54 protein-coding genes, 10 pseudogenes and 1 CRISPR repeat array (1 of these 65 cut by a window edge) are annotated in these 57,671 nt (G+C 50.9%); of the genes and pseudogenes, 35 read left to right on the forward strand and 29 right to left on the reverse strand.

Annotated features, from left to right (window positions below):
• Positions 1-135: 135 nt before the first annotated feature.
• Complete coding sequence (locus JVX88_RS29020; protein WP_225931210.1) at positions 136-720, forward strand: CPBP family intramembrane glutamic endopeptidase; 585 nt, start codon at positions 136-138, stop codon at positions 718-720.
• On the opposite strand, the gene JVX88_RS29025 is transcribed toward JVX88_RS29020, so the two are convergent.
• Positions 671-1,276, reverse strand: coding sequence for a polysaccharide deacetylase family protein (locus tag JVX88_RS29025; RefSeq protein WP_211621981.1), 606 nt, complete (start codon positions 1,274-1,276; stop codon positions 671-673). The genes JVX88_RS29020 and JVX88_RS29025 overlap by 50 nt on opposite strands.
• Between JVX88_RS29025 and JVX88_RS29030 the strand changes: the two genes are divergently transcribed.
• On the forward strand, positions 1,237-2,274 hold the full coding sequence (locus JVX88_RS29030) for a PAS domain-containing protein (protein WP_211621982.1): 1,038 nt from the start codon (positions 1,237-1,239) through the stop codon (positions 2,272-2,274). The genes JVX88_RS29025 and JVX88_RS29030 overlap by 40 nt on opposite strands.
• Before the next feature lie 200 nt (positions 2,275-2,474).
• Here JVX88_RS29030 and JVX88_RS29035 read toward each other — a convergent pair whose 3' ends face one another.
• Positions 2,475-2,759: a hypothetical protein gene (locus JVX88_RS29035; protein ID WP_211621983.1), complete on the reverse strand. Its 285-nt coding sequence runs from the start codon at positions 2,757-2,759 to the stop codon at positions 2,475-2,477.
• Between JVX88_RS29035 and JVX88_RS29040 the strand changes: the two genes are divergently transcribed.
• Positions 2,728-3,978, forward strand: a complete 1,251-nt coding sequence (locus tag JVX88_RS29040; RefSeq protein ID WP_211621984.1) for a S9 family peptidase — start codon at positions 2,728-2,730, stop codon at positions 3,976-3,978. The two genes, JVX88_RS29035 and JVX88_RS29040, sit on opposite strands and share 32 nt — an antisense overlap.
• Before the next feature lies 1 nt (position 3,979).
• On the opposite strand, the gene JVX88_RS41225 is transcribed toward JVX88_RS29040, so the two are convergent.
• Positions 3,980-4,513, reverse strand: a complete 534-nt coding sequence (locus JVX88_RS41225; RefSeq protein ID WP_211621985.1) for a pyrroline-5-carboxylate reductase family protein — start codon at positions 4,511-4,513, stop codon at positions 3,980-3,982.
• Between JVX88_RS41225 and JVX88_RS29050 the strand changes: the two genes are divergently transcribed.
• The gene (locus JVX88_RS29050; RefSeq protein WP_211621986.1) at positions 4,503-5,591 is read left to right on the forward strand and encodes an amidohydrolase family protein; all 1,089 of its coding nucleotides are present in this window, start codon (positions 4,503-4,505) and stop codon (positions 5,589-5,591) included. The genes JVX88_RS41225 and JVX88_RS29050 overlap by 11 nt on opposite strands.
• A 37-nt stretch (positions 5,592-5,628) precedes the next feature.
• Here the strand turns inward: JVX88_RS29050 and JVX88_RS29055 are convergent, their stop codons facing one another.
• The 5 genes and pseudogenes from JVX88_RS29055 to JVX88_RS29075 form a co-directional block, all read right to left on the reverse strand.
• The gene (locus JVX88_RS29055) at positions 5,629-6,846 is read right to left on the reverse strand and encodes a GAF domain-containing sensor histidine kinase (protein WP_211621987.1); all 1,218 of its coding nucleotides are present in this window, start codon (positions 6,844-6,846) and stop codon (positions 5,629-5,631) included.
• Between the two features lie 56 nt (positions 6,847-6,902).
• Complete coding sequence (locus JVX88_RS29060) at positions 6,903-8,312, reverse strand: acetolactate synthase large subunit (protein WP_225931211.1); 1,410 nt, start codon at positions 8,310-8,312, stop codon at positions 6,903-6,905.
• 191 nt (positions 8,313-8,503) lie between these two features.
• Positions 8,504-8,779 carry an aldehyde dehydrogenase family protein gene (locus JVX88_RS29065; RefSeq protein ID WP_317134479.1) on the reverse strand — a complete coding sequence of 92 codons (276 nt, stop codon included), beginning with the start codon at positions 8,777-8,779 and terminating at the stop codon, positions 8,504-8,506.
• A 38-nt stretch (positions 8,780-8,817) separates the two neighbouring features.
• A pseudogene (locus JVX88_RS29070) lies at positions 8,818-9,828 on the reverse strand (DNA-directed RNA polymerase subunit beta'); the annotation flags it as partial.
• A gap of 148 nt (positions 9,829-9,976) precedes the next feature.
• Positions 9,977-10,336, reverse strand: a pseudogene (locus JVX88_RS29075) (hypothetical protein); the annotation flags it as partial.
• Between the two features lie 47 nt (positions 10,337-10,383).
• Between JVX88_RS29075 and JVX88_RS29080 the strand changes: the two are divergent.
• The 5 genes from JVX88_RS29080 to JVX88_RS29100 all read left to right on the forward strand — a co-directional run bounded on the left by JVX88_RS29080 (position 10,384) and on the right by JVX88_RS29100 (position 14,770).
• The gene (locus JVX88_RS29080; protein WP_410503806.1) at positions 10,384-10,728 is read left to right on the forward strand and encodes a VOC family protein; all 345 of its coding nucleotides are present in this window, start codon (positions 10,384-10,386) and stop codon (positions 10,726-10,728) included.
• Between the two features lie 89 nt (positions 10,729-10,817).
• On the forward strand, positions 10,818-11,846 hold the full coding sequence (locus JVX88_RS29085) for a homogentisate 1,2-dioxygenase (protein ID WP_211621988.1): 1,029 nt from the start codon (positions 10,818-10,820) through the stop codon (positions 11,844-11,846).
• Positions 11,749-12,855 carry a hypothetical protein gene (locus JVX88_RS29090; RefSeq protein WP_211621989.1) on the forward strand — a complete coding sequence of 369 codons (1,107 nt, stop codon included), beginning with the start codon at positions 11,749-11,751 and terminating at the stop codon, positions 12,853-12,855. The genes JVX88_RS29085 and JVX88_RS29090 overlap by 98 nt, the downstream gene beginning before the upstream one ends.
• Positions 12,856-12,904: 49 nt before the next feature.
• Entirely contained in the window at positions 12,905-13,774 is an 870-nt protein-coding gene (locus tag JVX88_RS29095; protein ID WP_211621990.1) for a phycobilisome rod-core linker polypeptide, read from the forward strand.
• A 21-nt stretch (positions 13,775-13,795) separates the two neighbouring features.
• Positions 13,796-14,770, forward strand: a complete 975-nt coding sequence (locus JVX88_RS29100; RefSeq protein WP_211621991.1) for a chlorophyll a/b binding light-harvesting protein — start codon at positions 13,796-13,798, stop codon at positions 14,768-14,770.
• Between the two features lie 85 nt (positions 14,771-14,855).
• Here the strand turns inward: JVX88_RS29100 and JVX88_RS29105 are convergent, their stop codons facing one another.
• Positions 14,856-15,716, reverse strand: coding sequence for a PPC domain-containing protein (locus JVX88_RS29105; RefSeq protein WP_211621992.1), 861 nt, complete (start codon positions 15,714-15,716; stop codon positions 14,856-14,858).
• A gap of 769 nt (positions 15,717-16,485) precedes the next feature.
• Positions 16,486-17,843: direct repeats of the CRISPR family, unit length 37 nt; unit sequence GTTTCCGTCCCCTTTCGGGGAAGTAAGAGACTGCAAG.
• 611 nt (positions 17,844-18,454) lie between these two features.
• On the opposite strand from JVX88_RS29105, the gene JVX88_RS29110 reads away from it, so the two are divergent.
• Positions 18,455-19,306, forward strand: coding sequence for an antibiotic biosynthesis monooxygenase (locus JVX88_RS29110; RefSeq protein WP_211621993.1), 852 nt, complete (start codon positions 18,455-18,457; stop codon positions 19,304-19,306).
• Here JVX88_RS29110 and JVX88_RS29115 read toward each other — a convergent pair.
• From JVX88_RS29115 to JVX88_RS29135, 5 genes are all read right to left on the reverse strand, one after another.
• On the reverse strand, positions 19,303-19,758 hold the full coding sequence (locus JVX88_RS29115; protein ID WP_211621994.1) for a PDGLE domain-containing protein: 456 nt from the start codon (positions 19,756-19,758) through the stop codon (positions 19,303-19,305). The two genes, JVX88_RS29110 and JVX88_RS29115, sit on opposite strands and share 4 nt — an antisense overlap.
• A 56-nt stretch (positions 19,759-19,814) precedes the next feature.
• The gene (locus tag JVX88_RS29120) at positions 19,815-20,573 is read right to left on the reverse strand and encodes an energy-coupling factor ABC transporter permease (RefSeq protein WP_211621995.1); all 759 of its coding nucleotides are present in this window, start codon (positions 20,571-20,573) and stop codon (positions 19,815-19,817) included.
• Positions 20,574-20,797: 224 nt separating this feature from the next.
• Positions 20,798-21,574, reverse strand: a complete 777-nt coding sequence (locus JVX88_RS29125) for a PepSY-associated TM helix domain-containing protein (protein ID WP_211621996.1) — start codon at positions 21,572-21,574, stop codon at positions 20,798-20,800.
• Between the two features lie 18 nt (positions 21,575-21,592).
• Positions 21,593-21,874, reverse strand: coding sequence for a hypothetical protein (locus tag JVX88_RS29130; RefSeq protein WP_211621997.1), 282 nt, complete (start codon positions 21,872-21,874; stop codon positions 21,593-21,595).
• Position 21,875: 1 nt separating this feature from the next.
• Positions 21,876-22,421 (reverse strand): TonB-dependent receptor domain-containing protein, encoded by a 546-nt coding sequence (locus tag JVX88_RS29135; protein ID WP_211628925.1) that lies wholly within the window; start codon positions 22,419-22,421, stop codon positions 21,876-21,878.
• Positions 22,422-22,670: 249 nt separating this feature from the next.
• Here JVX88_RS29135 and JVX88_RS29140 point away from each other — a divergent pair.
• Positions 22,671-23,636, forward strand: a pseudogene (locus JVX88_RS29140) (response regulator); the annotation flags it as partial.
• 290 nt (positions 23,637-23,926) lie between these two features.
• On the opposite strand, the pseudogene JVX88_RS39335 reads toward JVX88_RS29140, so the two are convergent.
• A pseudogene (locus JVX88_RS39335) lies at positions 23,927-24,082 on the reverse strand (IS701 family transposase); the annotation flags it as partial.
• 6 nt (positions 24,083-24,088) lie between these two features.
• Here JVX88_RS39335 and JVX88_RS29145 point away from each other — a divergent pair.
• Positions 24,089-24,403 (forward strand): annotated as a pseudogene (locus JVX88_RS29145) (transposase); the annotation flags it as partial.
• A gap of 16 nt (positions 24,404-24,419) precedes the next feature.
• Here the strand turns inward: JVX88_RS29145 and JVX88_RS42440 are convergent.
• Positions 24,420-24,668: a hypothetical protein gene (locus tag JVX88_RS42440; protein WP_315875307.1), complete on the reverse strand. Its 249-nt coding sequence runs from the start codon at positions 24,666-24,668 to the stop codon at positions 24,420-24,422.
• Positions 24,646-24,936, reverse strand: a pseudogene (locus JVX88_RS39345) (DUF4347 domain-containing protein). Before JVX88_RS39345 ends, JVX88_RS42440 begins: the two are co-directional and overlap by 23 nt.
• Before the next feature lie 808 nt (positions 24,937-25,744).
• Here JVX88_RS39345 and JVX88_RS29165 point away from each other — a divergent pair.
• The 4 genes and pseudogenes from JVX88_RS29165 to JVX88_RS29180 form a co-directional block, all read left to right on the forward strand.
• Positions 25,745-26,041 carry a BrnT family toxin gene (locus tag JVX88_RS29165; RefSeq protein ID WP_211622002.1) on the forward strand — a complete coding sequence of 99 codons (297 nt, stop codon included), beginning with the start codon at positions 25,745-25,747 and terminating at the stop codon, positions 26,039-26,041.
• A 34-nt stretch (positions 26,042-26,075) separates the two neighbouring features.
• The gene (locus JVX88_RS29170; protein ID WP_263975295.1) at positions 26,076-26,315 is read left to right on the forward strand and encodes a hypothetical protein; all 240 of its coding nucleotides are present in this window, start codon (positions 26,076-26,078) and stop codon (positions 26,313-26,315) included.
• A 112-nt stretch (positions 26,316-26,427) separates the two neighbouring features.
• Positions 26,428-27,528 (forward strand): CTP synthase, encoded by a 1,101-nt coding sequence (locus tag JVX88_RS29175; protein WP_211622004.1) that lies wholly within the window; start codon positions 26,428-26,430, stop codon positions 27,526-27,528.
• Positions 27,529-27,846: 318 nt separating this feature from the next.
• Positions 27,847-28,449, forward strand: a pseudogene (locus JVX88_RS29180) (photosystem II q(b) protein); the annotation flags it as partial.
• On the opposite strand, the gene JVX88_RS29185 reads toward JVX88_RS29180, so the two are convergent.
• Positions 28,424-29,974, reverse strand: a complete 1,551-nt coding sequence (locus JVX88_RS29185) for a class I tRNA ligase family protein (protein ID WP_315875308.1) — start codon at positions 29,972-29,974, stop codon at positions 28,424-28,426. The pseudogene JVX88_RS29180 and the gene JVX88_RS29185 overlap by 26 nt on opposite strands.
• A gap of 214 nt (positions 29,975-30,188) precedes the next feature.
• On the opposite strand from JVX88_RS29185, the gene JVX88_RS29190 reads away from it, so the two are divergent.
• Positions 30,189-31,094: a sulfotransferase family protein gene (locus JVX88_RS29190; RefSeq protein ID WP_211622006.1), complete on the forward strand. Its 906-nt coding sequence runs from the start codon at positions 30,189-30,191 to the stop codon at positions 31,092-31,094.
• On the opposite strand, the gene JVX88_RS29195 is transcribed toward JVX88_RS29190, so the two are convergent.
• Positions 31,089-31,448 (reverse strand): SLC13 family permease, encoded by a 360-nt coding sequence (locus JVX88_RS29195; RefSeq protein WP_211622007.1) that lies wholly within the window; start codon positions 31,446-31,448, stop codon positions 31,089-31,091. The genes JVX88_RS29190 and JVX88_RS29195 overlap by 6 nt on opposite strands.
• Positions 31,449-31,597: 149 nt before the next feature.
• Between JVX88_RS29195 and JVX88_RS29200 the strand changes: the two genes are divergently transcribed.
• The 4 genes from JVX88_RS29200 to JVX88_RS29220 all read left to right on the forward strand — a co-directional run bounded on the left by JVX88_RS29200 (position 31,598) and on the right by JVX88_RS29220 (position 35,990).
• Positions 31,598-32,488, forward strand: a complete 891-nt coding sequence (locus JVX88_RS29200; RefSeq protein WP_211622008.1) for a glycosyltransferase — start codon at positions 31,598-31,600, stop codon at positions 32,486-32,488.
• Between the two features lie 20 nt (positions 32,489-32,508).
• On the forward strand, positions 32,509-34,023 hold the full coding sequence (gene chlG / locus JVX88_RS29210; protein WP_317134481.1) for a chlorophyll synthase ChlG: 1,515 nt from the start codon (positions 32,509-32,511) through the stop codon (positions 34,021-34,023).
• Positions 34,024-34,449: 426 nt separating this feature from the next.
• The gene (gene hydA / locus JVX88_RS29215; RefSeq protein WP_211622009.1) at positions 34,450-35,844 is read left to right on the forward strand and encodes a dihydropyrimidinase; all 1,395 of its coding nucleotides are present in this window, start codon (positions 34,450-34,452) and stop codon (positions 35,842-35,844) included.
• On the forward strand, positions 35,841-35,990 hold the full coding sequence (locus JVX88_RS29220) for a hypothetical protein (protein WP_211622010.1): 150 nt from the start codon (positions 35,841-35,843) through the stop codon (positions 35,988-35,990). Before hydA ends, JVX88_RS29220 begins: the two co-directional genes overlap by 4 nt.
• Here JVX88_RS29220 and JVX88_RS29225 read toward each other — a convergent pair.
• Positions 35,987-36,787, reverse strand: a complete 801-nt coding sequence (locus JVX88_RS29225; RefSeq protein WP_211622011.1) for a DUF1269 domain-containing protein — start codon at positions 36,785-36,787, stop codon at positions 35,987-35,989. The genes JVX88_RS29220 and JVX88_RS29225 overlap by 4 nt on opposite strands.
• A 60-nt stretch (positions 36,788-36,847) precedes the next feature.
• Entirely contained in the window at positions 36,848-37,435 is a 588-nt protein-coding gene (locus tag JVX88_RS29230; protein WP_211622012.1) for a DUF1269 domain-containing protein, read from the reverse strand.
• A 22-nt stretch (positions 37,436-37,457) separates the two neighbouring features.
• Here JVX88_RS29230 and JVX88_RS29235 point away from each other — a divergent pair, with 22 nt between their 5' ends.
• The 4 genes from JVX88_RS29235 (at position 37,458) to JVX88_RS29250 (ending at position 40,262) form a co-directional block, all read left to right on the forward strand.
• Complete coding sequence (locus JVX88_RS29235) at positions 37,458-39,068, forward strand: GNAT family N-acetyltransferase (RefSeq protein WP_211622013.1); 1,611 nt, start codon at positions 37,458-37,460, stop codon at positions 39,066-39,068.
• Positions 38,999-39,361, forward strand: a complete 363-nt coding sequence (locus tag JVX88_RS29240) for an iron uptake porin (protein ID WP_211622014.1) — start codon at positions 38,999-39,001, stop codon at positions 39,359-39,361. The genes JVX88_RS29235 and JVX88_RS29240 overlap by 70 nt, the downstream gene beginning before the upstream one ends.
• 138 nt (positions 39,362-39,499) lie before the next feature.
• Entirely contained in the window at positions 39,500-39,724 is a 225-nt protein-coding gene (locus JVX88_RS29245; protein WP_211622015.1) for a hypothetical protein, read from the forward strand.
• 253 nt (positions 39,725-39,977) lie between these two features.
• Complete coding sequence (locus JVX88_RS29250) at positions 39,978-40,262, forward strand: hypothetical protein (RefSeq protein WP_211622016.1); 285 nt, start codon at positions 39,978-39,980, stop codon at positions 40,260-40,262.
• Positions 40,263-40,480: 218 nt separating this feature from the next.
• On the opposite strand, the pseudogene ychF reads toward JVX88_RS29250, so the two are convergent.
• Positions 40,481-41,020 (reverse strand): annotated as a pseudogene (gene ychF / locus JVX88_RS29255) (redox-regulated ATPase YchF); the annotation flags it as partial.
• A gap of 87 nt (positions 41,021-41,107) precedes the next feature.
• On the reverse strand, positions 41,108-41,734 hold the full coding sequence (locus JVX88_RS29260; RefSeq protein WP_035998256.1) for a MarC family protein: 627 nt from the start codon (positions 41,732-41,734) through the stop codon (positions 41,108-41,110).
• An 87-nt stretch (positions 41,735-41,821) separates the two neighbouring features.
• Here JVX88_RS29260 and JVX88_RS29265 point away from each other — a divergent pair, with 87 nt between their 5' ends.
• The 9 genes and pseudogenes from JVX88_RS29265 (at position 41,822) to JVX88_RS39350 (ending at position 50,889) form a co-directional block, all read left to right on the forward strand.
• Entirely contained in the window at positions 41,822-43,480 is a 1,659-nt protein-coding gene (locus tag JVX88_RS29265) for a WD40 repeat domain-containing protein (protein ID WP_410503738.1), read from the forward strand.
• Entirely contained in the window at positions 43,416-44,945 is a 1,530-nt protein-coding gene (locus JVX88_RS29270) for a TldD/PmbA family protein (protein ID WP_211622018.1), read from the forward strand. The genes JVX88_RS29265 and JVX88_RS29270 overlap by 65 nt, the downstream gene beginning before the upstream one ends.
• 18 nt (positions 44,946-44,963) lie before the next feature.
• Entirely contained in the window at positions 44,964-45,674 is a 711-nt protein-coding gene (gene rpe, locus JVX88_RS29275; RefSeq protein WP_211622019.1) for a ribulose-phosphate 3-epimerase, read from the forward strand.
• 115 nt (positions 45,675-45,789) lie between these two features.
• Positions 45,790-46,065: a hypothetical protein gene (locus JVX88_RS29280; RefSeq protein ID WP_211622020.1), complete on the forward strand. Its 276-nt coding sequence runs from the start codon at positions 45,790-45,792 to the stop codon at positions 46,063-46,065.
• A gap of 164 nt (positions 46,066-46,229) precedes the next feature.
• Positions 46,230-46,502, forward strand: coding sequence for a CNNM domain-containing protein (locus JVX88_RS29285; protein WP_225931213.1), 273 nt, complete (start codon positions 46,230-46,232; stop codon positions 46,500-46,502).
• Positions 46,503-46,512: 10 nt separating this feature from the next.
• A complete protein-coding gene (locus JVX88_RS29290; protein WP_211622021.1) occupies positions 46,513-47,847 on the forward strand; it encodes a carotenoid oxygenase family protein in 1,335 nt (444 codons plus the stop codon).
• A gap of 63 nt (positions 47,848-47,910) precedes the next feature.
• Complete coding sequence (locus tag JVX88_RS29295) at positions 47,911-48,468, forward strand: hypothetical protein (RefSeq protein ID WP_317134483.1); 558 nt, start codon at positions 47,911-47,913, stop codon at positions 48,466-48,468.
• Positions 48,469-48,536: 68 nt separating this feature from the next.
• Entirely contained in the window at positions 48,537-49,631 is a 1,095-nt protein-coding gene (locus JVX88_RS29300) for a GNAT family N-acetyltransferase (RefSeq protein WP_211622022.1), read from the forward strand.
• A 161-nt stretch (positions 49,632-49,792) separates the two neighbouring features.
• Positions 49,793-50,889: pseudogene (locus JVX88_RS39350) on the forward strand (ISAs1 family transposase).
• 12 nt (positions 50,890-50,901) lie between these two features.
• Here the strand turns inward: JVX88_RS39350 and JVX88_RS29315 are convergent.
• The 3 genes and pseudogenes from JVX88_RS29315 to JVX88_RS29325 form a co-directional block, all read right to left on the reverse strand.
• On the reverse strand, positions 50,902-51,945 hold the full coding sequence (locus JVX88_RS29315; protein ID WP_211622025.1) for a DUF1385 domain-containing protein: 1,044 nt from the start codon (positions 51,943-51,945) through the stop codon (positions 50,902-50,904).
• 163 nt (positions 51,946-52,108) lie between these two features.
• Positions 52,109-52,327: a 50S ribosomal protein L31 gene (gene rpmE / locus JVX88_RS29320; RefSeq protein WP_211622026.1), complete on the reverse strand. Its 219-nt coding sequence runs from the start codon at positions 52,325-52,327 to the stop codon at positions 52,109-52,111.
• Between the two features lie 306 nt (positions 52,328-52,633).
• Positions 52,634-54,343 (reverse strand): annotated as a pseudogene (locus tag JVX88_RS29325) (ATP-dependent metallopeptidase FtsH/Yme1/Tma family protein); the annotation flags it as partial.
• Between the two features lie 450 nt (positions 54,344-54,793).
• On the opposite strand from JVX88_RS29325, the gene JVX88_RS29330 reads away from it, so the two are divergent.
• Positions 54,794-55,339 (forward strand): NADPH-dependent FMN reductase, encoded by a 546-nt coding sequence (locus JVX88_RS29330; RefSeq protein WP_211622027.1) that lies wholly within the window; start codon positions 54,794-54,796, stop codon positions 55,337-55,339.
• A 495-nt stretch (positions 55,340-55,834) separates the two neighbouring features.
• Here the strand turns inward: JVX88_RS29330 and JVX88_RS29335 are convergent, their stop codons facing one another.
• The 3 genes from JVX88_RS29335 to JVX88_RS29345 all read right to left on the reverse strand — a co-directional run.
• On the reverse strand, positions 55,835-56,218 hold the full coding sequence (locus JVX88_RS29335) for a hypothetical protein (RefSeq protein ID WP_211622028.1): 384 nt from the start codon (positions 56,216-56,218) through the stop codon (positions 55,835-55,837).
• Positions 56,219-56,466: 248 nt separating this feature from the next.
• Positions 56,467-56,919, reverse strand: coding sequence for an EVE domain-containing protein (locus tag JVX88_RS29340; protein WP_263975296.1), 453 nt, complete (start codon positions 56,917-56,919; stop codon positions 56,467-56,469).
• 156 nt (positions 56,920-57,075) lie between these two features.
• Positions 57,076-57,671 carry the 3' portion of a GNAT family N-acetyltransferase gene (locus tag JVX88_RS29345; RefSeq protein ID WP_211622030.1) on the reverse strand. 37 nt of this gene lie beyond the right edge of the window, so 596 of the gene's 633 nt are visible here — the last part of the coding sequence; its start codon lies off the right edge, out of view; the stop codon is at positions 57,076-57,078.

Genomic DNA, 57,671 nt, shown 5'->3' on the forward strand with positions numbered 1-57,671 from the left:
TGGGCAGGGTTGGATTGGTTTGATTCAGATCTCGGCAAATGCTAGCCTTAAACCAATCCAGCTTGACACGAAATTGCCTGGAATTTAGGCGAATTCGATTGCCTGTTCAAGCGTCTTAACTTTACTTCCTGCGCTGTGTCTGACCCCAGTTCTCCGAAACCGAATGTAGAACCCCTGAGCCGCGTTCAAGTCTTGATTGCAATGGGGGTGACAGCAGTGGTGCTGCTGCTGTTTGCGCGTCTGTGGCTATTTTTTGATACGTCTGCGGTGCTATTGCCCGTCCAATGGTCTGGCTTAGCTTTGCTGGTGGGCATTGGTACCGGACTGGGAATCACGGCAGCTAGCGCCTTGATGTATCGGATTTGGGAGGCTTACCGCAAAAGCGCCGACTATTATCTGGAGCTGGTCATTCGACCTTTAGCATTGCCGGATTTGATTTGGCTGGGGTTGCTGCCTGGTATGAGCGAAGAGCTGCTGTTTCGCGGTGTGATGCTGCCAGCTCTGGGCTTGACCTGGTTTGGGTTAATTCTCTCCAGCCTGTGTTTTGGCATTCTTCATTTTAGCGGCAGCCAACAGTGGCCCTATGTGGTGTGGGCAACGGTGATTGGAGTTGTGCTGGGGTTGAGTGCCCTGCTGTCGGGCAATTTGTTCGTGCCAATTGTGGCCCACATTACGACCAATCTGATTTCGAGCTGTGTGTGGAAGCTGCGGAATGAGTAGTTGAATGAGTAGTTGTCTCAGTGGGCGCAGCAGTAGGTCCAACAGTAGGTCCAACAGTAGGTGCAGTACAGTGACCTTGCCAAAGCTCATCGACCGTGACAAACTGATAGCCCTCGTCTAAAAGGCGCGGAATGATTTCAGCTGCAATCTGAGCTACATCTTCACCGCCGCAGTAGCCATCATGCAGGACGATAATCGAGCCAGCTTGAGTTTGGTGCAAAACCCGCTCCGTTGCCACGGCTACTCCTGGCCTGACCCAATCTTCCGGTACCACGCTCCACATGACTGGGCGGTATTGCCACTGCTCTAACCAATGCAGGATTTGCGGTGTAAAAAAGCCGTTGGGCGGACGGACATCGCGAATTCGCTGCTGCACTTCGGTCAGGTCGAGCTGGCAAGCATTGGCAATGGCGGTTTGGGTCTGGAGTAAACTTTGCTGAAGTTCTTGAGGCGATAGCAGCGTAAACGAACGATGGTGATAGCCATGTAGCCCAATCCAGTGACCGCGCTGCCAAATTGCTTCAAATTGCCGAGACCCTAGAAGAAGCGACGGCAAAACACTATTACTACCGCGATCTGCTGGACCACATCCCGGAAGCGTATCTGGTCACGACAACCGAAGGAAAAATTTTGGAAGCGAACCTGATGGCGACACGGCTGCTGCGGGTTCCCCAATCGCATTTAGTTGGCAAACTGCTGGTTAATTTTGTACCGGCCACCTACCGCTCCTCATTTCGAACGGCCCTGTCCCATTTATCAAAGGGTAAGCAGCCCCATGCTTGGTCGATTTGGCTGCAACCCCGAGATAGTGCGCCAGCCCATTTTGCGATTACCACGTCGGCTCGCTACAGTTCAGGCGGTGAGGAAATTTACTTGAACTGGATTTTGCGGGAAATGACTGAAACTTGGACCGCGATTACGCCTAATCCTCAAGAGATCCTGTCGTTTGATCCTACGGCTGTAGAGCCTGTAAATACAAACTTAGAGAAACTGTTACACCAGCGCCCTCAGCAGACCTACGTCCGAGGCGATTCGATCCCGCTCCATCCTCAGGTGCTTTGGCAAGTTGAGCGAGGTTTGGTCAAATTACATACCTTTACTGAAGAAGGAGAGGAAGTGCTGTTGGGTCTGCTAGGAGCATCGATGGTGTTCGGGTCTGGCTCAGTTTTCCTGCCCGCCTATCAGGCGACTGCCCTGACCGATGTGCAGTTAACCCAGTTTTCCCTGGCTGAAGTCAAAGCGTTTCCCGACTTGGCACAGCAACTCCTGCCTCAACTGAACTGTCGGATTCAGCAAATGGAAGCCCTACTAGCGGTAGCTGGACAACGCCGAGTCAAACATCGGCTCTATCTGCTGCTGCGTTTCTTGCGACAAGAAATTGGCGAGCCTGTACCGGGCGGCATGCGGCTGAACTTACGCTTGACCCACGGCGATCTCGCAAGTGCCTGCTGCACCACCCGTGTGACCATTACTCGCTTGATTGGTGAACTGCAACGACGGGGCAAAATCAAAATTGATTCCAAGTCCTACATTATTCTGGATGAAAATTTTTAAGAGAATTTCTAGAGCGTTCAAGTTATGACTTCGGCGAGGTTAGAGATGCAGGAAGGAGCACGGCAGGGATGTTCAAGCCTTTGCTGCCCTCAAACCCCTAATACTGGCGGCTTAGAAGAGTTACAAGCGGTCCCGCCAAAATTGTCCCGCCAAAATTGGGGGTAGGGGCATGCTTTTACATTGCCGCAGTAATAAAGGGTTCAGGGCTGGTCATTGTAGGAATCCTGGTTCTTGAACGTTTTTCTGAATAACCACTGCATCAGACCCGGTAGCAAATTGTTGAGCGCAACCGACAAATTGGCTGTCCCTACAATCACTTCAGCTCGTTGCTGGGCGACTGCTTGCCAAATCGCCTGGGCCACATCCTCTGGTTTTTCGACTCCAGGAACCTGGAGAATCTGCTCAACCTGTTGCCGGCGCTGCTGTTGATCGTCTGCATCCTGTCCTACGAAAATGGCTCGTTCCAGGAATTCGCTTTTAATCACGGCTGAAGAAACTCCCCTATTCTCACCCGACGGCCGTTGGATCGCCGCCCGTGTCAGCGAGCTGCCGATACGCTGGGCACGTAGCGACAGAATACATATCTATCCCGCAAGCGGCGGCCAGCCACGGTTGATGCCGCGTTCGCACGATGCGCAGCCGGTGTTTGTTGCGTGGAACCCTGACAGCCGCGGCATTCTTTTCAGTGAAGCACGGGGCACAGGAACCGCCCTGTACCGTGCTAACATCGAAGCGGCAACGATAGAGATGATGGACCATCAGGATGCAGTCATCTCCTCCCCGTTTGCGAGCAATGACGGCTGGTATGCCTTCGTCAAACAAACATCGGACTCGCCCCCCGAAGTTTTTGTTCGCCGTCAGGGTTTGATGGAATCTCGTCAAGTCTCGAACGCCAACGCCGAATACGCAAAGATTCCGACCGGACGCACTGAGGTCATCAAATGGAAAAGCAAGGACGGAAAGGAGATAGAAGGGCTGCTCCATTATCCGAATGACTACAAAGCAGGCACAAAAGTGCCGCTGATCCTGAATATCCACGGCGGCCCCGCCGGAGTTTTTCAACACTCGTATGTTGGCGGCCGCGGCTCATATCCGCTGGCGACATTTATGGCCAAGGGCTATGCGATACTGCGTCCTAATCCGCGGGGTTCGAGCGGTTACGGAACAGAATTTCGGCGGGCAAACATCCGAGACTGGGCAGGCGGAGATTACGAAGACCTGATGACCGGTGTCGATCACGTGATAGCGATGGGCGTGGCCGATCCCGACAGGCTGGGCGTAATGGGCTGGAGCTACGGCGGTTATATGACGTCGATGATCATAACAAAAACGAACCGTTTTAAGGCAGCGTCGGCTGGTGCTCCCGTTACGAACATGATGAGTTTTAACGGCACCGCCGACATCCCCTCGTTCCTGCCTGACTATTTCGAGGCCGAATTCTGGGACGATCCGGCCATCTATTCGAAACACTCGGCCATGTTCAATATAAAGAACGCCAGGACACCTACGCTGATACAGCACGGCGAGAACGACCTGCGTGTGCCAATCGCCCAAGGCTATGAGCTCTACAATGCATTGAAACGTCAGAATGTCCCGGTCAGGATGATCGTCCTGCCACGTCAGCCGCACGGTATCCAGGAACCGCAACTACAGATCGCCACAATGCAGAGCAATTTGGATTGGTTTGATAAGTATCTGAAATAAGTTAGTTCTTTTTTCCGAGTTCAACGGCACGCTTGTACGCAGAGTAAACCGCCTTAGACAACACTGTACGGAGCGTGCCCTTTTCCATCTGATAGATGGCCTCGGCCGAGGTGCCGCCGGGCGACGTGACCATGTTTCGCAGTTCGGCCGGATGTTTATGCGATTCCATCGCAAACTTCACCGAACCGAGGATCGTTTCCTGCACCAGTTCTTTCGCCACATCGCGTGAGAAACCGAGATGTACGCCTGCATCGGTGAGCGCTTCCATCACCATAAAGATGTAGGTTGGCCCCGTAGTAGTTATCAAGAATGCAACGATACTGACCGCAGCGCGCGGAACGCTTGAAGCAACAGATATAAGTATTCGCGACGGAAAGATCGTCCGAATTGGCAAGAATCTTCCCGTGAGTGCAGGAGCGAAGGTGATCGATGCGACGGGTAAATTCGTAACGCCTGGCATCATCGACGCACACTCGCACTCGATGCTGAGCGCGATAAATGAAGGAACGCTTGCCGTTACATCAATGACAAGCATCCGAGATATGCTTAACCCTAGCGATATTGCTATCGCACGTGCATTGGCCGGTGGCGTGACTTCAGCTCTTTTGCTTCATGGTTCGGCAAATCCTATCGGCGGTAAAAGTGCGACCGTAAAATTCAAATACGGCCGGCCGGTCGAGGATTTTCTTATCCCTGACGCCCCGCCAGGTATAAAGCTCGCCTTAGGTGAGAACGTGAAGCGATCGAGCCAGGTACAACCGCCGCAAGGCGGGACATTCCGATATCCGCGAACCCGAATGGGAACAATGGAGGTCATTCGGGATGCGTTTCGGCGAGCGCTTGACTACAAGAAGTCCTGGGATGATTATCGCGCGAAGAAAACGACCGTTCCACCGCGTATCGATGAAGAACTGCAGCCGCTGGTCGAGATATTAGAAGGAAAGCGGATCGTGCATTGCCACGGATATAGGTCAGATGAACACCTTAACATAATGCTTCTTGCCGAAGAGTTCGGATTTCGGATCGGGACTCTCCAACACGGTCTTGAAGCTTTCAAGATCGCACCCGAGGTAGCCAAACATGGGGCCGGCGTTTCGATATTTGTTGATAGCTGGAGTTACAAGCTCGAAGCCTACGACAACACGCCATACAATGCCTATATTTTATGGAAGAACGGTGTGAATGTTTCGATCAATTCCGATTCAAATGAGCGCATGCGTCGGCTGAATCTGGATGCTGCGAAGACGATGAAATACGGCGGTGTGCCGGAAGAGGAAGCTCTGAAGATGATCACGCTCAATCCGGCGAAACAGCTTGGCATTGATAAGCGCACCGGCTCCATCGAGCAAGGCAAAGATGCCGATATAGTTATATGGAACTTTCATCCCTTCAGCCCATATTCACGGGTAGAACTCACAATGATCGAAGGTGAAGTATTTTTTGACAGAGAGCAGGAGGGACCAAATCGCGAACGTCTCGCAAAGGAACGTGAAGAGCTCGAAAAGCTCGACGTTAACCGGCCTCCGGGTAGCGGCGGCACGCCGCCCGCACGTCCGTCGGAACGCCGTGAGGGCCATCTCGATAATCACGACCATGACGGAGACAATAAATGAGAGGCAGGGTTTGGTTTGATATGAAAAATAGGAATACTCATTTCGGAAAATTTATCAATTGCTGCTTGGTCTCCGTGTTTTTGTTTCTCGGTGGTCTCATCGTTGCCGTAAATGCGCAGAGCGATGCATCGCAGCAGAACAAGACTGGGCGTACTGGTACGTTCGCTATCGTTGGAGCCCGAGTTGTTACTGTTACCCCAATCCCGTTATCCGTCACCCGCACCCAGGCTTCACGCGGCTTGACCTCGATATCGATGGTGATCCGCCCCTTGTCCGGAGTGAAGCGCACGGCATTGATCAGCACGTTGACCAGCGCCATTCCCATTCGGCTGGTATCGATCCTGACCCGCGTCCCCAGCGCCGCCGGATTGTAGGTGATGGTATGGCTCTTCGCCTCGGCAAGTTCCCGGACCTCACGCAGCGCCTGCTGGATGAAATCATGCAGATCCACATCTTCCAGCACCAGCTCGGCGGTTTTCTGTTCGAGGTAGCGCAGATTGGTCAGATCTTCGATGATGCGCCGGAGCTGAAGCGCGCTGTTGACAACTTTCTGCGCCAGCCCGCGCACTTCTTCATCCTGCGCTTCCTGGAGGAAGGTCGCATAGCCGAGGATGACCCCCAGCGGCGTGCGCAGTTCATGGCTGGTGATGGCGATGAAGTCGCTCTTCATCTTATCAAGATGGCTCAGCTCGTCATTGGCTTTCTGAAGCGCAGCGACCAACTGTGCCCCCTCGATCGCCACCGCCGCCTGTGAAGCCAGCGTCGAGAGATAGGCTTTGTCCTCCTCTGTCCAGGGAAGCTGCCGTTTGTTGATCGCCTCCAGCACACCGATCACGCGGTTCTTGGAGCGCATCGGAATCGCCAGGATCGATCGCGTGACGAACTGCGTGGCTTTGTCGATCTTGCTGTAATGGCGCGGATCCTGCTCAACGTTCGAGACCTCGATGATGCGGTTCTCGCGCATGACCGTGCCGGCAATACTGCCTTCCAGTGGAACGAGTTTGCCGATCAGGCTCGTGCCCTCGCCGGTCGTCGTGGCGGCAAAGCGCAGTTCCTGCTGCTTGGCATCCCACAGCAGCACTGATGCGCCTTCCGCATCGACGATATCGGCAGCCGTATCCATGATCGTGCTGAGCAGTGGTTTGAGCTTGAGCGTCGAATTGAGTACAGCGCTGGTTTCGGAAAGCCGCGTCAGGATCTTAACGCGGCGTTCAAGCTGTTCGATCTGCTCTACAGCAGTATTCTGGGGCGGCATTCAGGCAGAAGTCCCGTCACAAATATCCCACGTTAATCTCAGTTACAGTGTAGCACTCACCCGGTGATTCTGCACACGGGCTTGAATGAAGAAGTCTGAAAAGGGTATGAACGTTTTTCTGATGATCTTTTTAGTCGTTGTAACCGTAGGCGCTGTCGATAGTGTCGAAAAGATTTGGGTAACGGCGTTTTTCGCAGATTTAACCCTGCCAAATCCCTTTTTCCACAAATGTATACCAAGAGTCTGTGATATATAGAACAGAAGTCCGAAAATCTGTCAACAGCAGGCTGTTCAAACTGCTCGACATTTTGGGATATACGATGTTCAAGGACGTGAACAGATCGCCATGTTCGAAGTTTTCGACAGGGTTGTGAACAGGCTTTTGAACAGCTTTTTCCCCGTTTTCTACAGCTTTTGAACAGGGTTATGAACAGCTTTTGAACATTGAAATAAAGATGGTGAATTGCATAGGGATCGGATTTGCCAGTCCGGTCGGCTCGTTTGAGGATTTCCTCTAGCGAATCAGCAATATCGCCTACTACTTCGGCTAGCGGAATATAGCTGCTGTCTACTTCGGCAGGAGTTTGATCGATATGGATAATTGGCGTTGTCCCATCCGGGTTCCAGCGCTTGGGCGAATACTCGATCAGGTCGTAACCAACGGCAATCACCAGATCGGTATGGTCAAAGCCACAGCTAATGTGATCCCGCTGTTGCAGTCCCACCGACCACAGCGCTAATCGATCGGTGTAGGGAATCACGCCCTTGCCCATGAAGGTATTTGCCACCGGAATATCCAAAGTGCGAGCAAATTTTGTTAATGCGTCACTCGCCTGGGCGCGAATGGCGCCATTGCCCACCAAAATGATCGGATTGGCCGCTTGAGAAATCGCCTCAGCCGCCCGACTAATGCTTTGAAACGAAGCGTAGACCTTTTCGCGTTGATCAATCCGCAGTGGGTTGCCCACCACCGACATCGCGGCGATGTTTTCTGGCAAATCAATATGCACGGCTCCCGGCTTTTCAATCTGGGCCAGCTTAAACGCTCGGCGCACAATTTCTGGCGTGTTGCTCGGCCGCACAATTTGAGTACTCCATTTGGTGACTGGCGCAAACATTGCGACCAGATCCAGGTATTGGTGCGATTCGATATGCATCCGGTCGGTCCCCACTTGTCCGGTAATTGCCACCAAGGGTGCCCGGTCGAGGTTAGCATCGGCTACGCCAGTCATCAAGTTTGTAGCGCCCGGTCCCAGGGTCGATAAGCAAACACCTGCCTTTCCGGTGAGCCGTCCATACACATCGGCCATAAAAGCAGCGCCCTGCTCGTGGCGAGTCGTAATGAACTTGATTGACGAGTGTTTTAAGGCTTGCAGCACATGCAAATTTTCCTCTCCAGGCAAGCCAAAGACATACTCGACGCCTTCGTTTTCCAAACAGCGCACAAGTAGTTCGGCTGTATTCATTTCAGTCATGTAACGCTCCTATCCAGACTTTGTTAAGTGTTCAGTTTTGAGGGTTGGTAGCGTGGCGCACAGCACGTAGTTTTAAGTTAGGGAAGCAAAGAGGGAAGTTTTGAATGATCGAGACAGAGGTTTGGTTGATGAAGGATTCAAAGCCAGATCACTCAAAACTCAGAGCTTAAAACTCAAAACTTTTATTTAATCCACACGGTTTTGATGTTGACGAATTCGCGAATTCCTTCGACTCCCAATTCGCGCCCATAGCCCGACCGTTTAATGCCGCCAAAGGGAAGCCGTGGATCGGATTTGACCATGCCGTTGATGAACACGGAGCCTGCTTCGATCTCGTTGATCAGGCGCTCGCGCTCAGTTTCAATTTGCGTCCAGGCGCTGGCACCGAGACCAAAGGGAGTGCTGTTGGCTAGCTGAATCGCGCTGTCTAGGTCGGGAACACGGAATAACAACGCCACCGGACCAAAGAATTCTTCTTGGCGAGCCGGACTATCGACAGGTTCTCGCGGAACCGACCCTGCTTGCCCTTGATCATGTCCGTCAGGCTCTTGAGCGGCCGGTTGCTCGACCCGAGCACCGGACGCCGGCAGCGGTTGTTGTCGAACAGCGCGTCCACCGCCTGCTGCAGCATCCGCTTCTCGTTGCGGATGATCACCTCCGGCGCGTTGAGGTCCATCAGCTTCTTGAGACGGTTGTTCCGGTTGATGATCCGCCGGTACAGGTCGTTGAGGTCGCTGGTCGCGAAGTTCCCGCTCTCCAGCAGCACCAGCGGCCGAAGATCCGGCGGGATCACCGGGATCACGTCCATCACCAGCCACGCCGGCTTGTTCTCGCTCTTGCGCACCTGCTCGATCAGCTTCAGACGCTTGGCCAGATCCTTGATCTTCTGCTTGCTCCGCGTCTCACGCAGCTCGTTCTTGAGCTGCTTGGACTCCTCGTTGAGGTCCAGCTTCTCGATCAGCTCCCGCACCGCGTCGGCGCCCATCGACGCCCGGAACGCGTTGCCGAACTTCTCCTGCGCCTCGCGGTGCTCGTCCTCCGTCAGCACCTGCTTAAACTTCAGCTCCGTGTCCCCCGGATCCGTCACCACGTAGTCCTGGTAGTAGATGATCTTCTCGAGATCCGACGTCTTCATCGCCAGCAGCGTGCCCAGCCGGCTGGGCATGCTCTTGAAGAACCAGATGTGCACGATCGGGCACGCCAGGTTGATGTGACCCATCCGCTTGCGACGCACCCGGGAGTGCGTCACCTTCACCCCGCAGCGGTCGCAGATGATCCCCTTGTACTTCGTCCCGCGGTACTTTCCGCACGCGCACTCGTAGTCCCGCTCGGGCCCGAAGATCCGCTCGCAGAACAGACCGTCCTTCTCGGGGCGGTACGTCCGGTAGTTGATCGTCTCGGGCTTCTTCACCTCGCCGTAGGACCACGCCCGGATGTCGTTGGGCGACGCCAGCGTCACCTTCACAGCCGTGAAATCGTTCACCCGGTCGTACACGGTCTCAGCCATGGACGCAACTCCTGTTGCGGTTCGAAACACCAAGTTCACAGGCCATCGACACTCGAGATCCGTCGCTCGTCGCGGGCATCAACGCCCGATGCTCCGGGCCCGCCACTCGCGTCTGCCGCCAATGGCCGATGCCCAGTCCCGACTGCCGCTACAAGAGACTCCCGCCCTCCAGCTTCTTCTTCTCCAGCGTCACGTTCATCCCCAGACCCTTCAGCTCGTTGCACAGCACGTCGAACGCCACGGGCATCCCGGCCTCGAGCTTGTTCTGGCCCTTGACCATGCTCTCGTAGATCTTCGTCCGCCCCTCGACGTCGTCGGACTTCACCGTCAGCAGCTCCTGCAGGATGTACGCCGCCCCGTACGCCTCCAGCGCCCACACCTCCATCTCGCCGAAGCGCTGGCCGCCGAACTGCGCCTTGCCGCCCAGCGGCTGCTGGGTGATCATCGAGTACGGGCCGGTGGACCGGGCGTGGATCTTGTCGTCGACGAGGTGGGCGAGCTTGCAAAGGGAAATCCCAAATTCAAGAATATCTGGAATACCATCAGGGGCCGGGAATTCAACATATCGCTTGCTCTACCGCTAATATCATCGCAACCGTCACCCATCTGCGGCAAGCCGGAGTCGAATTTTTGCATGTACCGTCTACCTACTATCAAGATCTGGCGGCGCGAGTCGGCCAGATTGACGAATCGATTGAACGGCTAGCAGACCTGGGAATTTTAGTTGATCGCGATCAGGAGGGGTATTTGCTGCAAATCTTTACGCAGCCGTTGGAAGATCGTCCGACCCTATTCTTTGAAATCATTCAACGCCACGGAGCTGAAAGCTTTGGTGAAGGCAATTTCAAATCATTGTTTGAGGCGATTGAACGGGAACAAGCGCTAAGAGGCAATCTTTGATTGAGTTTTGTAGCTTGCTTCTGCGCATCAGTGTTTTGAGTTTTGAGTTAGGGAGTAATTAGTTGAGTTTTAAGTTTTGAGTTGAGGCGATGACGTACTACTACCATCTGGGCACGGTCCCCCCTAAACGACATACCCAATTTCGTCAGCCGGATGGTTCGCTGTACCATGAAGAGCTGATGGGGTTACGTGGGTTTACGGGCATTCAGTCGCTGCTCTATCATCTGCATCCGCCCACTCAGGTTGAGAAAATTCGGCTAGAGCAGACGGTGATGCTAGAGTTTGAGGAGATGGGACCGTTACGGCATTGGCATCTGCGCACGGGTAAAGCCTTGAGTCAGGGAGATGCGATTGGCGCTCGGATTCCGTTAATGGCGAATGCGGATGTCTGCATTTCGGTGGCCCATCCGACGGAGCCGATGTCCTATTGGTATCGGTTTGCCCACGGGGATGAGGTGATATTTGTTCATCAGGGCAGCGGCTTTTTAGAGACTCAGTATGGCATCTTGCCCTATCGAGCCGGAGACTATCTGGTGATACCGACGGGAGTGATGTGGCGTATGGTGCCGGATATGAATGTAGCTCAGCGTTTGCTAATTATTGAAGCTCAAGGCCATGTCGAACCACCTGCCCGCTATCTTAACCGTTACGGGCAATTGCTGGAACATGCACCCTACAGCGAACGCGACCTGCGCCCGCCCGAACATCTCCTAACCCACGATGAATCCGGCGAGTTTGAGGTGCGGGTCAAAGCTCGCAACCGAATCACCACCTATATTTATCTGCACCATCCCTTAGATGTGGTTGGTTGGGATGGCTATCTGTATCCCTATGCCTTTAACATTGCTGACTTTGAACCAATCACCGGACGGATTCACCAACCGCCGCCAGTACATCAGACCTTTGAAGCACCTGGATTCGTGATTTGTTCGTTTGTGCCTCGTCTATTTGACTATCACCCCTTAGCGATTCCGGCTCCCTACAATCACTCCAACGTCGATTCCGATGAGGTGCTCTACTATGTCGAGGGAAATTTTATGTCGCGCAAAGGCATTGAGCCAGCGTCGATTACGGTTCACCCCAACGGCATTCCTCACGGTCCCCATCCGGGCATGTAACCCCGATGCTACTAGCATTTACCCACCTGTTGCCCAACTCGGTTTCTGGATGCTGGTCGCAATTGCTCCTAGCGTTCTGCTCTTCAAGCTGGCGTTTGTTGGTGCGGATCTGCTGATTTGCTGGCTGCTCAGTCGTCGTTTTGGCTATGCCGCTACACTGCTCTATGCCTGGAACCCCCTGGTGATCTACTCCTTTGCCGGAGCGGCCCATTACGATAGCTGGTTTCTGCTGCCCATCGTGGTGGCTTGGCTTATGTTCGACTCTGCCATACAGCCGCGAATTAGTCGGCCCAACTGGAGCATGGCTCCGCTGGTCAGCAAACTCACGAGCGCTGGCTGGATTGGCCTCAGCATTGCGATTAAATGGATGTCGCTACCGCTTTTGGGCTTTGTGATCTGGCAAATCCTGCGGCAACCTATGCTGAAATATCCACGCTTCGGATATGCACAGCTAAAATCAGTTGGATTGGTGCTGCTCTGCGGCAGTTTGCCCCTACTGCTGGCAGCTGTTCCATTCTGTCAGGGTGGAGCTTGTACGCTGGTGCCAACGGGTTCTGTGTTTGTGTCGCATGGGCGCAGTGCTGAGCTAATTCCCTACTGGGTTAGTCTAATTTGGCAACCGGCTCGCTGGGAAAATTGGCTTTATGCGATTCCCCTTGGTTTGGTGATTGGCTGGCTGCTGCTGCGGGCCAAGTATTTTTTGGTATTTGCAGAATGGTATTTCTTTTCGTTGTTAATTCTATCTCCAATTGTTCATGTCTGGTATTTCACTTGGCTAATACCGTTTGGGGTTGCTAGCCGTAACTGGGGTACTCGTTTAGTCAGCCTATCTGCATTTATTTACTTTGTCTTGCCGCATCGACAGGGATTGGGAAATCGGGATTGGCTATTGCTGCCGCTAGAACGCGGCATACTTTGGGCACCGTTGCTTCTAGGTTGGCTGTGGATGGTAATTCAGCCAATGCTCAGGTCAAGCTCAGGCACAATTCAGGAAGTTGAACCTCAATAGAGATATGCAGAGATACGCAGAATTCACCCTATCCAACAAACTACTAGCCATGACTTCAGCCAAAGCCCTGCTGATTTTTCTGCCCATCATTACTGCTCTGGTTGGGTGTTCTGCCAATTTACCGTCCTTGTTGCCTGCATCCCAACCGCAGTCCGCGCCAGCTAATCGGCAAACGAGTCGTTCTGTCACCGCTATACCCTTAAATTACGACGCCTATGACGCCATTCTGCAACGCTATGTGAATGAACAGGGATTTGTGGATTATCGTGGCCTCCAGGTTAATCCTGAACCACTGAAAGCCTTTAATCGCTCTCTTGGTGAAGTCGATCCAGATACTTTTGCTGCCTGGGGCGAGGCCGACCAGATTGCGTTCCTGATCAATGCCTACAATGCCTTTACGCTGGAATCGATTATTGACCAGCGGCCACTCAAAGCCAGTATTCGTGATATTCCAGGTGTCTGGCGGATTCGCAAGTTTCAAGTGGCAGGCCAATCTAAAACCAATAACAACTACCGATTTGTTGAAATGTGTGTGCAGCGGCTGCTAGGGCGACAGGTTTACAACAATCGGGAAACCTTGAGCTGGTCGATTGTGCTGGCTACGCAAGGGCTACGAGGATTTATTGATGCCTTACTCAACAGCGAAGAGTATCTGACTCAGTTTGGCGATGCGACCGTGCCCTATCAGCGGCGGCGGATTTTACCCAGCCAAACCCAGGGCGAACTGCCCTTTGCTCGCATGGCCCGCTACGACCGTTATCATCTCAATCAGATCCAGCAACTAACGCGCTGGCGACAGCCTGCCTATGGCATGCGGGACCGGAGTGCCCCTGTTTATCGCCGCGTTCTGGTCGCTGTTCCGACAATGGCCGTGGCGCTACTCGTGATCACGTTGGTATCTACAATTGCTCCTCAATAATTTAATCTACTCTGTTTCACTATGACGGTTTCTACAGATTCATCCCTGCGTTTAGATAAATCCTTTGCAGCCAATACAAATGCGACTTGGCTGGTTGGCAATGCTCGCCTCACCTATTTATCCGGGCAGCTTTTGGGTGCTCATGTAGCCCATGCTGGCTTGATCATGTTCTGGGCTGGGATTACGGCTGTCTCTGAGGTCCTGCGGTTTGATCCGTCTCTGTCAATGGGCGAACAAAATTTTATCGTTCTGCCCCATTTGGCAACTCTAGGCTGGGGAGTTGGTGCAGGAGGAACCATTGTCGATGTCTATCCCTACTTTGCGATTGGGATGCTGCATCTAGTCGCCTCGGCAGTGCTGGGTGCAGGCGGACTGTTTCATGTATTCAAGGGACCTGCCGTTTTGAAGGATGGCCCGCAACAAGCTGCCAAATTTCATTACGACTGGAATGACGCCAAGAAACTGGGGTTTATTCTGGGCAGCCATCTGGTCGTGCTGGGGCTGGGCGCATTTCTGCTTGTGCTGAAGGCAATGCGGTTTGGTGGTATTTATGATGCTGCAATCCAACAAGTCCGCCTCGTGACGGCACCGACTCTTGATCCAGCTACAATCTGGGGTTATCTAGTCGGCTATGCGAACGGAAGCTGGACGCCTTGGGGAATGGCCGCCGTGAATAATCTAGAAGATGTGATTGGAGGCCATCTTTGGATTGGCACCGTGCTGATTTTGGGCGGATTGTGGCATATGACAGTAGCTCCCTTTCCTTGGGCAAAGCGGTTGCTAAGAATCAATGCTGATGCGCTATTGTCTTACAGCTTGGGCGGTTTAGCATTCATGGCATTTGTCTCGGTTCCATTCATCGTTCATAATACACTCGTATTTCCCGTTGAGTTCTATGGCAGCGATCGGCTAGTAGCTGCTAATGTTCAGATCTTGCTGGGAATTCTGGCCTTGGGCGGTCATCTTTGGCATGCCTATCGAGCGAGGCTGAATTAAAGATTTGCCATTTGCGCTTTCCCCATTTGGCTGCTCTGCTGTAAAAAGTTGGGCAGCTTTTTTGTTAGCACAAGCAACACCCTACTCAGCGCTGGGCTGCTGATACAGTCAATCGATAAGGCGTTTCGCACTTTTGCCCAAACACCTTGACATAATAGGTGCCCGCTTCCAGGGCATGGTTGATTGCTTCGCTTTTTCTTCCCAATTGCCGCGAGGTTTGAAGCGTTTTGCCTGATTGATCCAGCAGCGCCAGATTGGCGTTATCCTTCAAGCCTTGCAGTCGCAGATCAACTTTGTCGTTAGCTGTCAGATCAAAGCGATACCAATCTGCTCGATCTGTAGCACTCAAATCGTTTTTAATGGTTTGAGGATTAGCAGCTAAACCAATCGGTTGAGCTGTTCTAGGATGACTACCCGGATCTTTAGACAGGCTGAGTTGATAGCTAGCATCCATGCGCTGACCTGTTACCTGCACGTAGTAAGTGCCTGCATCCAGGATAGTCTTGATCACTTTCGGTTTGCCCCGACAGTCGCAAGAGGATTCATCAGCAACCTGACCAGAGCTGTCGAGCAAAACTACATCTGTATTGTTTTTGAAGCTTTTTAGCTTTAGGTTGAAACTGCGACCCGCAGTCAAATCAAACCGATACAGATCAGCCGCATTGCCTTCGCCGACTGCTCCCTGCCACACTTTGGCATGGTTCGTCAACTGAATCCGCTTCGCTTTACTTCGTTGCTGCTTGAAGGGCAGCGTCTGTGTGCGAGATTGGTCATGGTCATGGTTAATCAGGTGGTCTGCATCTGTCTCAGCATCGGGGGCTAAAACGCCAGAACCAGATGTGAAGTCCGTTGATTGAACAACTGACTGATTGAGATTCAAAGGTGCAGATACTAATTCAGCACCTGAAAGACGATTGTGGGAATCGTCTAAATCTCTATTCAGCAATGAGATTTCAGTTGAAGAGAGACCTGCACTCTGATTTTTAGTCTGCACAGCATCAGTAGACGAACTCAAACCTGACAGATTACTACTGACAGAATTGAAACTGTTTTCGTCAAAGCTTGCTAGTGGTAGGGCGTAGCTTGACATAACATCTCCTGAATTTTAATCCTGTAATGTGTATGTATAGATTCAAGTAAAATTAGAGTAGAACGAGTTTTCTGATATCACACAAATTATTGGTGGATAAATCCTTAAAGGCAAGTTGCAGATGCTATTTAGAGAATCTATCTGATGTTGTTTGATGATTCAGCTTTTTACCTCGTCTTTCTCTGGTTGGCAGAGCAATCATAGGTCAGCGAAAAGTCTGCCAAACCAGACTAGACAATCGCTTCAATGTGCTTTAGTCTACTCGATTCACTAGCCCATCGTTCACGCGCAGGCGGGTTCAGTAGCAACATGACAATAGCAATTTACAAACCCTATTTGATCGCACCAGTCCTGTCGCAGCATTGCCCATAATTTTGCATCTTCAAGGACTCCCCATTTTCGAACTCGTTGGCGCAGTAACCCTTCCTGGATAAACCCATTTTTCTGTAATACCCTACCCGAAGCGGGATTCCTGACCATATGATAAGCGTAGAGCCGATTCAAATTTAACGCTGTGAATCGAGCGTGAATTCATCGTTCTCAGCCGCTTTCCAGCTTCTTAGTTTTGTCAGTCAAGCAGGACTGCAAGCATGAACGGATATGAAATGCGCCCGGCAGAGAAATTGTTTCCGTCCCCTTTCGGGGAAGTAAGAGACTGCAAGACCTTGAAAAAGCATAATTACGAATTGGATCGCAACCGTTTCCGTCCCCTTTCGGGGAAGTAAGAGACTGCAAGTTCGAAGATTAGCAACTAGGCGGGAAGCCCGCACTCGTTTCCGTCCCCTTTCGGGGAAGTAAGAGACTGCAAGTGCCCATGCAATCTCGAATTCGACTGCTGGGCGCAACGTTTCCGTCCCCTTTCGGGGAAGTAAGAGACTGCAAGGCCAGCAGGCGCATCTGGTGAAACGCGATTTGACAAGGTTTCCGTCCCCTTTCGGGGAAGTAAGAGACTGCAAGGGTGAGTGATGTGAACTGGAAACGAATTGCACAGTTGTTTCCGTCCCCTTTCGGGGAAGTAAGAGACTGCAAGATTCCGGCGGACGTGTCAGAAGTCGATCTATCAATTTGTTTCCGTCCCCTTTCGGGGAAGTAAGAGACTGCAAGGGAGTCGGCAACGTGGTACCAATATTGGTCCCTGCAAGTTTCCGTCCCCTTTCGGGGAAGTAAGAGACTGCAAGCTCTCAAATCATAGGGTCCTTTGTGGGGAGCGGTAGGTTTCCGTCCCCTTTCGGGGAAGTAAGAGACTGCAAGTAAGATCCACCATCAGCAAATGCATTAATGTAGAAATGTTTCCGTCCCCTTTCGGGGAAGTAAGAGACTGCAAGCACGAACGCGCCGCAACCGGGCAGACAACGCATCAAAAGTTTCCGTCCCCTTTCGGGGAAGTAAGAGACTGCAAGTTCTGAATCTCTTGCGAAGCACTGGCAGGCTTCGGTGTTTCCGTCCCCTTTCGGGGAAGTAAGAGACTGCAAGAATCATGCCCATTATTAAAGATTTTCTAGGGACATGTTTCCGTCCCCTTTCGGGGAAGTAAGAGACTGCAAGAACCAAGAGAATCAAAACCAAAATTGACTATCGATCGTTTCCGTCCCCTTTCGGGGAAGTAAGAGACTGCAAGAATCAAAGTAAGCAATGCTTGAATCTGCTGATCTAGTTTCCGTCCCCTTTCGGGGAAGTAAGAGACTGCAAGTCCTCTGCTGCGTCCCAATCGCCCAGCGCAATGCAGTTTCCGTCCCCTTTCGGGGAAGTAAGAGACTGCAAGGCGGGAATGCCCGAAACTCCAGTCAGCAGCTAGAAATGTTTCCGTCCCCTTTCGGGGAAGTAAGAGACTGCAAGATCAACCTGCCAACCAAGCCAATCTCAATGCTAGATGTTTCCGTCCCCTTTCGGGGAAGTAAGAGACTGCAAGATTAATTAAATAAGGAGGACTCTGATGGGGAAAAATTGTTTCCGTCCCCTTTCGGGGAAGTAAGAGACTGCAAGGGTGAGCCAAATCGTTCTAAAAGCGGTGTAGGTGTGTTTCCGTCCCAGTTTGAACGGGGTGCAGGGGTGGAACCCCTGCGTGGGGGCTTCGCCCCCACACCCCCTTGTTCACAACCTATTTATGAACGCTGTATCTAATCGAAAGTAAGTTCTGAGTGGTATGGGAAGTTTTATTGCTAGCCTCTAAACGCTCGAAGGAATTTGCTTAGTGATACGGTAGAAGCTTGAGTTAATTTGTATTCAGTTTTACCTTTTGTTTCCCCTTGATTTAGATAACAAGAGCTGACCATACGGTTAAAGATTGTAAACAGAAATGCCAGACTGGAACCGCAGGCAATTCTTAAACTGAGCTATAAAATAGCTAAAAAGTAACAAAAATCACAATATTGTCAAACTCATTGCAGTTAGGATGTTGAGCCGGAGTGATCTATCAGCCCTACACCATACTTGTGATAACGGTTTATCCCCAAGTGCTGGCTTGAGTCTGAATCATTTTTTTCCTTAGTTTTTCCCCTTAATTGTTGATAGTCATTGTTGATGGATTGAGTAGTTATTTTTCAACTAGGTTTTTAACTAGGCAAGCTATTCCAGATCGTGGAGATCGGCCCTCTATGCCCAGGTATTTCGTTGAAAAGCTGCACGCATTTTTGTTCGCTGTTCTTGTCTTTTTAGGTGTAATGTTTGGCTCTGCTGATGCAGTACAGGCTGGCAAAGCCGTGAAGTCCATCGTATTCGATCCGGCAAGTCCAGCAGTGAATGTGGCTGCAATTTATGAAACAACACCCGAAACACAAAAGGATGTTGTCTCTAGTATTATGCAATCCAATAAGTTCTTTAAAGATACACCTGGCTTTGAAAGCTTTTCTGTACTTCAGAGTGAGGATGGAGCGCGGGTCATTACCCTGACCCAGTGGAAAGATGCAGACAGCTACGAAGCCTACGCAGCTCAGCCGCTAGAACTATGTCCCAGTCCTCCTAGTGCGATAGTGGGTCCTCCCTCTTCCAAATCAGCCGTCAGAACATCAACTAAATCTAGTACCAAAAAAACAGTAGCCACGCCAGCCCGTACCGTAGTATTCGAAGTTGACAAAACGCAGACGCCTGAGGGAATGTTGCCTGCACTTCGAGGTAAATATGCTTTGGTACAATTCGATGAAATTACAGCCAAAAGTGCTGATGACGTCACAGAGCTTTTAGCGGCGGCTGAAGACTCTTTGGCTGATGTGACTAAGCTCTATCCTTCACCCCGCACAGCAGTTCTGTTTAAAGGTGTAGATAATGCCGATGTTGCAGTACTGACCAACTGGGGCTACGCCGAAGAGTTTACCGACGTAACTAAGCTACCCGCTCTTGAAGTCTTGCCAGAAGACGTTGATGCCTTAGCTAGTCACGACGATCACTTTTACGAAGTGGTGAAAATTATTTCGGCTAAACCGGACAGCAAAGCCAAGGAGAAGACTTAATGTGAAGACTTAATGTAGAGACAAAATTTGACGAGAATGAACAACAGCCACCCAATCAGCTGAACTAGTGCAAACAACGGGAATGCATATGAATGGTCTGGATAATCGCGATCAGACAGGGTCGTATCCGAACTCCTGCCTTTGACGAAAAGTTTGCCTGCTCCCCACGCCAATCCAAAGGTCACCAGCGTACCGATCAAGCCAGCGATAGGAGTGGCAATGCCTTCGGGTGCGCCCCGCAAAGCGTACTCCTCAAAAATGTTGTAAAAAGGTAGTCTTTGGGCTGGTGCATCTTCTACTGCTTTGGTGTCGAATCCGTGATCCTGAGCCACCCGATCGAGGCCATCGGGATCCGAACTGGCAAAAGGAGAAAGTAAGACAGCAACCAAAAGCGCGATTCCTAATCCAGTGATCACAAAGGCGCGGTTTCGAGTCTGGGCAGATCTATTCATAACGGTAATTCCTTTGATTCCTTTCGATGCTTGCTTATAGTCCAGGTTGAGTGATTTCAGCGCGGCATCAGGGGGCGCGGCAAGGCCGTGCGAGTTTGCGGCGGGTCGAACAGCAAATCGGGTCGAGTCCGCCAAATGTAGCTAACCGCGATCAGGGTGATGATGGCTTCGCCAATCGCGATCAGCACATGCCACCCCAACATTGCAGACAGAGCAACGCCCATCGGTACGGTTCCAGAGAGACCAAGCTGAATCGCACAGGCCAAGGCTGCCACTACTACACTGGTCCAAGCCGCGACCACAGTTCCAATTGCCATACCGCGCCAGGTATTAAATCCCACAGCAGACCGAACTGCTCGGTAGAGGTAATAGCCACCAAAGGTGCCAATCAGCCCCATATTAAAAATGTTGGCTCCCAGCACCGTCAAACCACCGTCCTGGAACAGGACTGCCTGGACGATGAAAACTACCACCATCACAAGTGAACCGGCCCAGGGTCCCAGCAAGATGCCGGCTAGGGTGCCGCCCAGCAAATGTCCAGACGTGCCGCCCGGAATCGGAAAATTGATCATTTGAGCCGCAAAGATAAAGGCGGCACAGACTCCCATCAGCGGCACGGCCCGTTCCTGATAGTCTCTTTGCACCTGCTTGAGGCAGACAGCAATCAAAACAAGCGTTGCTATCCAGGTGAATAGACTAACAGGGAGATTCAGAAAACCGTCAGGGATATGTAGGGCTAGATAGGGCGGAGCTATTCTCAACCATGAGCTGGGTAGAGCAAACGTTGCAAAACCAAATGATAAAACGTCAATCATGTATCCTACGCTTAGCTGGATGAATTGAATCGGTGAATTGAATCAGCAGGGCTGTCTGTCAGTTAAGCTCTCAACCCCACTGAGAAAATTCAATCCCCTAGGAGGGTATTTGGCGTCATCTTTTAAGGAGAAATACAGAAACTCCTCGGCAGCCAGCAATTTTCAAGCGAATTTCGTCTGTGCATTTGCCCAATTTCTCTTAATTTCCTAACTAGGGAAGTAGACTATTTGCTAACTCCTACGCTATGATTAGCGATTGTGAGTTTTTGAGAAATCTGATGAACGCTCAAGAGATTATCAACTCCATTGAAGCGGAGCAGCTTAAAAAAGACCTGGGGCGCTTCAGCGGCAAGTGGCAGAAAGTAACCGAAGTTGATGATGAGCGCGGTAAGCGGGAGCAGGATGTGGAAGGGCAACGCCACCACCGAGCTCAGATTGTGGAGGTCGAGCAGCAGGCGACGACGTTTGCGTTCGGGGCGCAGCGTGAAGAAGTCGGCAATCAGCTTCTTGTGAATGACGATCCCAGTGATGATCAGCATAAGCATGCCGACGGCGGCGAGGCTGGTGATCCAGGTGCCCAGGGCAAAGGGAGCCCAGGTGATGAGCAGATTGTGGTGGAAGGTGAAGAAGAAATCGCTCGCGCCGAAGGTGTCGATCGTGGGTAAAGCCTCACCCGAAGTCGGATCGATCAGAGCAGATACGCGCTCCTCATCCGACATATAGCTCACATCAAGCGCGTGGCGGCGCGAGGTGGGCATTGTGATACTGAAACTGGTGACGCCCGTTGTGTCTTGCTCAATCTGGTCCACGATCTTGTCGAGCGATACAGCAGGGGCTGCTGCCAGCCGGAGCGAGGGCTGCATCCAACGATCGATCTCCTTGTCGAAGATGGTGAGCGTTCCGGTCCAGAACACGGCGAACAGGATGCACGCCAGCAGCACCCCGGCCCAGGTGTGGATCTGGGTCATGGATTTGTGCAGTGGTAGCTTGGTATCGAACATGGGCCGGACCGATGACTGTCAAACTGCGATGGGCGATAAATATATGGTGGTCAGGCCGATGACGCTGAACAGCGCCAGACCGCACGCCACCCGAATGAGCCGTGGCTGGACCAGCGCCCACACGAGCAGGGCGGCGAGAACAATCGATCCGAGCAGTGCCTGCGCCGCATTGGTTTCGCCGGGCGATACACCGGCGAAGTGCAGTCCAATACCGAACAGCCCGACCAGCGCCTCTGCCGCGAAATAGGCTGACAGCAGCACAGCCGATATCAACAATATGGTCCGGCCGCGCCGCGCCATGTCAGAAATCGACCGCCAACGATGCGGAGAAGGTTCGCCGGATCAGTGTCTTTACGTACGAACCGCCGTCGACCTGATAGGCGCGTTTGTTGAGCAGATTGTCGACATTGGCCTGAAGCCGAAATTCATTGTCGCCCACGCTGAACACATAACGCAATGACGCATCGACGCGCGCCCAGCCGGGCAGGCGAATTCGGTTTGCATTGTTGATCACGCTGGGTCCGACATAGAAGGCACCGAAGTTGGCGGCGAGGCCGGTGACCCCCGGGACATCGAAATCGACATTTGCCGACGCCAAAGCCTTGGCCAGTCCGACCGGTTCGGTGCCGTCCTGCAACCCGCCGGCGGTGCGCTTGAGCGTGGGGTCGAAGGTCGAGAAACTGCCGAACAGGCGCAAACCTTGAACCGGCGAACCGAATGCTGTCACTTCAATGCCACGATGCTGCTGGTGTCCATTGGCCCCGGTGATATTGGTGGCCGGATCGCGGAAGATGAAAGCGCGGTCGATGTCATAGGCAGCAAGCGTGATTATAGTTCCGCCCGGTATTAGCGTTTAGTATTGGTTTTAGTATCATCCAGATTATGTACTTGATAGTGTAAATAGCTGTGTAAGTATTTGATAGTGTAACCACTGCCTGTATAAATCACCTGTATAAATCACCTGTAGCCAGAGTTGGCTAGGGAACGAGTTCGCCGGAAATTTTAGCTTTTAGGAACTTGTTGGCGTCTGTTATGGTGTGTATGTTCTCTACCAATAGCGTCACCGAGTCCTGCTGGAATAGCGTTTGATGAACCGATGGATCAAGCTCACCATCTCAGCTCAAGCCAAATCAGTTCAAAAGAGAGCATTTTAATCATTGATGATACTCCAGCCAATCTGAGACGGTTAGCAAGTTCGCTTGCAGAGATGGGGTATCACGTGCGCTTTGCGTCCAACCTGGATTTTGCGATCAAGGTGGCACAAACCGGTTGGCCTGATCTGATCTTGCTGTCGATTCAATTGGCGGAATTAGATGGCTACCATATCTGTCGCTGGTTGAAAACTGACCAGCAAACCCATAACGTACCGGTAATTTTTCTGGCTCAATCTGAGACGAGCGTTGACAAGGCCAACTTGTTTGCCAATGGTGGGGTTGACTATGTCACCTATCCATTTACTGCCGAGGAAGTTCTGCTCAAGATCGAAACCCAGCTAGTACCTCGCAGATTACAAAACCAGATTCAGACCCAAACCATTCAATTGCAGCAAGAAATCAGGCGGCGAGAGCAAGCTGAACAATCGCTAGAGCAGTACTTGCCAAAACTGCTGCTGCTACAACAAGTCACCGAAGCCATTCGCTCGCCTACAGTAGACCAGTTGATCTTCCAAACCATCGTAGAGCAGATTGGACGTGGCTTTCAGGTGAATTGCTGCTCAATTCACATCTACGTTCCGCCGCCAATCCCAGAAATTCTGCTGATTGCCGACTATAGTGAGCCGAACCAGATTACAACCGAGGCGATCGATCTGATTTTGCAGGAGCGAGAGTTTATCGCAACGGTGCTTTCCCAAGATCAAGCTGTTGTCTGCGCTGATCTAGCTAGCGATGAACGGTTCCAGACGTTCCGGCCTTCGGGCCATCTGGCCCAGATCCTGTCTCTGGTAGCCATTCGTACCTCTGCTCAAAACCAGGCTAACGGAATTTTGCTACTCCAGTGCAACCAACAGCGCGTATGGACAATCGATGAAATTCTCCTGCTAGAAACGATTGCAGCCCAGATTGGCATGGCGCTAGCCCAGGCAAAATCGGTTGAACAAGAACAGAAACAGCTGGAAGCGCTAGCCTATCAAAATTCGCTGCTGCGACAGGAAATCCGTGAACGGCGGCAGGTTGAAATGACCCTGCAAGCCTCCGAGGCAGAACTGCGTGGTTTGTTCGCTGCCATGATGGACGTGATTCTAGTTTTGGATCGCCAAGGGTGCTATCTAAAAATCGCGCCTACAAGCCAGGAAAACCTCTATAGACCAGCCAGCGCTTTACTGGGCAAAACGCTGCATCAAGTCTTTCCCACATTGAGCACTTTGAGAATGAGTTCTAATCGTCTTTGGCAAACCTGCTGGGCTTGCCAAGGAGATTTTCACAGAAAATGATGTAAGCTTTGTTGGTTATCGAGTCCAACCGCTTTCGCAATCGCAGACAATGATTTGCGTTTTATTTCGCTGATCATCAGTGGCTGCATCTCGGCATGGTTTCCGAATTGCCCCGCAAATCCTTACCTCAAATTGCGCGAGCTGTCGGACTCAAAGATGGACAAGCTCTACATCATTTTCTGCACGATGCCCCTTGGGAAGCCGCCCAACTGCGCTCAATCCGATTGTGGTTGATTAAACACCTCATTGGCAATCAACCGATTGTGTTGTGTATTGTACGCCTACGGCGGGGCAAAGCCCTAGAAACTGGAGATGCTAAAAAAGGACAAGCGACTGATTATGTTGCGAAACAATATATTGGCAACTTAGGTAAAACGGCAAACGGTATCGTTTTAGTTCTCAAGCAGTGTTTTCCTACTGCCGGAGTAACAAAAGAGGGCTAATACCAGAGCCTCCTGCCCCAGCAAAAACATCAGCAGTCAGCCCCAAGCCAAAGGCGTCTTGTCCCTGTCCGCCGAACAAGCTGTCGCTGCCATAGTCGCCCACTAAGCTATCGTTGCCTGCGCCACCGAGCAGCGTGTCGTTGCCGTTGCCGCTGTGAGGTAGTCGTTGCCGTTGCCGCCGTCTCGATGCTACCCGTCTAGTATTCCAGTATCCAATCACCGCCCATGCCCGTCAGGTCATCGGAAGCCGCGACATCTGCGTCTGTGCGGTGAGCCAGCTCATTCACGAATCCTTTTCCTAATTCGTTCTCAGCCATGTTACAGCCATAGAGCAGAATATCGGCATCAGCCGTGAGCGAGCTTGATCAGAGTTTCAACTCGGCATCGTACTCACTCAGATCACCAACAGTTGTTCCGCCCAGTTGCAACGCACCGTTACTGCCGTGCGAGACAAGATGAACGGCACTGACATCGGTACGATTGGCCAAAACTTGCGTGATTTGTTCAATCGCATCTGAAGCAGAATCACGTTCCGCTATTCAACCTATAAGGCAAGTTCACGGAACTCTCTGATTCCTTCCACTTAAATTTATACAAGCTTGACAGAACAATTACGGAAGTTAACAAACCGGCTATCACCAACCGCTCACGCTCCAGCGCAGTGCTAAAGCACAACCGCAAGTCAAGCCAAGCCGTCACAAGCTGGATTCACAAAAAGTTACCCGTCCCCGACTTGCGTTACATTGCCTAATGCTCTATGCTTTGCCCATCTGCTGAATCGGCCTCATCCTCAAACAGGTGAATTGCGGATTCATCCCGCTTGAGATGCAACTGCTCCTCTTCAATGCGATGCATCTGCGCACTCTACGCGACAGGAAATAGAAACGATTCTTTGCTGCCACTGCTATTGTTGGCTTAGTTATCTACTAAGTACCTCGGCATAATTAAAAACCAGATTCAAAACCCTGCGCCGCCCGCGCAGCGGAGTTTTACTAAGAGTTTTACTAAACAGACGAAGTACGGCTTCCGTTACTCAACTATAGCCCCAAGTTTTGTCCTGAACCTGCTCAATTTCTAGAGCCTATTTCCTATCGGGCTGCATACTCAGTCCACCATTTCATTCCTACTACAGCAATCCTTTTTGATTTCTGAACGGGGTGCAGGGGTGAAACCCCTGCGTGGGGGCTTTGCTCCCACCCCCTTATTCACAACCTATGTGTGAACGCTGTAGTTATTAGGATTCGCTCCTCCAAGAATGTATTGACATTGTAAATACGTCTAATTACACTTCAAAGTATGGATGTGTATTTCGTGCTAAATGGAGTCACGTTTGTGTGGAATGCTGACAAAGCGCGGAGTAATCCTAGCAAGCATGATGGAATTACGTTCCCGCAAGCGGCTGAAGCATTTTTTGACCCGTTTTTGATTGTTGTGGATGCAAGCCGGAATCAGGAAGCACGAGATGCAGTAATAGGTATGGATACTCGATGGAATTTACTTTATGTGGTTCATATCGAGTGTGAAGATGACATGATTCGGATTATTTCGGCCCGGAAAGCAACTCGTCAGGAGCGAGCAGAGTATGAAAGGTGAAACACTCAAAAAGCGCTTAAATAAAAATCGTCCTATGAGTAGTGTGACAATTCGCATTCCTGAAGATGTGGTAGATGACCTGAAGCGACTAGCACCGTTGCTCGGTTTTTCTGGCTACCAACCGTTGATTCGGGCCTATATTGGTCAGGGACTGCGAGCAGATTTAGAGCGGTTTGAGAGTGAAACCGTAACGGCGTTAATTTCAAGTTTGAAGCGGCATGGTGTAAGCGATGCTGTAATTGAAGCAGCCCTAGATGAAGTGGCCCGCAATTAGTTTGAATCATCGCAAGACCTGCTTGATGGCTTGATGCTGCCGCGCCAAAACCGCCGTCCGATGCCACAATAGATGCGTTAAAATCTGGCGGTGAGCGATTGGGCAGGTGATTATGACGAAATTTGTATTCGTTACGGGTGGAGTCGTTTCTAGTATCGGCAAAGGCATTGTAGCAGCAAGTTTGGGTCGGCTGCTGAAGTCGCGGGACTACTCGGTTTCCATTCTCAAACTCGATCCTTACATCAATGTCGATCCAGGCACGATGAGTCCGTTTCAGCATGGGGAAGTGTTTGTGACGCGAGACGGAGCCGAAACGGATTTGGACTTGGGCCACTACGAGCGGTTTACCGATACTTCCATGTCGCGGCTCAATAGCGTCACAACCGGTTCGATCTATCAGGCCGTGCTCAATAAAGAACGGCGCGGCGACTACATGGGCGGCACGGTGCAGGTGATTCCTCACATTACGAATGAGATTAAAGAACGCATCCTGCGCGTCGCTAAGGACACTAATCCCGACGTGGTGATTACCGAAATTGGCGGTACCGTGGGTGATATCGAGTCCCTGCCGTTTCTGGAAGCAATTCGTCAGTTTCGCAAAGATGTGGGCGGACGCCGCAATGTGAGGGCTGTACTCGCGATTGTGCTGGCTATGACGATCATCGCAACCGTCGTGGCTCGCAACCGGATCAGCCGCAAACTACCTCAGCTTGTGCCAATCCTGGGCAGCTCGCTGGTCCTCAGCACAGGATTCACCCTAGCCTACGTCAACCTCTTAGTGCTGCGCCTCGAACCTTGGTATGAACCGCAGTACCTCGTGCCGCTGGCTGGGATTGTGTTAGGTAACAGTATGAACGCCGCTGCCTTGGCCGGAGAGCGATTTGTCAGCATCCTCAACAACAGCCAACTCGACATAGAAACCCATCTCAGTTTAGGAGCTACCCCCCGCCAAGCCACCCAGCTATATCGCCGTGAAGCAATCAAAGCAGGACTGATCCCGACCCTGAATTCTATGCTGGTTGTAGGCATCGTCACCCTGCCCGGAATTATCACCGGCCAAATCTTGAGTGGCGTTGACCCGCTGAATGCGTCTCTTTACCAAATGCTGATTATGTTTATGCTGGCCTTTACGACGCTGCTAACAGCAATTACCTTAGTCAACGGCATCGATCAACAATATTTCAACCAAGCTGCCCAGTTGCGACGGTTTTGAGTTGGTATGAGTGTTTCGATTTGGCTAAGGGCGGTATTTCCTATATTTTTCTACCGCTAGTGCAAGTACAGAGGTTGATGTAAACAAGAATGGACAAGTAGATCCTTAACATAAGTTTACATAGCTTGTAGATCACTTTCAGATGTTCTGATTAAGATAAGAAATAAGTAACGCTTTGTTACTGCGCTTCAATACATCCTGTAACCACATTCTGAATCGACTGAATAACCCATTAGCTAAACAGCTAAATTACAGCTAAATCAAATTGACCAAAGCTGATCATGTCCTGACTTGTCGTGATTCAAGTGAGGATTGCGTATGACTACAACCTTACAAAGACGCGCAAATTCTGACCTGTGGGGGCGCTTTTGTGATTGGGTCACCAGCACCAACAATCGTCTGTATGTGGGTTGGTTTGGTGTCCTAATGATCCCCACATTACTGACTGCAACTATTTGTTTTATCATCGCCTTTATCGCCGCTCCACCTGTTGATATGGACGGGATTCGCGAGCCAATTGCCGGTTCGCTGCTCGACGGCAACAATATTATTACAGGTGCGGTGGTCCCTACCTCCAATGCCATCGGGCTGCATTTCTATCCAATCTGGGAAGCTGCTTCGATGGATGAGTGGCTCTACAACGGCGGTCCCTACGAACTGATTGTATTTCATTTCTTAATTGGCATCTTTTGTTGGATGGGACGCCAATGGGAGTTGAGCTATCGTCTGGGTATGCGACCCTGGATCTGCGTGGCCTATAGTGCGCCAGTGGCAGCCGCAACTTCGGTTTTTCTAATTTACCCGATTGGGCAAGGTTCCTTCTCTGACGGCATGCCATTGGGCATCAGCGGCACGTTTAACTTCATGTTTGTGTTCCAGGCTGAGCACAATATTCTCATGCATCCCTTCCACATGCTAGGTGCTCGTGCCCATGGGCATCGCGCCAGAAAAACGCGGGGATCGGCAGTCCCCACGCCCGTTGCCGGCTGATGCACCAGTCGGGACGCGACTCGAGCATCCCACGCATCCGATTTCGGCCCCACTCCGGCACGAAGCGCACCGCGTCCGTCCTCGAGGCGTCGATCGCCGAGAGCGCCCCGGCGCGCAAAGTCGTCCCGTCGCGAGCCATCGGCACGTCCACGCCCACGAACCACTGCTCCGTGCAGCGGAAGATCACGGGCGTCTTGCTCCGCCAATCGTGTGGGTACGAGTGGGTGAACCGGTGCGAGTGGAACAGATGGCCGCTGGCCTCAAGGCGTGACACGATCGCCTCGTTGGCCTTCCAGATATCCATCCCGCGAAGCCACTCGGGCACCGTCCGGTCATACGTGCCGTCGGCACGCACGGGGCAATACACGGGCAGCCCCATCCGTGCGCCCGTCTGGAAGTCCTCCGTGCCATGCCCGGGCGCCGTGTGCACAAGCCCGGTGCCGTCCTCGAGGGTCACGTACTCGGCCGCCGCCACCGTGAAGACCGCGGGGCCGCCAACGCCCTCGCCTCGCCCGTGATCGACGAACGGGTGCCGATACCCGAGCCCGACCAGCCGGTCGCCTGTAGTGCTCGCCAGCACCCGAACGTGCTCGGCCTTGGCCAGCGCTGTGACCTTCTCGACCAGCGCCGCGGCCATCACCGTCACATTCCCATCCACGTACACCAGCGCGTACTCGAACCGCGCGTTGACCGCGATCGCCAGGTTCGCGGGAAGCGTCCACGGCGTCGTTGTCCAGATCATGAAGCTCGGGCGGACGTTCGGCCGAACGCCAACCCGCGGCAGGCGCACGCCCTCGCCCTCCGCCGGTTCATCCTCGTCCTCCTCCTCCGCATCGGTGTGAGGCGGCAGTCCGAACGCGTCGTACACCGCATCCGCATCAGCCGCCTCGAAGTCGACGTACACCGAGAGGTCCACCCGTTCCTCGTACTCCAGCTCCGCTTCGGCCAGCGCCGTCTCGTTGGCGATCGACCAGTGCACGGGCTTGAGCGCCCGGTACACCAGGCCCTGCTCCACCAGCGCCGCCAGCACCTCCAGCGTCGCGCCCTCGAACGAGGGTTGCATCGTCAGATACGGATGCGCATAGTCCGCCAGCGTCAAGGCCCGAGTCATCTGCTCCACGTGCAGCTTCACATACTTCTCGGCGTACGCCTGGCACTCACGGCGAACAACCATCCGGCGCTGGTCCTCGGGAAGCGCCTGCACCTTTGCGAGCTTTCCCTTCTCGAGCATCTCCTGCATGACGCGGTGCTCGATGGGCAGGCCGTGGCAGTCCCAACCCGGCACGAAGGGGCAATCCATCCCCATCATGCTCCGCGAACGAACCACGAAATCCTTCAGGCTCTTGTTCAGGAAGTGCCCAAGGTGGATCGATCCATTGGCGTAGGGCGGGCCGTCGTGGAACACGAACTTGGGTCGCCCCGCCCGGGCACGACGCACTTTGTTCGTGGAACGCACTCCGCGAGCAACGGTGAGACTTCGGCGTGATCTCAAAAGTTACAAGTTAGAGGATGTTTGAAAAGTGGCTGTTGTGACTTTAGGTATTGGTTGATTCCCCTGCCCTTCCTAAAATCTATAGGAGCAGCTTAAGCAATTAATACTGCACCAGACCGTTTACCTTACCCTCTCCCTTATTTCTAACTCCTGACTCCTACCTCCTATCTCCTAGCTTATGTCATCTGTTTTGATCATTGTTGGAATGCACCGTTCTGGCACTTCACTAACAGCATCGCTCTTACAGAGTGCGGGCGTCCATATTGGTGAGCAGTTGCTAGCTGCCAATTCTACCAATCCCAAAGGGCATTTCGAGAATGTAGACTTCTTTGAATTTCATCAAGCTGTCTTACGCTCCCAAAGCCTTTATCCAGAAGGTTGGACCCTCCAAGCCAGTATTGAAGTAGAACCATTCTACAGAGAGCAAGCACAACAGCTCGTTGAACGTAATCAGACTTGCTCGATTTGGGGTTGGAAGGATCCACGCACGACACTGTTTCTTGAGTTTTGGGCTGAACTGTTGCCCGAGGCTAATTTTGTCATGGTCTACCGCTCGCCCTGGGAAGTTGTCGATTCCCTCTACCGGCGCGGCGATCTGATTCTTCAGCAGCAGCCTAATCTAGCAATTAAGTTTTGGTTGCATTATAATCAAAAAATTCTCAGCTTTTATCAGCAAGCATCCAATCGATGTTTGCTATCCAATATTGAAACCATTACTCAAAATCAACCTGCTTGGATTGAAGCAATCAACCAAAAATTTCACATCGCGTTAACGATACCCAGTCAGCAGCAGTATGAGCCTTCTTTACTCCATGCTTGCCAGCATGAAATCCACCGTATCAATTTAATTGATCGCCATTTTCCCCAGGCAATTGAGCTGTACGAAAAACTGGGAACCATCGCATGGCGACCAGCAGATGAGAGCATCGATCGATCCTGGCAACAGCAGTTAAGCCAAACAGGTGATGCGATTTGGGCCTTTCAGGATTGGCTAGAGTTAGCAAATCTGAGGCGGCAGAATCAACTGCTAGAGACAGAATTACAGCAAGTGAAAGCTAAACTAGCTGAGGCTAATCTGCTATAGCCCATAGAGCCAGCTAATTAGCAACGGCGTCAGAATTGTCAAGAGCAGATTCAGCGGAGCGCCAATGCGAGTGAAGTCGAGGAATTTGTAGCCACCCGGACCATAGACCATCGTGTTCGTCTGGTAGCCAATTGGCGTCATGTAGCTGTTGGAGGCTGCGAACGTAACGGCAAACATAAAGGCGTAGGGATTCAAACTCAGCGACTTGGCTACCTCCACCGCAATCGGAATCATCAAGACTACCGTGGCATTATTTGACAGAATTTCCGTCAGCAGCGTGGTCGCCAAATAGAACAGAGTCAAAATCCAGAATCCAGACAAATGACCACCGGCCAATAGCAATTGATCCGCCAACCACTTGGTCGTACATTAAGCGACAGGCTTATGGATTTGTGAATTTCGACAACTTTCGTTCTCGCCTGCTCGCCTGCTTCTCCCATTAACTTTGCTTATCACCCTAAACCCAGAAGAGCCCTATTTTTTCTCAGTTCAAGTCATCAGTTATGCAAAATACGAACATGGACAATCACTTTCAACATATTCTCATTACACGATTCAATGTCAAAGCAACTAGGATCACTAAAGATAAAAATCAAAAACCTGTTTTAACAGATGACTGGATGAAAAAAAGACTAAAACTCTTTTCGAATTACTGTCTCCCATCGATAGCAAATCAAACATGCAAGAACTTCAAGTGGTTGATTTATTTTGATTCTGAGACCAAACCAGAGTATAAACAGAAACTTGCTGAATTACATCAACAATTTCCTATCTTTTATTCTAAATACGTTATAGATGCCTATCAACTTTTTGATCACTTAAAGACGGACGTTCTCTCTTTTACTGATCAAAATACTAAATTTTTAATTACGACTAGATTAGATAACGATGACGCATTGCACAAAGAAGCAATTGCTAGAATACAGAAGGAATTTAGCTCTGTGCTAAATTCAAATAATAATACTAGCTTGAGTAAATCAGCTGATTTAAACGGTAAAAAGATACTTATCAACTTAAAGAATGGATTTTGCTTGAAAATTGAGCCAAGGTATGAACTTACTCACTATAGTCATTCTTCAAATCCTTTTATTTCAATGATAGAAATACTAGAGGGCAATCAAAAAATATCTACTGTTCTAAGTGAATGGCATGACAATTTCTTAAACCAAAAGGATAAATATAAAGTTGTTCAGATCAATGATGGTCATTATTGGATGCAAATTATTCACAGCAGTAACGTCGTTAATAACGTGACAGGTTGGCCTTTCATGAGAGTTGATGTAGTTTCAGATTTCGGACTTGAACCATCCTCAATATCTTTTAATAGGACAGACTATACAGGAAGTTTTATGCGAAAACTTTGGCAGAGTTTTAGAAGAAGATTGAACTACTAGCTTTTCATCTTATATCAGCAATGAATACTGTTTCAATCATCATTCCCTGCTATAACAGTGAGGTGTTTCTTAGAGAGGCGATTGCTAGTGCTCTTAATCAAACCTATAGAGATACAGAAGTAATTGTCATTGACGACGGTTCAACCGATCACAGCCTAGAAATTATTCAATCCTTTGGCGACAAACTGCGTTGGGAAACACAATCCAATCAAGGTGCCCCAGTCGCTCGCAATCGTGGCATTGAGCTAGCCAAGGGAGAATATATCAAGTTCTTGGATGCTGATGACATACTGTTGCCAGATTGTCTAGAACGCCAAATCACTCAAACTACTCAACTCCCAACCGATCGTCAAGCCATTGTCTATGGCGATGCACTCCGAGTCGATCGCAACGGTCAACCCCTGCCCAGTTATCCTCTTCATCCTAAACAACCGAATCAAGACTCAATTGCTCACATTTTAGCTCAGTGCCCCTTGAACATTACCCTGGTGATCATGTCTGAGCCATTACTAACTCCAGAATCCAACAGTGCTTCGACCAATGCTCCAACCGTAGCGAACGGGGCACCTGATGCAACGGCGACCGATCGCAACGCGAAGGCACGCCAGCTTCTGGGCATGAAGGGAGCACAGCCCGGAGAAACCTCGATTTGGAAGATCCGCTTGCAGTTAATGAAGCCGATTACCTGGATTCCCTTGATCTGGGGTGTGGTTTGTGGCGCTGCTTCTTCTGGCCATTTCACCTGGACGATCGAGAATGTGCTGATTGCGGCGGCCTGTATGCTGCTGTCGGGGCCACTGATGACGGGTTACACCCAAACCCTAAATGACTTCTATGATCGCGAAATTGATGCAATCAACGAACCCTACCGCCCGATTCCCTCGGGGGCCATTTCGGTGCCGCAGGTGGTAGCCCAGGTTCTGATCTTACTTGGAGCAGGAATTGCCTTGGCCTATGGACTGGATGTTTGGGCCGGTCATGAGTTTCCCACTATTACCCTAATCGCAATTGGTGGTGCTTTTCTGGCCTACATCTACTCGGCTCCACCGCTAAAGCTGAAGCAAAATGGCTGGTTGGGAAACTATGCCCTGGGTGCGAGCTACATTGCGCTGCCGTGGTGGACTGGTCACGCCCTGTTTGGCGACTTGAATGGGACGATTGTGCTGCTGACCTTGTTTTATAGCTTGGCCGGATTGGGTATTGCCGTGGTTAACGATTTCAAGAGCGTCGAGGGCGATCGGCAGCTTGGCTTAAAGTCCTTACCGGTGATGTTTGGGATTACAACGGCAGCCTGGATCTGCGTTTTGATGATCGATGTGTTTCAATCGGGTATCGCTGCTTACTTAATGGGAATTGGTCAAAATCTTTACGCGGTGCTGTTGATCTTGCTGATTATTCCCCAGATTACGTTCCAGGATATGTACTTCCTGCGGGATCCGCTAAAGAACGATGTTAAATACCAGGCCAGTGCTCAGCCCTTTTTGGTCCTAGGCATGTTGGTGGCAGCGTTGGCGTTAGGACACGCAGGCGTATGATTACCCGATTTTTGCTGAAACAGCAAGGCGCTGCGGTTGCGTTTTATCTCAAAAGAGACTAACTTTGGATGAAGTTATATCAAGGTTGGTTCATTCTCCGGCTATGGTGCCCGATTTTTTGCCTTCCTAGCGGTATGGACAGGCGGTACAGACATCAGTTTTGCCCTATGCGACGTCCTAGGCAGCGAGGATTCCAGTGAGGACATCTCACGTGTAGTGGTTTGTGAGGCATTGCAGTGACAGACTTTCTAACTAAGCTGAGAGCAATCTCAAAATCCAATCGGAATTCTCCTACCCCTTCAGCGACTTCCGACTCGACCGATTCGTCTACTCAAACGAATGGGCATAAGTCTAATGGCCATAAGCCTCAAGTGCGAGAAAAGAAGCAGAGGGTGTTGTTGCCAGAGCGAGCCAGAGCCAGCCTGGATGGGATTTGGCAAACTCGCTGCGGATGTGATGCAGTGTGATGTGGGCATCAAGGCAGGTCGGATTGTAGCGTTGGCTGCCAATTTACCCCAAGCCCCACAGGAAATTGACGCAACTGATCGATTGGTGCTGCCGGGTGGAGTCGATGCCCACTGTCATATGGATCAGCCTATGTCAGATGGAGTGGTGATGGCGGATGACTTTTATACCGGCACCCGTTCCGCTGTGGCGGGAGGTACAACCACCGTAATTCCGTTTGCTTGCCAGTTCAAGGGAGACTCACTCAAGGCTGCGGTAGAAGACTATCATCAGCGAGCAACGGGCAACGCGGTAGTTGATTATGCCTTTCACCTGATTGTGGCGGATCCTACTGCTGCTGTACTGGACGAGGAACTGCCGGAGCTAATTCGCAGTGGCTACACCTCGTTCAAAGTCTACATGACCTACGACGATTTGAAACTCAGCGACCGGCAACTCCTGGATGTACTGGCAGTGGCGCGACAAGAAGGAGCCTTTGTCATGGTGCATGCCGAAAACAGCGACTGCATTGCCTGGATGGTGCAGCGCCTAGAAGCCCTTGGTAAAACCGCCCCCCGCTATCATGCCACAGCGCGACCAATGGTGGTTGAACGAGAAGCCACCCATCGAGCGATTGCGTTGGCTGAACTGGTTGATGTACCGATTCTGATTGTGCATGTGTCGGGAGCGGAAGCCGTCGAGCAGATTCAGTGGGCACAGAATCGGGGGCTACGCATTTATGCCGAAACTTGCCCTCAGTACCTGTTTCTCACCGAAGCGGATCTAAATCAGCCCAATTTTGAGGGAGCCAAGTGTATTTGCAGCCCGCCGCCTCGCGATAAAGCGAACCAGCAGGTGATTTGGGATGGATTGTGCAATGGGGTTTTCCATGTGCTCTCTTCGGATCATGCTCCATTCCGCTATGACGACCCGAAGGGTAAACAAATCTGTGGCACACACAGTTCATTTCATGCAGTTCCCAACGGTATTCCCGGAATTGAAACGCGATTGCCGCTTTTGTTTTCAGAAGGTGTAAACAAAGGCCGAATTGACTTAAACACGTTTGTATCCTTAACGTCTACTAATCCAGCCAAGCTATACGGCCTGTACCCTCGCAAGGGCACGATTGCAATCGGAGCTGATGCCGATCTGGTGATTTGGGATCCTCAGCGACAAGTGACAATTAATAATGCGATGCTGCACCACAATGTAGACTATACGCCCTACGAGGGTATGATCATCCAAGGCTATCCAGAAACTACCTTATCGCGGGGCGAAGTAGTGTACCGACAGGGAGAGGTGTTAGCGGCACGGGGTCGAGGTGAATTTCTACCCTGTGGTCTATCTAGCTTTGCGCGTCCCAAACTAATGCCATGACTCAGCTCTATCAACACTCGGCCTGTGAATTGGCCCAACAGATTCAACAGCGGCAGGTGCGGTCTATCGAAGCAGTTGCAGCTTGTTTTCAGCAAATCGAGCGCCATAATCACCAGTTAAAGGCTGGGGAAAAACAAGGGATCTAGACGGTTAGGGCTTCCCGCACGGAAGCAGCAGATTGCTTCAGCTTTTCTTGCCGTTTCGCAACATTGGCCTGAATTTCGTTGACCTGCTTCTCGATCTGGGCTTTTTGCTTGTCGCTGGCCGCTTTCGCCTGCTCCTTCAGCACCGCCACTTTGGACTCGGCCTGCTGTTCTGCATCTTTCATCCACTTGTTGGCAGCATCAATCTTGGTCTGAAGTTTGGTGCGAGTAGCATCCATCTTCGCCTGGATTTTGGCCTTTTGTTCTGCTGCGGCAGCATCATACTCTTCTTGCAATGCTTGCAGTTCCGCCTGAGTTTCGCGGATATCGCGATCGATTTGCTCATCCACAACTTCAGAACGAACTTTGCGGAATACGGTTCCACCCAGCGGCTGCATTGCCGTGTCTAGAGGCGTTGTCCAGTATTCATCCACATGGGCAACAAGGGCTGCTTTTCCAGGAGTTAGCACTCTGCTGACATCATCCAAAAATTCCAGATTAATGCCCATCCGGTCTAGATCGCCCATTGCTCCACCGACGTAGCCACCCGTCATGCCAGCCGCTACACCCGCTGGGCCACCTAGAATTCCAATCAGGCCACCCAGACACGCCCCAAACAATGTACCAATCGGACCTGGATCCGCAGATTGACGGACATTGACCGTACCATCGGCATCTTTCGCAATCACTGCGACGGCAAACAAAGCCAAATCGGCTTGCTGATGAAGCTGCTTGATTGCATTCAAACCGTTGTAAGCGTTGCTTTCACTATCGAAAACAACAACAACCATTTTTTCCATCTTGGTTTTCTCCTTCTAGTCACAAATTAGAGTGAATTCAGAGGCCACATTTGACTGACTTTAACCAGCAACGGTTTCTTCCAACGGTTCATTGGTAATCACGGCATTGTCTACAATCGCCCCATTCTCACCGATAAGCACACCGCCAACTTCAGTGTCGGCATCTGTACCCGCCATCCGAACGACTCCAGACCCTAAAGCACCACTGCCTGCGGTGTATAGCACATTACCACCTGCATTCAACTGTTCTGCAATGTCAGCCTGGATCGAATCCTGGATCAGTTGGGCACCATCAGCAACCAAGGCCATTTGCAATTGCGAGACCCAACTATGTTCGATCGTGGCGACAATCGCTGAGCTTCCTGGCGGTAGAGCCGAGCTAATGCTCTTCATTTCAGCCTTGAGTGGGACACTCCGCAACTTACCAACCAGTGCTCCAATCGCGCCACCTCCCAAAGCTGCTGCACCAACTGGTGGGGCCGCCAGCAAACCAACTAGCCCACCAATCAATCCGCCGGTAACCAAGCCCTTAGCAGTGCGTCGCTTCGAGTCAGTAATTTTGACTTTGCCATTAGCATCCTTGACCACAACGGCGGCGTCCACGATGCCAATTAATCCTTCCTTACTACCTTGCTTGAGGCTATCCATCACCTCACCAGCACCTTCAGGCGTGCTAAATGCTGAGAGTGATGCCGGAGTACCCTGGTTCGTTTTGGCAGCAAGGCCAAGTTCTGGCGAGTCGGATTATGTTGCTTTCTTACCTCTGAATGTTTGCGTTCAAAATGACGATGAGCTGGGCCTCTACAGTCAGCTAAAATTGGCCGGCATAACCGACTCCCATTCTCCAGGATTTATTTGTATACCTGAATATGAACACGATGCAACGGCAGCTTTTGTGGCCTATCTACAGCATCAGGAAACCTGGTCGGTATTTGAGTTGCAGCACATGCAAAAAGATAGTCCACGACTGCTCCACTTTTTGACTAGCTTTCCAGCAGATCAAGTCAAAATCGTTGAGATGGGCAATCGGGTCTATAAAGACGAACTGGATGCTATTGACAACAGCATTTGTCCCTACATTCCCCTGCCAACTAGCTGGGAGGAGTATCTCCAGGGTTTGGGTGCCAGTACTCGAAAAAATATACGGAAAAAGCTAAAGCGATTTTCGCAGCAGAGCGAAGGCCCTGATGGATACTATATTGCCTCTGCTAATGAAGCAAATATCGAACGCTATCTCGACATACTGCTTGGGTTCTGGCAAGCCAACTGGGAAAGCAGAAAAGGAGCAAAGCATTGCTCAATGGTAGCCGACAGCTGGCGATTCTTGCTGCGCCATTGTTTTAATCATCATTGTCTGTATCTGCCCATTCTATGGCATGGCGATCGACCGATAAGCGCGATTGCACATTTTATTGATCGTTCCCATCAGTCGCTTCTCTCGTTTGTTTCTGCTCGAGATGAAACCTTTACCGATTTATCCCCAGGGCTGATTCTCCATTCTGAAGCAATTCGTTATGCTATTCAAAATGGCTTTAGAGTCTACGACTTCCTCATGGGAAATGAAGCCTACAAGTATTCCTTTGGTGCTCAGGAACGTTATATTACAACCGTTGTCATTCATCGAAAAAATTGGATTCACCAAGATATCATCTTAAATCCAAGAAGTATTCCGGAAGCGATCACCATTGCTGAAATCTATCATCGAGAAAATCATCTCGATGAAGCTAAAAAGAGATATCAACAAATTCTGGCCTCTCAGCCAGAACAACCTGCGGTGCTTTATAGTTTGGCTGTCATTATGCAACGGGAAGGAGACTACCCAGCCGCAGAAGCTCTACTGAAACAACTGCTGGAAATTCAGCCAACTAACACAAGGGTCTGGTTTAGCTTGGGCACACTATATCAGCAGCAAGGCCAGCTCCCAGCAGCGATATCGACTTACAAACAGGCCCTTCGTACCGCACCTGAGGCCGATGTAGCAACCTTAGCGATATACCATAACCTTGGCTATGCCCTACAGCAGCAAGGAAATTGGGATGAGGCAATTGAGTACTATCAAAGCGCTAGAGAACTTGCTCCTGATTGTGCTGAGGCTGAGGCGATGTGGGCCAATGCTTTGCAGGCTCAGGGCAGGCTGTCTACAGAAGAAAAAGAACGCTATGCTGCTGTCAATTATGCTTTAGGGCTAATTCACTTGGTGCAGAAGCCTCTGTGGATATTGGTGACCATTTCACGCTGGGCGGACGAATCGGGTGGATTCAAGCTACCGCTAAAGATTTAGACGGCAATCCCCGAGCAGATATTTTCACCTGGGCCGTGCTGCTCGGTTTTCCCGATTTGGCTGGAGATGGAAATTTGTTAGGTGTAATTGCCGGTCAACCGCCACAAGTAACGCACAATCAGTATGGCGATCGAGAATCAGATGCGGCTTTACACTTAGAAGCGTTTTACCACTTGCAACTGAACGACAATATTGCCGTTACCCCTGGTGTGTTTGTGATCCTAAATCCAGAAAATGATGCCAGCAATACTCCCATCTACATTGGCACTGTTCGCACTACCTTTAGCTTCTGAATAATATGAACTTAAACCTACTCGTTAATTGATCTTAATTGATCAATCGTTCGTCGAGTATTTGTGCTACAGCCAACCTCCAGTGTGTAGATATCCTCAGGTATACCATCCGATAAAACAATCTGATGTAAATCGCGGATGATTAGTCCCGGAACCATTTGGTTTCTAGGGAGCAGTCCATTCATCAGAGGTGATGTTGATGTGATCGGGCTAGCGGGTGTATCTGGCGTCTGCAGCATTGATGACCTTAGCTTTACCCAAAGCGAAATGGGTGCTGTGATCAGTGCAATGGGGCAAGAGATAGCTACCTTGAATGGCATTAATGTGATTGATATTGGCTCGAATAGTTTCACCTTCGCGTAGTTCTGGCTCAGGTGATGTCTAATGCGTTACGAATTATCAATGCTGCTCTCACCGAACCTTCAACCGTTTCTATTTAGGTTCTTCTAATCAGGGGAAATCAATATTTAAAATTACTTCATGAAAGACAACTCATCTTTCTCTCATTGAATGTTCATGAGCAGCCTATAAACTATGTAGGTATACCAAGTGGGATACGAATGGTTGACCAATTCTGCTCAATACATTGAACTTGCACAACCGGAAGGAGGTTGTTATGAAGCTTGTACTACCAACAAAGCGTTCGATTGGCACAGCTATGATGACCGTTTTTTTACTATTAGTGCCTGCTGCACTGATTAGTTTTACAGCAATCGGTCCTGCCCTGGCCCAAGTAGATAATGGCGATGAGGACGATAACGGTGTACCGAATGGTGGAGTCGCAGCGGGTGCAGGCGGCGCTTACGAGGCTGGCCTGGGAACAACGTTGCCGATCGCCGCTACTGTAGGCGGATTAGTGCTTACTGGCGTTGGTGTTGCAGCCTATCGTTCACGTAAGTGAGTAGACTCGAAGCATGAGTAATGGTGAGCTTGACGCAACTATTACAGCATAGGTTGCAGCCTAGGCTACAGCATAAGCACCTGGTACCTGTATGGCTCTTGCTGTATTTATCGTTCCTGTCTGGAATGATGCTGGGTACCACAGTGGGAATGGTTGAGAGAATGGCCACGGGTGCAGTAAATTCTGATCGGCCCGTGGCAAATTCTGTTTGTCAAAGCTACCTGGCGGGCTTGCTTTCCTTCGTTGAGGGCAACCTGCAGCTTTTCCAAAATTACCAGTTCCACCTGTGCCTCTTTGTTCGTCTTAGCCTGCTTGCGCGTGCGTTCGATGCGGCGTTCAATCTGGCCCAAATCGGCCAGAGCCAACTCCAGATTGATCACCTCAATGTCGCGCACTGGATCGACCGACCCTGCCACATGGATAATATCGTCGTTCTCAAAGCAACGCACCACATGCACAATCGCATCGACTTCACGGATATTGGCCAGAAACTGGTTGCCCAAGCCTTCCCCCTTGCTGGCTCCCTTGACCAATCCGGCGATATCGACAAACTCAATCCGAGCCGGAACAATTTCTGCTGACTCTGAAATCTGCGCTAGCACCTGCAGCCGCTGATCCGGAACCGCCACCACCCCCACATTTGGCTCGATGGTACAAAACGGAAAATTCGCTGCCTGGGCCTTCGCGTTGGCCACAACCGCATTAAACAGCGTTGATTTTCCGACATTGGGTAGTCCAACAATTCCAGCTCTTAACATGACCGTTTGGGCTGCTCACCTTACAAAACAAAATAATCCATCCTCCAGTTTGACAGGTTTTATTGAGTTTTGTGTTGAGAAACTTCCCTAGCCCCACCCCATCGGCCCAGAGGCCAGAAATAGCTCTTTCAGTCCGCCAACGCCAATTTCAATCGCTAGGGCCGCCAAGAGAAAGCCCAGGAGTTGGGTGGCAATAATGGCTCCTTCCGCTCCGATCCAGCGGTCAATAAAAGCCGATTGCCGCATGATGAACCAGGTCACCAGCATGGCCACTACAATGCCAGCCACAACGCTGATGTAATTGGAGTAGAGGTTGCCACTGTCGTCAGATACCAGCAGCATGACTGTAGTTAGGGTGCCGGGACCCGCCAGCAGTGGCAGCGCCAGAGGTGTAATCGCCACATCTCGATTCGGCTCGGTAATCGGCTCATCTAGTTTACCTCGGAGCATATCTAGGGCAATCAGCAGCAGCAGCAAGCCCCCAGCCACTTCTAGCGACGCCATGCTGATATGCAGGTAATTGAGAATCGGCTGGCCGATCAGGGTAAAGGTGATTAAAACGGCAGTTGCCACCAGCGCAGCCCGGGTAATCACGCCATTTCGTTCCTCTGGCTCCATGCCTTTAGTAAGAACCAGAAATACAGGCGCATTGCCCAGTGCATCGGCTAAAACAAAAACGGCGATAAACGCTCTGACGAACAGAGATACATCCATTTACGTAGAGAAAGAGTCCTTGAGCTTGAGTAAGTTGAATTTGGTGATCCTGTAGGGACTACAAACGTCTCGCTGACGCCAAGATGTTTGCGTTTTGCACAGGCGACGCGAACGCACTGGCTTGATTGTTTAGTTGAATTATTTAGTATCACACTTTGTATCCAAACCGCTGCTGCCATCTCAACTTGTTCACCCCAATCTTCAATCTGGTTAAAAATCCGATCAAGCTATCAACGTCAAGCACGGATCAACAAGCTGTATGAGCAATTGAATCAGGCGGAACAAGACGCAACCCGGCAGATTTTCCTCAGGCTGGTGCAAATTGTAGACAGCGATTCTGGTTCGCGAGCAGTCAGCCGAAAAGCCTATCGCTCAGAGTTTCAAGGCGAAACGATTGAAACCACACTACAGAAATTTGTGAATGAAAATATGGTTATCAGTGGCTATGAGTATTCCAACCAAGAAAAAATTTTAGTGGGCAGTTTGTCGGATGTGAAGAAAAACGCCACGTTTGAAATTGCCCATGAAATCATTTTAAGCTCCTGGGATGAGCTGAAGAAATGGTTAGAGGAAGCAAAGGATGCGATTATCTTTAAAAATCTGCTGGCTGATGATGTTCACCGCTGGCAATCGGCTCTGGCTCAGGCCGCTTCTGAAGATTCTGGCGAACTCGACCGGGCAAAAGATGAGTTGCTCAAGGGGTCCAGATTAGACCGAGCCATCGAACTGCGGCAAAACAATGCATTTGCGCTGCTAGGAGGTTTGACCGATCTAGAGACTCAATTCATCGATGCCAGTATGGAATGGCAAAGGTTGCAGCGTCGTCGCCAAGCCGAGCTAGAGACGGCAAAAGAGCGCAATCAGCTTCTAACCGAAGCCAACCAAAAGGCCAATAAAATCATCCGGAGGGGCATAATTTCCCTGGCTGTGATTGTTCCGATCGCGATTGGAGCATCGTTACTCGCCTCCCATGCCTTCAACAGACTAGCCTTTGCCAGGAGAGCCAGTGAGTTAGAGCAGAAGGGGGTGAGTTCGCTTGAGCAAATTGACTTTAGCGAGATTGATGCCTTGCTGACAGCGATTCAAAATGGCCAGGCGCTACAAGACCTGGCTGGCGAAAATACCAGGATGGGAGCCTACCCCGCCTATAGTCCGATTGTGGCGCTAGACGTCATCCTAAACAGAATCCGTGAAAAGAATCGGTTCCCAGCGAATCAGGGGGAAATCAAAGCAACGGCCTTCAGTCCGGATGGCAAGCGCATCGCCACTGGGGGTAAAGACGGCACGATTCAGCTTTGGAGTTTGGCAGGGGAAAAGCTAACGCAGTTTCAAGCCCACGAGGGCGGTCCACTTGCCAGTATCAATTCGGTTAGCTTTAGCCCGGATGGTAAGTACATTACCTCTGCGAGCGAAGATGGCACGGCCCGTCTATGGACCGCTTCTGGCGCTCCGGTTGTAACTCTGACGGGGCACAAGGGAGAAGTTGAGAGCGTCAGTTTTAGCCCGAATAATCAAACAATTGCCACAGCAGGTAATTCCGGAGAAGTCTTGCTTTGGAATGTTACTGGAAATAAGCTGAGACAGTTAAAAGGACATCAAGGTACGGTTCTTAAGGTCACGTTTAGTCCAGATGGGCAAACACTAGCCACTGCCGCTACCGATGGTACAATCCGAGTCTGGAATGCCTCTGGAACGCAACGGGCCGAGTGGAAAGGACATGGCGGTGAACCAGTCCACTTCGGTTAACAAGCTGGCTCTTGCCGATGCCGCATTAGCTAATGCCAAACGCTTGGGAGCTTCGTATGCAGATATCCGTATAAACAGGTACCGCCTGCAGGCTGTTTCTACCAGAGAACGTCAGATCCAAAACGTTTCGAGCGGGCAGAACTTCGGATTCGGGGTCCGCGTGCTATACAACGGAACTTGGGGTTTCGCAGCCAGTCCGCTTGTGACTAGTGACGAGGTGCAGCGCGTTACCAGAGAAGCTATTGAGATCGCAAAAGCGAATGCAAAGTTCAACAAACGCCGCTTCGTGATGGTAGATGCTCCTAAGGTCGAGGCAACCTGGAAGAGTTCATTCAAGAAAGATCCGTTCGAAGTGCCGACCGATGACATGGTCCAATTTCTTTTGAAACTCAACGAATCTGCGCTGGCCGTCCGAGGCGTTAATTTCGTGAATTCTTCAATGGCGTGGGTGAATGAGCAAAAGTTCCTTGCCACATCCGATGGTTCGCGTATTGAACAATACCTGATTCGCGGAAATCCATCTTTCTCTGTAACTGCCGTCAATCGATCTACCGGTGACTTTCAGTCACGAAACAGTTTTCGTGAGGCACAATCCATCGGTTATGAAGTGATCGAGGAAAATGATTGGATGAAAGAAGCCGAGCAAGCCGGCGAAGAGGCGGTAATGAAATTAAGTGCCCGCTCTGTGGAACCTGGAAAATATGATCTTGTCCTGCACCCCTCACATCTTTTCCTGACCATCCACGAATCCGTAGGCCATCCAACGGAGCTTGACCGTGCCTTATTGTGGGAAGCAAATTATGCCGGAACAAGCTTCCTTACTCCTGACAAGACCGGAAAGCTCCAATTCGGTTCCAAGATCGTCAATTTTATCGCTGACCGTACAGAACCGCTGGGGCTTGCCACCGTAGGTTTCGATGACGAGGGAGTAAAGGCTCAGGAATGGCATATAGTCAAAGATGGCGTTTTTGTAGATTGGCAGACGACCCGAGACCTTGCGCCACTGATCGGAAAGAAAACATCCTACGGATGCCTTCATGCAGACAGTTGGGGTAGCGTTCCCTTCCCGCGAATGCCAAATATCTCTTTAGAGCCATCAAAAAATGATGTTTCCACAGAAGAACTCGTCGCCGATGTTAAGAACGGGATCATGATCCACGGACGAGGAAGTTACTCTATCGACCAGCAGCGTTACAATTTTCAATTCGGTGGGCAAACATTCTGGGAGATCAAGAATGGAAAAATTACAGGGATGCTGCGCGATGTTGCATATCAATCCCGCACGACCGATTTCTGGGGAGCGTGTGACGGTCTCGGCGGCCGCTCGACCTATGAGGTGCCGGGATCATTCAACGACGGCAAGGGACAACCCGGCCAATCGAATGCCGTCTCCCACGGCTGCCCAGTTGCCCGTTTCAGGAATATAAACGTTTTGAATACTTCCGCAGGTGGGGATGCGAATTAGGAGGACACGAAATGCTACTTGACGAAACAAACTTTATCGCCGAAACCAATCGTCGTTGCCCCATCGATTCTATCAGCAGACTTTAGCCGCTTGGGAGAGGAAATTAAGGCCATCGACGAGGCTGGAGCCGACTGGGTGCATGTAGATGTGATGGATGGTCGCTTCGTTCCCAATATTACGATCGGTCCGCTGATTGTGGATGCCATCCGCCCCTACACCCAAAAACCACTGGACGTGCATCTGATGATCGTCGAGCCAGAGAGATATGTGGCCGATTTTGCCAAAGCCGGAGCCGATCACATTCTGGTGCATGCCGAATCCAGCTCTACGATTCATGTACATCGGGTTTTAGGGCAGATCAAAGAATTGGGTAAAAAAGCAGGCGTGGTGCTGAATCCGGGCAGTCCGCTCGATTTGATCGACTATGTGCTGGATCTGTGCGACATTGTTCTGATCATGAGCGTCAACCCTGGTTTTGGTGGCCAGAGCTTCATTCCGTCTGCGGTTGGCAAGATTCGTCAGCTCCGCCAAATGTGCGACGAGCGCGGCCTCGATCCCTGGATTGAAGTGGATGGCGGCTTAAAAGCGAACAACACCTGGCAAGTGCTGGAAGTGGGCGCTAACGCGATTGTGTCGGGTTCAGGCGTGTTTGGCCAGAAGGATTACGCGACGGCGATTGAAGGTATCCGCACCAGCAAGCGTCCGGCACCGGAGTTGGTTACGGCATAGCGGCTTCTCGCAGAGTAAGAGCAACTGCTGCTACACAAACTGCGGAACCTACGCCTCCGTCGCCTACAGTTCCAGCGCGTGCACTCGGCTAAATAATTAGCCATTCACTATACCGTTGCAATTCACGGAACTGGTACTGCAACGGTATACACCCGGTCAACTTGGAATTACACCGCATCGAGATAGTTTAGAAGCGATTAATTTGATTGCCTTGGTTAACCTGAGTGGGGAAGCCGAGTTTTACCGCGGCGATGACCGGCAGGGTACAGATGCGGTTCGACTTAACCCTACTCCCGGCAATGTAATTTTCCTGCGTGCTCCTGGTTTTCTTCATATACTTCATATATCCGTGCGTCCGTTTATTTTCTCACTAATAAGTAGAACAACATAATTAAACATGAAACCCAAAGGAGGTGTTGTCGCCGCCCTTCGGGCGGCGACAACACTCTGAGCTTGGTTTTAATTCAGTTGAATTACTTACTTTTCCAATAAAACTTTTACAATAAAAGAAGATAAAATGCGGGGTTCTTTGTGCTACTACAGGCGTTACATCATTTGCACACCATCGAAGTTGAGTTAGCAGAAACCTTACTGCGCCTAACCCTACTGATGGCGCTGGTACTCGTGATTGGCTTCTTCGTTGCGGCTGAACTCTCGTTGGTCGCTGCTTCAAAAACCGAGATCAGCCAGTTAGCAGAACAAACCGAGCAACCTCAAGCCAAAGCAGCTCAGCTCGTGCAGCAGGCCCAAACGAACCTCCAGCAGTACCTCTCAGTCACGCAAACGGGTATCACTGCTTCACAGGACCTATCCGAGCTGGGCGAGTAGTGATCTGTTTTTGCAGGGCATCAACGCGCCGGTGTTTCAAGAAGTGGATCTGGATAACCTGCCAGTAACGGGAGAAATTCCGCCCGATTTAGCTGGTATGTACGTTCGCAATGGTCCGAATCCCATGTTCCAGCCCATTGACTATGCCTATCCCCTAGAAGGCGACGGCATGCTGCATGCGGTTTATTTTGAGGCCGGTAAAGCCAGATACCGCAATCGCTGGATTTTGACCAAAGGCTTAATCTATGAAATGCAGGCTAAGCGAGCCTTACCAGAGCTACGGTTCCGCAATTATGCCAATACCCATATCATTGCCCATGCCGGTAAATTATTAGCGCTCTACGAAACCGGATTGCCCTACGAAATGTCACGCGATTTAGAAACTATTGGTGAATGGAATTTCAACGGTAAACTTAAACAGGCGATGACGGCCCATCCCAAGCTAGATGTAGATACCGGAGAACTTCACTTTTACCGTTACTCTTTTTTTACTGAACCCTATTTGACATACTATGTCGCGAACGCCGCTGGAGAAATTACCCGCACAACAGGAATTGAGCTACCTCAACCAGCGCTGCTACACGATATGGCCCTCAGCGAAAATTACGCCATTTTTTGCCATTGCCCCTTAGTGTTTGATTTTCAGCAGGCTATGCGCACTGGAATTCCCTTGGTCTGGCAACCAGAGCAGGGGGCCAGAATTGGTTTGATTCACCGTTACGACTTAGAGCGGAAACCCATTTGGATAGAAACTGAAGCGTTTTGGGCCTGGCATTTTATGAATGCATTTGAGCAAGATGGGACACTTGTAGTTGACTGTGCCTACTATCCCCAGATGATACTTGAAAATACATTGTCAGCTATTCTGAGTAATCGATCTCGTTTCCAGCGGATTACCATTAACCTAGGCGATCGAACGATTACCCAGCAGACCCTAGACGACCGCAACGTAGACTTTCCTAGCCTGGATCGGCAACAAATCGGGAAACCCTATCGATTCGGCTATATGCCCCACATGGACTTAGAACTAATGGCTCAAAAGGCTATCCCCAATTATTTTCCTGAATTGATTCAGTATGATCTGGTGAAGCAAACCAGTCAGGTCCATCGCTTGCAGCCCGGATGCTACTGCGGCGAAGCAACGGTTGTGCCCAAACCAGACAGCACATCTGCGGTAGACCATTACGTTATGACTTGGGTGTTCAATGAAATAACCCAAACCAGCGATCTGCTGATTTTAGATGCTGCTAACTTTACTGCCGCACCGATTGCCCAGATCCACCTACCAGTACGGGTACCGATGGGGACGCATGGTAGTTGGATGGTTGCCAGTGCAGCACCTTAACTCAATTGCACCACGGGCCGATCATTGATCAGGGTACGCAGAGTTAGCATATCTTCGACGGTGATGCGGAGAAAGCGGGATTCATCCACGCGAAACAGCACCTTGATTCGGTCTGTGCCCGGACTGATGCAGGGGCGATTCCGGCACCCGACTGAAATTCAACCCGGCTGGTTGGCGCGGCGAATTTGCTACTTCTTTTTGCCCACATCGAGTTTGGCAACTGCCTGCGGCATGCAAAGCCTAGTGGATATTGTTGGACCCGGACGAGTTTTGCTAGCGTTTATATTAGGGGCGTTGGCTAAAAAGTTTCTGAAACAGCCAGGGATGTTTTACCAACTCGCGGGCGAGCAGGCTCGTTTAATCGATGATGTCACGGGTACGCTACCTCCCTATGACCAGTTTGTAGTGCTGGGTCCGGATAATCCTCAGCAGGTGGTGGATCAAATTCAGCGAGAGACAGGGCTGGCCGCAGCTATCGTAGACGTGAATGATCTAAAAGCAGTTAAGATATTGGCAGCGAGTCCTGGTGTACCTTCTACTCTTCTGGAACAAGCTTTAGTGACTAATCCTGCTGGTAACGCTGATGAACAAACTCCTCTGGTCTTGATCCGTCCGGTCTGATAGTCTACTGAATTTGCCCATCGCGCCCAGTCCGGTCCTCTAGTCTGACCTTTTACTCCCCCTCACCTATGACTTCGACCATTCCCCAAACCACCGTGATTAATATTCGCCCGATTCAATACCGAGATTTAGAAGACATTGCTCGGTTAGCTGGTGAAGAAGTTGGCGCAGCTGAGAGCAGTAATGTTGTTGATCTAGGGCAGCAGCTCCGGCAACTCCGCCGCTGGTACGGGGTGTTGAAGTGTGTCAGCTGGTTCCCCAATCCGCTGCGTTCCTTTTTCTGTGCTTACGTGGCTGAGCAAAACAACCAATTGCGGGGTTTGATTCAGGTCTCACCGTTTAACCGGACGCGCAGCACTTGGCGGATCGACCGGGTCATGGTGGATCGGGCCGCTGATGCCATGCCCAGCGAAATTGGCTCCCAACTGTTGCGTCACTGTTTTCAGGCAATTTGGGAGGCTCGCACCTGGTTAGTAGAGGTCAATGTGAACGACAAAGCAACCCTGGCCCTCTATCGCCAGAATGGCTTCCAGACTTTGGCTCACATCACCTACTGGACGATTTCACCTGAAATTTTGCAGGTACTGGCCCAGCGCGAGCCAGATCTGCCAAATCTGCTGCCGGTCAGCAATGCCGACGCCTGCCTGCTCTATCAACTCGATACCCAGTCGATGCCGTCGTTTGTACGGCAAGTGTATGACCGTCACATCGCAGATTTCAAAACTAGCCTCATGAAGGCGATTGGTAGCGGCATGACCCGCTGGTTTCGCAAAACCGACCTTGCCAACGGCTATGTCTTTGAGTCGCAGCGCAAAGCAGCGATTGGCTACTTTCAGCTGCAGCTCTGCCGCGATGGCAGCCAGCCCCATACGGCGCAGTTGACGGTTCATCCAGCCTATACATGGCTCTATCCAGAGCTGTTGACTCAGATGGCGCGAGTTACTCAAGAGGTACCGGCTCCGCTCCAGTTGACCTCGACCGACTATCAGCCAGAGCGCGAATTCTCAAACGGTTGTCGCGCTTTACTTTTGATTTGTTCTGCGACTTGCCGTGACAGGGTTTCATCTAGCGGTAAATTCATTGATTCAGCATACTCCAGCAACAGTGCGTTACTGCCGAGTATAGCGGGTTTAGGAGAGAAGGTGGATGGGCGCAGAGTTTGAATATGTGCGACACAGAGGCTACGCCTACGGTTCCCCTTTTTTAAGGCTACGGTGCACACACAAATCCTCTCGGCCCCCTCAATCCCCCAAATTTGGGTAGGGCTGATTCATTCTAGGAGGAGGAAAAGTAAGCTAGAGAGGTAGATCAACGATGCTAGACCATGACCTTAATCGAAGCCCTCCAAACTATTCCCGACCACCGTCGAGGGGCAGGACGACGCTACCCATTGTGGGTCTTGCTGCTGTTAATCATTCTCGGCACGATGAGTGGCTATCGCGGCTATCGGGGACTGGCTCGCTTCATGCAACGTCATCAAGGCCATCTAGCAGAGCAGTTAGGCTTACCTCGTGCCGAGTTGCCGAGTTACTCCACGATTCGCCGCTTGCTGCTAGAGATTGATTTCAACGCAGTGGCTGATGCGTTCAACACCTGGGCCCAAGCTTGTGGGTTAATTCAACCCGGCAACAACTGTGCCATCGACGGTAAGAGTTTGAAGAATACCGTCACCGATGTCTATGCGGCCCAGCAGAACTTTGTCAATGTGGTGTCCGTGTTTCAGTTAGAGCAAGGCATGGTGGTGGGGCAGGCCGCCTTCAATAATCACGACACCAGCGAGATTGCTGCGGTCTACCAGTTGTTGGAGAAGTTGCAGTTGAGCGGCGTCACCGTGAGTTTAGACGCTTTGCATGCTCAAAAAAAACAGTGCAGTTAATTCACGAACAAGGGAATGATTACGTGAATAATGTCAAAGCGAATCAGAAGCAGTTGCATCAACAATTACGAGAACTCGCTAGGAGTAATGCCGTGCAAAGTGTGGACCTAACGAGTGAACGAACTCGTGACCGCAAGACCCAACGAGTAGCAGCGGTGTTTGAGTTGCCTGAGGGTCTCAAACAGCACTGGGCTGGGGTTCAACGGGGAGTGACCGTAGTCCGCTGGGGCACTCGGGGCAGTGCCCCTTACTTTGAGCAGCGCTATTACATCACGAGTTGGACAGTGGAGGCTGAGGCATTACAAGCTCGAATCCGAGCACACTGGGGCATTGAGAACCCCTGGCATTGGGTTAAAGATGTGGGGCTGGGCGAGGATAAGAGTTCGATTGCCACGCGGGGTGCGGCGACCGTGCTGGCGATGATTCGCAACTTAGTCGTGACGGTGTTTCGTCGAGCAGGGCATCCGTCGATTACCGCTGCGATTGACCGCTTCGGCAATGATATCGACCAATTGTTGTCGATGTTAGATTTTCCCTCTGACTAGAATGAATCAGCCCTACCAAATTTGGGGGACTTCCGAACCTAATTGGGGCTGAAACATGGGAAAAATTGGCCTAGCGTGGATAACCTCATATGAAAGCCCCGCAACAAGCGGCATAAGAGCGATGCGAACCACAAGATTGAGCCAGGTCTGTTCGAACGTGATGACAGAGAACAACACCAGCGATATCAGCATAACAACCATAAGAAACGAAGTTCCGCATCGCGGATGCTGACGGCGTTGCTTGTCGGCATTCTCCGGTGTAAGATCCATTCCTTTCTCCCAGGCAAAAACCGTTTTGTGCTCTGCTCCGTGATACTCGAACACACGGCGAATGTCCCTAAGAAACGACATCGAATAGATCATAAGGACAAAAAAGAACATCCTGATAATACCGTCAACTAGATTGAAAGCTATCCACGAGTGCGGTTTTGTCTCCCAAATATATGCATAGGTCGTTTGCCACCATACGGCATCTGCGGGGATCAATGGAGCTTCGGCCCAACCAAAAGCAATGAATGCAACATTCGTTAGAATAAGAGGAGCCACCACAAAAAGCAGAATGTTGAAAGCGAGGGCAAATATGATCGAACCAACTGCACTAGCCGAACGACCAGCCTTTTTTGTTCTGGAATCCTCCGGCATTGATATCTTTGCCGGAGCTTTTAGAAACTCTTCATCCGTCCTACCTTCAACAGCAACCATTTGCGATCCTAGGAGCTTCTCTTTAACTGTTTCCTTTTGTTCTTTTTGATCGTTCTCGTATATCTCGGCTGAAAAATTTAATGCCTTTATACCAAGGGCCATCGTCTGGATAAGGGTCGCCCCGCCACGCAGGACAGGGGTATTCAGCCACTTGTATTTGTCGCTCCATTTCGGCAGACGTTCGGCCTTAGTTACGATCTCACCGTTCTGTTTTCGGCAGGCTATGGCATACGCTGATGGCGTTCTCATCATCACGCCCTCCATTACGGCTTGCCCTCCGACTATCAGGTCTCGTTCCATTGCGAAAACAGTATGGATGAATCGGGTTAATCTGGCTGTTCGTCGATCTTGCATAAAAGCTCCGATATTTAGATGCCCTAAAGAAAACAATAACGCCAACCTTTTTCCTTTCGCGGAGGCATTCGATGCACTCCTATCGATCGGCCCTAGGTCGGCGTCGGATATTGTTCAGCTAATGATTTCTGCTGGTATCGATCACCAGAAGCAAACTTTTTACTTACTTAGTTGCCTGCGCTCCGCGAGCATAACGTTTATTAAACCGGTCAACGCGCCCTGCCGTATCGACCAATTTCTGCTTTCCGGTAAAGAACGGGTGACACTCAGAACAAATTTCGACGTGGAGTTCTTCACCAAGCGTGGACTTCGTCTTGAAGGAATGGCCGCACGCACACGAAACGGTGATCTCCTGATAATTTGGATGTATTTCTGCTTTCATTGCATTAAACTTGCCCAAATTGGCAATCTCTTATAATAAGGTTTCGCTGTCTGGAGGTCAAGGATTAGATATTGTTCTAGGGCTAATCTTTTCGGGGTACTGTGGTTGGTAAGGCAGTGCCAAAGTCTTTCTTCACGCGGGAATATCCTTTTTCCTGATCTGCTCTAACTCAAAACTATGTACTGCGCACAAGCTGCGTCACCAAAACTCAACATTATTCCACTCGCCCTCACTCAAAACTTAAAACTGCGTGCTATGCCTACGGTGCCAAGGGCACAGGCTATGCCACCAGAACTCAAAACTTCCCTAACCTGTAATTCCTGATAGCAGCACGAGTCCCAGTACCGCCCCAAACACGATCAGGGCATAGAATTGGGCACGTCCTGTTTCTAAGTACTTCAGCGCTTCGCCGGTCACGAGGGTGACAAAACCCGCCAAGTTGACAACGCCATCCACAATCCGCAAATCGACTTCCAGCACTTGCCGTGCCAAGCGACGGCTGCCCTGGACAAACAGCACTTCGTAAATATCATCGAAGTACCACTTGTTGAGCGAGAGCTGATACAGCGGCTGAATTTTCTCGGCCACCGCGGCGGGATCAATCTTACGGCTCAGGTACATCAACGAGGCCAAGGTAATACCCAGCAGGGCAATGCCAACCGAGCTGCCTCCCATCAGCAGAAACTCACTCCACTCAAACTCAGAAGGGATCCCTTCCACGACTTCGCCGGGCGGGGGAATAAACGCTTCAAAATAGTTAGCGAACGGTGTCCCGACCAAACCAATCAGAATTGACGGAATGGCTAGGGCAATCAGCGGCAGCGTCATTGAAATCGGCGACTCGTGCGGCTCGCTGCTGTGATGATCCACTGGCGCTTCGTGATCGTGGGCTTCTTGGGGCAATTCTGCCGTCAGTTCCTTCGGGTTCATCGCCCCAGGACCAAAGGCCAAGCCCAAACGCTGGAGCTGTTCTAGCTTCAGTTTTTGCTTAATGCCCTCATTCTGACCCCGAAAACCGCCCTCAAAGGTGCTGAAGTACATGCGGAACATGTAAAACGCGGTGATTCCAGCGGTTAACCAACCAATGGCCCACAAAGCCGGATTGGCAGCATAGGTCGCGCCCAGAATTTCATCCTTAGACCAGAATCCGGCAAAGGGAGGAATCCCACAGATCGCCAGTGTGCCAATCAAGAAGGTGATCGCGGTAATCGGCATGTACTTCCGCAGTCCGCCCATCAAGCGCATGTCTTGGGCATAGACCGGATCATGGCCGACAACCGACTCCATCCCATGGATTACCGACCCCGATCCTAAAAACAGCATTGCCTTGAAGTAGGCGTGGGTCATCAAGTGGAATAAGCCTGCTCCGTAGGCACCAACGCCCATCGCCATCACCATATAGCCCAACTGCGACATGGTGGAATAGGCTAAGCCCTTCTTGATGTCGTTTTGGGTAATCGCGGTAGTGGCACCAATAAAGGCCGTGACCGCCCCAGTCCAGGCAATGGTGTTCATGGCGCTAGGCACATGCTCAAAGGCCGGATACATGCGGGCAATCAAGAAGACGCCGGCTGCCACCATCGTTGCCGCGTGGATTAGAGCTGAAATGGGAGTCGGACCTTCCATCGCATCGAATCTGGCTCTGGATTTGCCGAAATTCATCGCCTGCCCAGAGGCATTAGTGGTGCGACGAATTACTGTCAACAGCACCATGATCAAGACAAAGACAAGCAGCCCATGCATGATCAGCCAAGCGACGGCACTGCTGTCGGGAGAGCGCTGCACTTCTAGATCGACATTATTCTTGCGGGCTGCTTCGATCAGTTCCGGGTTGCGATCGCCAGCAAACAGCGTCACTTCCTGAGTGGCATTCTGCTGCGATTCACCCTTGAGTTGTACCTGGGCCACACCACGGGCTGGATCCAGCTCAATCCGATTGACCTGACCGGCATCAATTTTTTTCAGCAGCTCACTGTAGGTCAACGCTTCCCGTTCGGCAGTTTGAGACTGGGCTAAACCGGGCAGGCTGCCAAAGGTGCCTTGTAAAACCAGCCACATGGCAGTGACCGTACCCGTAACCAGCGTTCCGGTTCTGCGAGATTTTTTACCATGACGAGAAAGTTGCCTGACGGATGTGTTGTGATCAGCCTGCTTCATAGATCTATAGTGTCCTTGCCATCTCCTGCAATTCTGTCCCAGCCGCTCTAGCGGATCGCTCAGCGGTTCATAGAAACAATTCACCGAATCTGATCGCTGGGAATTCGGTTACAGCCCTAGAATCTAGTGTAACTCCACCCCATCCTAACTATTGCAATCAACAGTTGGACACTTGGTTTGGACTTTTAGCTGGAAATAACGATATCGCCGTCAACCACTTGACCTACTGCTTGTCTGCCCCTTAGGCATAGTCATATCGAGTTCGCTTTAGCTAGAATAGAGCTAATGATATTGTCCAGGCAGGTAACTATGGTCAAAATTGTCGGAATTGCAGGCAGTTTGAGATCGGGTTCTTACAGTCAGCAGGCTCTGCAAATCGCAGCTCAGCGAGTTGCAGCTCTGGGTGCCGAGGTGGAAATTTTGGATCTGCGCACAATGAACTTACCCTTCTGTGATGGTGGAGACGATTACTCTGACTACCCAGATGTAGCTCGCCTTAGCCAAACGGTGAAGGAGGCAGATGGCTTGATTCTAGTGACGCCAGAATATCACGGCAGCGTCAGCGGAGTTTTAAAAAACGCGCTTGACTTAATGGGCTTTGAGGAACTAGATGGCAAGGTGGCCGGTTTGATTAGCATCCTCGGCGGCCAGCCCAACAGCAATGCCCTCAACGACCTGCGGGTGATCATGCGCTGGGTTCATGCTTGGGTGATTCCGGAACAGGTGGCAATTGGACAGGCCTGGAAGGCGTTTGGAGAAGATGGCAAGCTGCTTGATCAGAAGCTTTCTGAGCGCTTTGACAGCTTTGCTCAGAGCTTGGTGGAGAACACGCGCAAACTGAGAGGCGTTTCTTAACCCATCGCGGTGACTGGGGCTACTGCAAGTGATTCGATTTTTGATCGTGCCAGTATTTTGGTCGCGGGCAGTTTGCCCGCACTCCAACTAATTCAATGCTTGCGCTAAGCCCGCACCTTGAGGAAGACTCGATCAGCAGCATGAAAGCGCTAAACAAATAAAAAGTTGCAATCACTAGATGTATGCCGGTCAGGCTCCATCCACCCAGCCGCAAACAGTAGAAAAAAATTGCTGGAATCCCGATTAAAACGACGTGGGTGAAAACTGCCTTATGGATTTCAACCGACCACTTCCTCACTTCCCTTGCCCTCCTCACTGTGAAAAGAACCGCTGGCTATCGAGTCTACAAGATAGACGGAACTTTCGCTCATTCCTTTAACTCAGCGGCGGAACCCCTATCTGGCTCTAGCTTCTCTACTCTCAGCCAAGGCATCCAATAGCCATGAGATACCTGACAGAGGCAAAGTTCCCGGTTGTCCAGTAAACGCTCCACTTCTAGATCTGTCTAACCATTTCTCCACAATAGCGAACCCGATCGCCCACATTGAGATGCCAAGTGCGTACCTGGCGCTTTGGTGAGGTAGTCAGAACATCATCGAGACCCGGCAAAACTGCCAAAACAATCCGCTGGATCAGTGGAGTAGTGTAATCTGCCGGGACAGAGAAAATCAAGATTCCAAGTGCCCTAATCGGCAACCCTACACCCCAAAGCATTAAATTACTGCCGATAATCAGGCTGATGGTCGGACCTATGCCAAGATTGTGAGTCAAGAGATAGCTGTAGCTATGAGATCCTAGCCCCCCATCATCTGCTTCTGCTGAGTAAACTGCTTCAATCGCGAAATCGCACCATACAGCCAATGGTTTGCCAAATCGCAACCATCAGCTCTGCCCCAACCCATTCGACTCGCTGAATCAGCAGCAAGAGCATGGGGCATAGCATTAAGATGCTAGCTAACCGGGTAGAACGCCAGGTGAATAAGCTTGTTGTGGATACACCGTTCGACTGGTACTATTCCGTAAACATCCTGTCAACAAAACTATCAGTCTGGGATCAATTTGGGTTAGCGGTAACAAAAACGGCAACCATCCTGTAGCAAGCTGCTGTAAGACACTGCTGACCCAACCTATGGCTTTGCTTTCCCCTGGCTGATGGCTAAAATTTTCTCTGCTACTGGGGTTGCCACCGGCATCACCGAGAGCCGATTCCCCTGCCGCACCACGCCTAGCTGCTCGGGTGTGAATTGCTGCCGCAGCTGATCCAGCGGGATGAAATTTACAAATGTTTCTACATACTCCACCTGAACAGTTTGCCAGCGCGGATTGGCCTTCGTAGATTTGGCGTCGTAGTATTTGCTGCTGGGATCGAACTGACTAGGGTCAGCAAGGCCGGTTTGAACAATCTGCATCAGCCCGACAATTCCGGGCGGTGTCGTGTTGGAGTGATAGAAGAAGGCCAGATCGCCAACCTGCATCTCGCGCAAGAAGTTTCTTGCCTGATAGTTGCGCACACCATCCCAAATTGTTTGTTGATCGCGAGCCAGGTCTTGAATCCCGTAGACCTCCGGTTCCGATTTCATCAGCCAGTAGTTCATCGTCATCAAGTTTCTATAGAGTCTTCAATCCGCAAGGGCTAGCCAACCCCGACAAAATCTTTCCCACCCCTCGCACTTGTGGAGAGGCCGCTCGTGCCAAGGCCCATGAGCAGTTCCCAAATTTAGAACGCTATTAGCAAGCTACAAACTATCCAACGATAGAGCTAAAACTCGCGATCCGACAGATTGACTCAGTCGCAATGTTTTGGTTTCTATAACTTGAAAGCCCAGCGATTCATAGAGGTTTTGCGCTCTAGGGTTATCGATGTCCACACTGATGTAAACATGGCTAGCTTTGGCCGTGGCCGCTTCTGCAATACAGTATTGCAGTAATTGGGTACCGATGCCCTGCCCTCGATAGGCCGAATCAACGGCCAGATTAGCAATATAAAAGGTACCGGGAGGATAATCGTGCCGCACCAAACGATTCAGGATCAAGGCATCAACGAACTGCAAACGCAATTGCTGCCAGCGATTCAGGCAGGTCTGGTAGTCCGTTGTTTGATTGAGGGATTCGGCTGCTATCAGGGTGGCAACCCCTAAAATCTGATTTCCCTGACCGCCAGTTATACTGGCCTCGGCAACTCGCACATAGCGATGGCTAAACCGATTCTGGGAGTGCTGCACCAAATCAGTCAAGATCGGAATTGCCTTACCGCCGAACATCAATCCAAACATAGCGGGAGCAGATTGGTAAATTAGATTTGCCACCGGCTTAGGAGGGTGATCCGTGAGAG

The sequence above is a fragment of the Leptolyngbya sp. 7M genome (assembly GCF_018128485.1).

Excerpts from the sequence above, each read along its gene's own strand:
- JVX88_RS29110 (WP_211621993.1), top strand. The coding sequence starts at position 18,455 with ATGCCCAGGTATTTCGTTGAAAAGCTGCACGCATTTTTGTTCGCTGTT.
- JVX88_RS29250 (WP_211622016.1), top strand. The coding sequence starts at position 39,978 with ATGAAGCTTGTACTACCAACAAAGCGTTCGATTGGCACAGCTATGATG.
- JVX88_RS29130 (WP_211621997.1), bottom strand. The coding sequence starts at position 21,874 with ATGGCGCGGCGCGGCCGGACCATATTGTTGATATCGGCTGTGCTGCTG.
- JVX88_RS29340 (WP_263975296.1), bottom strand. The coding sequence starts at position 56,919 with ATGAAATCGGAACCGGAGGTCTACGGGATTCAAGACCTGGCTCGCGAT.
- JVX88_RS29100 (WP_211621991.1), top strand. The coding sequence starts at position 13,796 with ATGACGGTTTCTACAGATTCATCCCTGCGTTTAGATAAATCCTTTGCA.
- JVX88_RS29200 (WP_211622008.1), top strand. The coding sequence starts at position 31,598 with ATGCAAAATACGAACATGGACAATCACTTTCAACATATTCTCATTACA.
- JVX88_RS29040 (WP_211621984.1), top strand. The coding sequence starts at position 2,728 with ATGGCTCGTTCCAGGAATTCGCTTTTAATCACGGCTGAAGAAACTCCC.
- JVX88_RS29165 (WP_211622002.1), top strand. The coding sequence starts at position 25,745 with ATGGATGTGTATTTCGTGCTAAATGGAGTCACGTTTGTGTGGAATGCT.
- JVX88_RS29295 (WP_317134483.1), top strand. The coding sequence starts at position 47,911 with ATGCGGAGAAAGCGGGATTCATCCACGCGAAACAGCACCTTGATTCGG.
- JVX88_RS29330 (WP_211622027.1), top strand. The coding sequence starts at position 54,794 with ATGGTCAAAATTGTCGGAATTGCAGGCAGTTTGAGATCGGGTTCTTAC.
- rpmE (WP_211622026.1), bottom strand. The coding sequence starts at position 52,327 with ATGAAAGCAGAAATACATCCAAATTATCAGGAGATCACCGTTTCGTGT.
- JVX88_RS29175 (WP_211622004.1), top strand. The coding sequence starts at position 26,428 with ATGACGAAATTTGTATTCGTTACGGGTGGAGTCGTTTCTAGTATCGGC.
- hydA (WP_211622009.1), top strand. The coding sequence starts at position 34,450 with ATGGGATTTGGCAAACTCGCTGCGGATGTGATGCAGTGTGATGTGGGC.
- JVX88_RS29245 (WP_211622015.1), top strand. The coding sequence starts at position 39,500 with ATGATTAGTCCCGGAACCATTTGGTTTCTAGGGAGCAGTCCATTCATC.
- JVX88_RS29120 (WP_211621995.1), bottom strand. The coding sequence starts at position 20,573 with ATGATTGACGTTTTATCATTTGGTTTTGCAACGTTTGCTCTACCCAGC.
- JVX88_RS29270 (WP_211622018.1), top strand. The coding sequence starts at position 43,416 with ATGCCTCTGGAACGCAACGGGCCGAGTGGAAAGGACATGGCGGTGAAC.
- JVX88_RS29315 (WP_211622025.1), bottom strand. The coding sequence starts at position 51,945 with ATGCAAGATCGACGAACAGCCAGATTAACCCGATTCATCCATACTGTT.
- chlG (WP_317134481.1), top strand. The coding sequence starts at position 32,509 with ATGAATACTGTTTCAATCATCATTCCCTGCTATAACAGTGAGGTGTTT.
- JVX88_RS29190 (WP_211622006.1), top strand. The coding sequence starts at position 30,189 with ATGTCATCTGTTTTGATCATTGTTGGAATGCACCGTTCTGGCACTTCA.
- JVX88_RS29095 (WP_211621990.1), top strand. The coding sequence starts at position 12,905 with ATGACTTCAGCCAAAGCCCTGCTGATTTTTCTGCCCATCATTACTGCT.
- JVX88_RS29230 (WP_211622012.1), bottom strand. The coding sequence starts at position 37,435 with ATGGATAGCCTCAAGCAAGGTAGTAAGGAAGGATTAATTGGCATCGTG.
- JVX88_RS29260 (WP_035998256.1), bottom strand. The coding sequence starts at position 41,734 with ATGGATGTATCTCTGTTCGTCAGAGCGTTTATCGCCGTTTTTGTTTTA.
- JVX88_RS29060 (WP_225931211.1), bottom strand. The coding sequence starts at position 8,312 with ATGAATACAGCCGAACTACTTGTGCGCTGTTTGGAAAACGAAGGCGTC.
- JVX88_RS29170 (WP_263975295.1), top strand. The coding sequence starts at position 26,076 with ATGAGTAGTGTGACAATTCGCATTCCTGAAGATGTGGTAGATGACCTG.
- JVX88_RS29050 (WP_211621986.1), top strand. The coding sequence starts at position 4,503 with ATGACAAGCATCCGAGATATGCTTAACCCTAGCGATATTGCTATCGCA.
- JVX88_RS29220 (WP_211622010.1), top strand. The coding sequence starts at position 35,841 with ATGACTCAGCTCTATCAACACTCGGCCTGTGAATTGGCCCAACAGATT.
- JVX88_RS29090 (WP_211621989.1), top strand. The coding sequence starts at position 11,749 with ATGTCGAGGGAAATTTTATGTCGCGCAAAGGCATTGAGCCAGCGTCGA.
- JVX88_RS29055 (WP_211621987.1), bottom strand. The coding sequence starts at position 6,846 with ATGCCGCCCCAGAATACTGCTGTAGAGCAGATCGAACAGCTTGAACGC.
- JVX88_RS41225 (WP_211621985.1), bottom strand. The coding sequence starts at position 4,513 with ATGCTTGTCATTGATGTAACGGCAAGCGTTCCTTCATTTATCGCGCTC.
- JVX88_RS29085 (WP_211621988.1), top strand. The coding sequence starts at position 10,818 with ATGACGTACTACTACCATCTGGGCACGGTCCCCCCTAAACGACATACC.
- JVX88_RS29225 (WP_211622011.1), bottom strand. The coding sequence starts at position 36,787 with ATGGAAAAAATGGTTGTTGTTGTTTTCGATAGTGAAAGCAACGCTTAC.
- JVX88_RS29300 (WP_211622022.1), top strand. The coding sequence starts at position 48,537 with ATGACTTCGACCATTCCCCAAACCACCGTGATTAATATTCGCCCGATT.
- JVX88_RS29115 (WP_211621994.1), bottom strand. The coding sequence starts at position 19,758 with ATGAATAGATCTGCCCAGACTCGAAACCGCGCCTTTGTGATCACTGGA.
- JVX88_RS29125 (WP_211621996.1), bottom strand. The coding sequence starts at position 21,574 with ATGTTCGATACCAAGCTACCACTGCACAAATCCATGACCCAGATCCAC.